The organism is Kribbella sp. NBC_00359 (assembly GCF_036097425.1).
Taxonomy (GTDB): Bacteria; Actinomycetota; Actinomycetes; order Propionibacteriales; family Kribbellaceae; genus Kribbella.
Genome location: NZ_CP107975.1, coordinates 3,801,410 through 3,858,111 on the forward strand (window position 1 = coordinate 3,801,410; position 56,702 = coordinate 3,858,111).

Below are 56,702 nucleotides of genomic sequence, written 5' to 3' on the forward strand. Positions count from 1 at the left end.
GTGCCCGGCACCGGTCAGTGGACCGTCAACGGCAAGCCGCTGGACGTCTACTTCCCGAACAAGGTGCACCAGCAGCACGTGAACGAGCCGTTCGTCGTCGCGGGCCTGGAGGGCTCGTACGACGTGATCGCCCGGATCAACGGCGGTGGCATCACCGGCCAGGCCGGTGCGCTGCAGCTCGGTGTGGCCCGGTGCCTGAACGCCGCCGACGAGGAGGCGAACCGCCCGGGTCTGAAGAAGGCCGGTCTGCTCACCCGCGACGCGCGGATCAAGGAGCGGAAGAAGGCCGGTCTCAAGAAGGCCCGCAAGGCGCCGCAGTACAGCAAGCGCTGATCACCTGATGGGGCGTTTGTTCGGTACGGACGGAGTCCGTGGCCTGGCGAACGTGGACCTGACCGCGGAGCTGGCGCTCGACCTCTCGGTCGCGGCAGCTCACGTACTCGGCGAGGCCGGTGCCTTCGAAGGGCACCGGCCACGCGCCGTTGTCGGGCGGGATCCACGCGCCAGTGGTGAGTTCCTGGAAGCCGCCGTGGTGGCCGGTCTGGCCAGCGCCGGCGTCGATGTGGTCAAGCTCGGCGTCCTGCCGACGCCGGCCGTGGCCTACCTGACCGGCTCGACCGGCGCCGACCTCGGCGTGATGCTGTCCGCCAGCCACAACCCGATGCCGGACAACGGCATCAAGTTCCTGGCCCGCGGCGGGATCAAACTCGACGACCTGATCGAGGACGCGATCGAGGCCCGGATGGGCGAGGAGTGGCAGCGTCCGACCGGCGCGGCCGTGGGTCGTGTGCTCGAGGACGGGCAGGGCTTCGAGACCTACGTCTCGCACCTGGTCCGCTCCGCGCCGAACCGGTTCGACGGCCTGAAGGTCGTCATCGACTGCGCCAACGGCGCCGCCTCCGAGACCGCTCCCGAGGCCCTGCGCCGGCTGGGTGCCGAGGTGATCACGTACGCCGCCGCACCCGACGGACTGAACATCAACCTGAACTGCGGATCCACCCACCTGGAGGGTCTGCAGCGCGAGGTGATCGGCCACCGGGCGGATCTCGGCATCGCCCTCGACGGCGACGCGGACCGCTGCCTGGCCGTGGATGCGAACGGCGAGCTCGTGGACGGCGACCAGATCCTCGCGATCCTGGCGCTGGCCATGCGCGACAGCGGCCGGCTGTCCAACGACACCGTGGTCGCGACCGTGATGAGCAACCTGGGCTTCGTCCAGGCGATGGTCCGGGAGCGGATCGCGGTCGAGCAGACCAAGGTCGGCGACCGATACGTGCTCGAGGCAATGAAAGCCGGCGGCCACAAGCTCGGCGGTGAGCAGTCCGGGCACGTGATCCTGTCCGACCACGCCACCACCGGCGACGGCACCCTGACCGCGGTCATGCTGCTCGCCCGGCTCGCCCAGACCGGCAAGAGCCTGAGCGACCTGGCCAGTGCGATGACCCGCCTCCCGCAGGTGCTGGTCAACGTGAAGAACGTCGACAAGTCCCGGGCGGGCGACGACCCGGCGGTCCAGTCCGCCGTCGCCGAAGCCACCACCCGCCTCGGCGACACCGGCCGCGTCCTGCTCCGCCCGTCCGGCACCGAGCCGCTGGTCCGGGTGATGGTCGAAGCCGAGTCCTCGGACACGGCCCACGAGATCGCCCACTCCTTGGCGGAGACAGTCGCCACCGCTCTGAAGCTCTAGGTACCGCGAACGCTCCGAGGGCGTGGTTCCCACTCACCCGAGATGGGAGCCACGCCAATCAGGGTGCTTCGAGGCCTTCGATCGCCCAGGCGGTCGCCTGCTCGAGTTCCCCGTTCGGGAAGAGCTTCACCTCGCCGGGGATGGACCAGCCCGCGACCGTCACGAGTCGGCGGATGCTGTCCGCGTCCGAGACGACGGCGATGCGGTCGAAGGAACGCGGGTGGGCGAGGCCGAGGACGGCGTCCTGCCAGGCGCCCCCGGCGGTGTAGCCGTCGAAGCGGTCGTCGAGCACGTGGATGACGCGAATCCGCGGGTGCGCCTCCAGTGCCTTCTTCACCGCCGGCGCCGCGACCGTGTCGTAGTCGGCGGACTCGATCTGCCCGATCGCGACGAGGCCGACGACCCCGTCGGGGAGCCCGTCGATCAGCTCGATCATCGTGTGCCTAGCCCGAGAGTCCGGCCGATGCTTCCTTCAGCCCGGCCTTCAGCTCGTCCGCCGAGGCCTTGTCGATCTGGGCGATCGAGGTGCGGATCGAGTTGCTGAGCGCCCCCGCGACCGCGTCGGCCCCGGCATGCGCGTAGATCGCGATGATGCCGGCCGATCCCGGCGGCAGCGCGTCGTCGAGCTTGTCGCCGATACCGGCCTTCACGCGATGGCGAGCGAACTTCCCGGCCAGCCCGCCGACCGCGGCACCGACGACCGTCGAGGCCAGCAGCGGCGGGGCGAAGAGCCCGATGACGAGACCGACGCCGGCCCCGGCCTTGGCTCCTCTGTGACCGAGGTGGTCGCCGGTCTCCTTGACGGTGACCTCGCCGTCGGCGTCCTTGACGACGACGGCCACTCCATCGGTGGTGATCCCGCCGTCGGCCGCGAGCTTGGTGTAGGCGTCGAAGTCCTGCTGCGCAAGGTCCGGGATGAGATAGACCGCGATCAGGACGTCCAGCTGGTCCTTGTCACTCATGATGCTCCTTTCGCCCTGCGTCTCAGGCGCTCGCGGCGTGCGCCGCCAGGGCCTGAGCCGCGTGCTCGTTCAGCGCGTGCCTGTCCTCGTCGGTCAAGTCGGGCGCAACGTCGAAGACGACCTGCTTGATCTTGCCCGTGAAGGCGAACGGCGCCTTGTCGGCATAGCTGCGGTCGACGACCAGGCCGTTGTCGCGACCGATGTCCATGCCGGAGTAGCCCGAGAAGCGGGCCGGCACGGTGTGCTCCATCCGCCCCGTGGCGACCGGCTCGCCGTTGACCAGCAGCGTCACCTCACCGCCGGTCGCGGGTTTCGGCGCGTCGGCCGTGAACACGAGCTCGACCGCGACCTCGCCGGTCGGCAGCGGCAGCTCGGCCGCCTGCGTGTACACGAACACTCCGAGCATCGAGTAGGTGTGCTTGAGCAGCCCGTCCTGCACGAAGAGCGAGAAGCCGCCGAGATGGTCGGCCTCGGCAACGATCACTCCCTCCGCGCCGCCCTCGGGCACGACCAGGTCGGCGCTGATCGTGTAGGAGTGGTTGTAGATCCGTGGAATCATCCCGCTCGGGATGTTCTGGATGTCGCCGCGGAAGACGAACTTCGACACCTCCGGCAGCGGCGGTGTCATGCCGAAGAACGACGTCAGTCCGCCGAGCAGCGGCAACACGTTGTTGCGTCCGGCCTCCGCCCAGAAGAGCTCGGCGAGTTCCTTCGTCTTGTCCGGATGGTCGGCGGCCAGGTTCTTCGACTGGGTGAAGTCGTCGGGCAGGTAGTACAGCTCGACCGGATCGGCGTCGGGATCCCAGCCTGGCCCGAACTTCTTGAGCGCCTCCGGGTCGAACGTCCACGGGATCCGTGGCATCCGCTGGCAGTACAGCCACCCGTCCTTGTACATCGCCCGGTTGCCGAGGATCTCGTAGTACTGCTGCGTGTGGCGCTCCGGCGCGGCCGGGTCCGAGAACGAGTCGGCGAAGGTGACGCCGTCGAACGGCTGCTGCTGCACGCCGTCGACCGAGTCGGGCATCGGGATCCCGGCGAGGTCGAGGACCGTCGCGCCGATGTCGTTCACGTGCGTGTAGTGGCTGCGCAACGCGCCCGCGTCGCTGATGCCGCTCGGCCAATGCACAACGAGCGGGTTCCGCGTGCCGCCGAGATGCGAGGCGACCTGCTTGCCCCAGTCGAACGGCGTGTTGCCGGCCCAGGCCCACCCGGCCGAGTAGTGCGGGGCGAGCTGCTCGCCGCCCCACGCCTCGAGACCACCCTGCTTGAAGAGAAGCCCCATCTGCTGCTCGGGCGTGAGCGGGATCCCGTTCAGGGTCGTCATCTCGTTGAACGTGCCGGTGAGCGTACCCTCCATACTCGCGCCGTTGTCGCCCCAGATCCAGACGATCACGGTGTTGTCCAGCTCGCCCATCTCGTCGATCGCGTCGACGATCCGGCCGATGTTCCAGTCGGCGTTCTCGGAGTATCCGGCGTAGACCTCCATCTGACGGGCGTACAGGCGTTTGTGCGTCTCGTCGAGTGAGTCCCAGGTCGGGAACGCGTCGTTGCGCGGCGGCAGTTCCGCGTCGGCGGGGATGACGCCCAGCGCCTTCTGGCGCGCGAACGTCTGCTCACGCATCACGTCCCAGCCTTCGTCGAACACGCCGCGATACTTGTCCGACCACTTGCGCGGCACGTGGTGCGGTGCGTGGCTGCAGCCGGTCGCGACATAGGCGAACCACGGCGTCGTCGGCTTCTCGGAGCGAACCCGGTGCAGCCAGTCGATCGTCTGGTCGCCGAGGTCGTCCTGCATGTAGTACGGATCGGGGCCCTTCGCCGCGGGGACGCCGATCATCTTCTGGTTCTCGGCGATCAGCGGGTCGTACTGTCCGGCCTCGCCGCCGAGGAAGCCCCAGAAGTAGTCGAATCCGAGCCGGGTCGGCCACCGGTCGAACGGTCCCGAGAACCCCTGCTGGTTGTCCGGGGTCAGATGCCACTTCCCGAAGCCGCCGGTCAGGTAGCCGTTCTCCTGGAGGATGCGCGGGAACGGTGCGCAATCGTGGGGGATGGTCGCGTTGTAGCCGGGGAAGGGGCCGGAGAATTCGCCCACCATGCCGAAGCCGACCCGGTGGTGGTTGCGCCCGGTCAGCAGCGCCGCCCGGGTCGGCGAGCAGAGCGCCGTGACGTGGAAGCGGTTGTACCGCAGCCCGTTGTCGGCGAGCCGGGTGTAGTTGGGCGTCTGGATCGGACCACCGAAGGTACTCGGGTTGCCGAAGCCGGCGTCGTCGATCAGGACGAGGAGCACATTCGGCGCGCCCTCGGGCGGCAGCACGTGGCTCGCCTGGTTCCAGTCCGGCGTGGAGCCGGAGAGTGTCCGCTCGGTCGCGCCGGCGAACGGTGGTCGTCGGATCGGGAGCTGGCTGCGGTTGATTCCTGTCTCCGGCATGGGTCGACGTCCTCTCGTCTCGACGCCCAGGCGTCTACGCCAGGTATCCCTCTCGCCAGCCACGTTAGGTTCAGGGTCCACACCGCCCCTCATCCGCACGGGATGATTGGCCCGTCGCGCTGCTCGGTGAGCCGGCCGGCCGCGACCATGCTGGTCTGCGGCCTGGCCGACCCCCGGATGACGATCGAGATCGAGGCCTACGCCCGCCGCCCCGCCTGGGCTTCGCTCAGCCCGACGGTCTTCAGTACGTCGGGCCAGGACTCGAGGACACCATGCAGGGTTGGGTCCTGAACGGTGGCCAGCGCTTCGGTGTGGGCGTCGGTGATGACGTCGGCGATGCGGACCGGCGTACCCGAGGATGCGGAGCGTACGGCGGCCTCGACCATGGCGACGCTGATGACGTTGGAGTGGACCTCGGACTGCGGGACGGTCGACTCGCGGACCGCGGTGACGAACTCGACCAGCGAGCCGGCGATCTGCTCGGCGTCGTCGACCATGACGGCCGGCAGGGCTTCGCCGGAAGCGAGTTCCGCGACGGGCGGATTGTCCCCGTCCCAGGTCGCCGTACCGCCGGATGCGCTGGCCCGCCAGCGGCCGTTCCAGGACGTCTCCAGACCCGGTGCGCACCAGCTCCCGGTGAAGGCAAAGCGGGTGCCGTCGGCGAAGGTGAACACCGCGTTGGCCGCCGCGTTGCCGTCGAACCAGCTCCAGTCCGGGTTGTACGACTCGCAGTAGACCGACACCGGCTCGGAGCCGATCAGCTTGCGGCTCAGGTCGAACTGGTGGATCGCCATGTCGACCAGCAGCGGCTCGGCCATCCGTTCCCGGAACCCGCTGAAATGCGGTGCTTTGAAGAACTCGCACGACAGCGACCCGATCGTGCCGAGCTCGGCGAGCTGCCGCCCGAACGCGGCGCCGGCCCGGAAGTAGCGGCGGGACTGCGAGACCATCAGCAGCTTCCCGCTCACCTCCGACGCCGCGACCATCGCCAGGCACTCTCGGACGGTCTCGGCCAGCGGCTTCTCGCAGAGCACCGGAAGCCCACGCAGCAAGGCATCCACGCTGACCTTGGGATGCGCGGCCGGCACGGTGACGTCGATGACCGCGTCGGCGTTGCCGGCCAGTTCGTCGATCGAGGCCGCCACCGGCACGTCGCCGTACCCGTGCTCGTCGGCAGCCGCCCGGGCGACGTCCACGTCGAGGTCGACCAGTCCGACGAGGTCGACATCAGGATTGTCGGCAATCGTACGAAGCCACGCGCGGCCCATCCCGCCGGCGCCGACCTGGAGGAGGCGCAAGGGTTCAGGCATCCGCCGGCTCCTCGATCGGGCCCTGGTAGCCGTGGCCGTTGAAGAAGTCGCCGGTCTCGTACCGCAGCAGCGTCGGCACCGCCCGCTCCGGACGGTCGGACTTCGCCCACGCGACGCCGTTCGCGATCACCTTGCGGACGTCCTTGTGGTGGTAGACCGGGAAGTCCTGGTCGCCGGGGGAGAAGTAGAAGATCTTCCCGTGCCCGCGGCGGAACGTGCACCCGGACCGGAACACCTCGCCGCCGGAGAAGGACGACACGAAGATCAGTTCGTCCGGCACCGGGATGTCGAAGAACTCGCCGTACATCTCCTGCTGCTCGATCTCGATCGGATGCGGCACGCCCTGCGCGATCGGGTGCGTCGGGTTCACCGTCCAGACCAGCTCGCGGTCCCGCTCACTGCGCCAGCGCAACGTGCACGACGTACCCATCAGCTTGCCGAAGATCTTCGACCAGTGGCCCGAGTGCAGCACGACGAGACCCATGCCCGACAACACGTGCTGGTACACGCGGTCGACCACCTTGTCCTCAACCTCGCCGTGGGCCGCGTGACCCCACCACACGAGTACGTCGGTCTCCGCCAGCACCTCTTCGGTGAGTCCGTGCTCGGGCTCGTCCAAGGTGGTGGTGGACACAGCAGCTTCCAGATTCTCGCTGATGCCGGCGGCAATGGTGTTGTGCATGCCGTCCGGGTAGATCTCGGCGACATGCGGCTCGACCTGCTCGTGCCGGTTCTCGCCCCAGACGAGTACGCGAATCGTCATCTTCAGTCCTTAGGTTTACTTGACGGCTCCGCCGATGGCACCGGCGGCGATGTACTTCTGCGCGGCGATCAGCAGCACGATGGCCGGGATCGCCGAGAGCACCGCGGTCGCCATCACCGCGTTCCAGTTCTGTACCTGGGTGCCCAGGTACTGGTAGATCCCCAGCGTCACCGGCCGGACGCCGCCCTTGGTGGTCAGCGTCAGCGCGAACAGGAAGTCGCTCCAGGAGAACAGGAAACTGAACAGCCCGGCGGTGATGAGGGAGTTCTTGCTGATCGGCAGCACGATCGCGACGAAGGCCCGGAACAGTCCGGCGCCGTCCACCCGCGCAGCCTCCACCAGCGACGGCGGCAGCGACATCATGAACGAGCGCAGGATCAGGATCGCGAACGGGATGCCACTGCTGCAGTTCGCCACGATCAAACCCGGGATCGAGTTCAGCAGCCCGATCCGCTCGTACGCTGTGTAGAGCGCGTTGGCGATCACGATCCCGGGGATCATCTGTGAGATCAGGATCGCCAGCAGCCCGACCGACACCCACTTCGAGCGGAACTGCGACAGTGCGTACGCACACGGGGTCGCGATCGCGAGACTCAGGACGACCGTCCCGGCGGCGATGATCATGCTGGTGACCAGGTGTCCGCCCTGCTCGTCGAGAGCCCGCTTGTAGCCGGAGAACGTCGGGTGCAACGGCAGGAAGCCCGCGGTCAGGGTGTTGCCGGACGGCTGGAGCGAGGCGTTCAGCATCCAGTACACCGGGAACAGCATCACAGCCAGGATGAGAACACCGATGACGGTGTACGCCGTACGTCGCATGCTGTCCTCCTCACTCGTCGACGGCGCGGCGGGTGCCGCGCAGGTAGAAGATCGCGAACACGAACGAGATCGCGATCAGGATGTTGCTCAGCGCGGCGCCCTCGCCGAACTTGAAGTCGATGAACGACCGCTCGTACGACTGGGTCGCCAGCGTCTGGGTGGCGTTGGCCGGCCCACCGCCGGTGAGGCCCAGGATGATGTCCAGCACCTTGATCGTGTAGACGACGCCGAGCATCAGCAGCACGCTGGCGACCGACCGCAGGTTCGGCCAGGTGATGTACCAGAACGCGCGCCAACCGGTGGCACCGTCCAGCTGCCCGGCCTCGTACAACTCGTCCGGGATCTCGGCGAGACCGGAGTACAGCAGGGTCACGTTGAACGGGATGCCGATCCAGATGTTCACGCCGATCACCGCGATCAGTGCGACCGACGGCGAGTTCAGCCACGGCACCGGATCGTTGACCAGGTGGAGTCCCATCAGCGTGCGGTTCAGGATGCCGCTGTCCTGCTCGAGGATCGACCGCCAGGTCGCACTCGACACGATCAGCGGCAGCAACCAGGGCAGCAGGAGCAGCGATCGCAGCAGGCCGCTGAGTGGGAAGCGACGGTGGAAGAACAGCGCCAGCGCCAACCCGATCGTGAACTGGAAGACGATCGAGCCGATGGTGAACAACGCCGTGTTCACCATCGCCTGCGAAAACAGCTTGTCGTTCACGACCGCGCTGTAGTTCTTCAGCCCGACCCACGGTGCCTGCCCGGTGAAGAACGTCCGCAGGCCGTAGTCCTGCAGGCTCATCACCAGGTTCTTGACCACCGGGTAGCCGAACAGCGCGAGCATCGCCAGCGCCGCCGGCAGCACGAACAGGACCTTGGTCAGGTTCTCGCCCCGGTGGCCCCGGCGCCGGGACCTGCGGGCAGGTTCCGGGCCGGTCACCGTGGAGCCGTCACGCATCAGAGTCGGTGCCTGCGCCATCGCGATCAGCCGCCGGACGCCTGCTTGAAGGCGTCCTGGGGCGAGGCCTTACCGGTCAGTGCCAGCTGGATCGCCTGGTAGATCACCTTCGCCGCCTCCGGCCACTTGTCACCCAGCTTGCCGGTCCGCGAGCGGGCGGTCTTGACCTGCTCGGTGAAGGCCTTCATCGACGGTACGTCCTTGACGTACTGGTCGAGCAGCGCGGTCTTGGTCGGGATCGTGAACCGGGCCTTCGCCCAGTCCAGCTCGTTCTGGTCCGAGTTCAGGCACTTCACGAAGTCCGCGGCCTTCTGCTGCTTGGCCTGGTCCTTGTTCAGCGGAACCGTCCAGGCCTCGCCGCCGAGCGGCGCGACCGGCGTCTGGTCGGGCTTGTTCAGCGGGAACGTGACCACGTCCCACTTGATCTTCGGGTTCTTGTTCAGCGCCGGGATCTGCCACGGGCCGTTCACCATCATCGCGGCCTTCCCGGCGATGAACTGGTCGTTCACGTCGCCCTGCGTCCAGTTGATGACGCTCTTCGACGCCGACCCGGACTGCACCAGATCCACCCACAATTGCAGGGCTTCCGCCACCTGCGGGCTGGTCAGGTCGGTCTCGTCACCGCCGTTGGTCCACATCGCCGGCAGGAACTGCCACGAGCCTTCGTACGTCGCGTTGGCGTTGAACGCCATCCCGTACCGGCCGGGCTTGGTGAGCTTCTTGGCCGCGGCCTTCAGCTCGTCCCAGGTCTTCGGCGGCTGGACGCCGGCCGCGGCCAGCATGTCCTTGTTGTAGAACAACGCGATCGTGTTCGTCACCGGCGCCAGTCCGTAGAGCTTGCCCTGGTACGACGTGGCGTCGACCATGCCCTGGATGACTCCGTCCCCGCTCAGCCCCATGTCGTTCAGGGGCGCCAGCGCTCCGGTCGCGGCGATCTGCTGTACGTCGGGGTTGTCGAGCATCAGGACGTCCGGCAGCGTCTTCGACGAGGCCTGCTGCAGCACCTTCTGGATCAAGGTGTCACCAGGCACCGTCTCCCGCTGAATGGTGACGCCGAGCTGGCTCGCACAGGAGTCGAGGCCCTTCTGGACCAGCGACTTGTCCGGATCGTTGTTGTAGTAGTCCAGGATCGACAGGCTCTTCACCGTGTCGCCGGACGAGGACGACGACGCGTCGCCGCCGTTGTTGCCGCAGGCCACCAGCACGAGCGAAAGACTCGTCGCACCGGCCAGCGCAGCGGTGATCCGCTTGCTGATCATGACATCGGGCTCCTTCGATCAAAGCGCTTAACCACCGGGCTGTGAAAGATCGCCGGTCGCTTGCTCCAAGGGGTGGTAAACCGCTTAACTGAGATGTCTCAGGACTATGTTCCTTGGGTCACACTGTTGTCAAGAGTTCAGAGGGGGCGGGATCCGATGGTGACCATGCGGGACGTTGCCGACCGAGCGGGCGTGTCGATCGCGACCGTGTCCTTCCTGCTGAACGACACCAAGCCGGTGACCGCGGCGACCCGGGCGCGGGTCGAGCAGGCGATGGCCGAGCTCGGCTACCGCCGCAACGCGGTGGCCCGGGCGCTGGCCAGCCGGAAGACGCACATCATCGCGATGGCCTACCCGGCGCTCGAGCACCGGTTCGGGATGTCGACCGCGGAGTTCTTCACCGGCGCGGCCGAAGCGGCCCGCAAGGAGTCGTACCACCTGGTGCTGTGGCCGGTCGGCAACGACGGCGTCGAGTTGCGCGAGCTGCTCGGGCAAGGCCTGGTCGACGGCGTCGTCCTGATGGAGGTCCAGCTGGACGATCCCCGTGTCGACGTCCTGCGCGAGACGGGTACGCCGTTCGCCCTGATCGGCCGGACCACGGAGCTCGAAGGGCTGTCCCACGTGGACATCGACTTCGACACGACGGTCCAGGACGCGATCGGGCACCTGTACGACCTCGGCCACCGGGAGATGGTGCTGGTGTCCGGCGATCTGGCCGACCCGCGCTTCCACGCGTACGGTCCCTGGGTCCGGACCGAGGACGCGTACCGGCGGATCGTCGCCGAGCACGGCCTGCGGACCGTCGTCATGCCGTGCAGTGACACGACGCGCGCCGGCCAGGAAGCGGCCGAACGTCTCATCCGCGAGCATCCCGAGACCACCGCGATCCTGGTCCTGAACGAGTACGCCGCCCTGGGCGTCGTCAGCGGCCTGCGGCGGCTGGGTCGCGACGTACCGGGAGAGTTCTCGGTCCTGCCGCTCCTGATGGTGCCGGAGACCGCGGCCATGAGCGATCCCGAGCTCACCATCATGCGTACGCCGGGCCCGGAGCTCGGCCAGCTCGGCACCGAGGCCCTTCTCCGGCAACTGGAGAACGCCGACCCGCTGCCACCGCAACTGATCCCGGCCAAGCTGATCGCCGGCGCTACGGTCGCAGGTCCCAGAGAGCTGCGATCAAAGGGCGGTGCAGGTCGGCGCGGCGGGCGCAAAGCCCGATCGTAAGGGGATCCAGCGGCGGGTCGGCGGGGAGCTCGACGAGGCGGTGGGCGATCGGGGAGGAGTCGAGGACCAGGCGGGGAACGACGCCGGTGCCGCAGCCGAGCGCTACGAGAGCCAGCAGCGCCTCGTGGCCGTCCGGCTCGGCCGCGATGACCGGCTTCATGCCGGTCTTCCGCAACCAGCGGAACGCCGCTTCGCGAACGAGCCCGCGCGCCGGCACAACGAAAGGCCCCGCGGGGGATGAGACCGAGGTGTGGTCGGGCTGGCGGCGATCGGCGGAGAGGGCGCTGACGAGGACCAGGTCGGTGGTGGCGACCGGGCGAGTGACCAAGGTTTGAGGGAGACGGCGAGGGATGCCGGCGACGGCGGCGTCCACCTCGCCTTCGTCGAGTCGGGCCAGGGCGGCAGCTGCGTCGCCGGTGCGGAGGTCCAGGCGGATCTGGGGATGCGCGGTGCGGAGTGGCGCGAGCAGGTCGGGCAGCAGGGTCTGGCAGGCCGTGACCGTCGCGAAGATCCGGAGCTCACCGACCAGCTCGGTCGACTCGTCCGCTCCTGCCCGGTAGTCGTCCCACAGGGCCAGCGCCTGTTCGGCGTACGCCGTGAAGCGGCGGCCGTCCGCGGTCAGGACGACTCCGCGCGGGCCGCGGTCGAGAAGCCGGGTGCCGGCGCGCGCCTCCAGCCGCTGGATCGTCCTGGTCAGCGTTGCGGCGCTGACGTGGCACTCGAGGCTGGTGCGGCCGTAGTTCAGCGTGCGCGCCAGATGCAGGAACAGCTCCAGCTCACGATGCTCCACGTTTCACCTCCTGCAACGGACCGGTGCAGATGTTGCGCTTGCTGCAACACTTCCGTCCGACCTTAACTGAAAGACATGAGCACCTTGACCTCGTCGGTCTTCACGACCGAGACCATGACCGTGCCGGGCGGGACCGAGACCATCGTCCGAGGTGGGCGTGATCTGTTCCCGTTGTTGCCGCAGGCGCTGCACGGGATACGGCGGATCGGCGTACTGGGCTGGGGTCCGCAGGGCCGGGCCCAGGCCCAGAACCTGCGCGACTCGCTCGCCGGGACCGACGTGGTCGTGTCCGTCGGGCTGCGGCCGGGCTCACGGTCCGCGGACGATGCCCGGGCGCACGGCTTCACCGAGGAGAACGGCACCCTCGGCGACTGGCTGGCGGTCGCGGCCGACTCCGACCTGGTGATCCTGCTCATCGCGGACGCCGCACTCGCAGCCGAACATGCCCAGATCTTCGCGGTGCTGAAGCCCGGCGCGACCATCGGTTTGTCGCACGGCTTCCTGCTCGGGCATCTCAAGGCGATCGGCAGTGACTTCCCCGCCGGGCATCCGGTGATCGCGGTGTGTCCGAAGGGGATGGGCGACTCGGTACGGCGCCTGTACCAGCAGGGCGAGACGATCAACGGTGCCGGGATCAACGCGAGCATCGCGGTCCACGCCGACCCGGACGGCCACGCCACGGATCGCGCGCTGGCCTGGTCGATCGGCCTGGGATCGCCGTACACGTTCGCCACCACGCTGCGGGACGAGTACCTGTCCGACATCGTCGGTGAACGGGCGATCCTGCTCGGCGCGGTGCACGGTCTGGTGGAGGCGCTCTACCGCCACTTCCGGCTCGACGGCGCCGACTCGGTGACGGCGTACGAGCGCTCGACCGAGTCGATCACCGGGCCGATCGCCCGGACGATCTCGGACTCCGGTCTCGCCGCCGTCCGCGCGGCCACTGCCGATCAGGACCTGTTCGACCGCGCCTACAGCACGGCCTACGGGCCGGCCCGTGACCTGGTCGCCGAGATCTACGACGAAGTGGCCGACGGCACCGAACTGCGCAGCGTGATCCTGGCCGAGCGGCGGCTCGCGTCCCGGCCGATGACGGAGATCGGCGGCAGCCCGATGTGGTCGTACGGCGCGGAGGTCCGGGTCCGGCGTGGTTCCGAACCGGCCGGCATCGATCCACTGACCGCGGGGTTGTTCGTGGCGACGATGATGGCGCAGGTCGACGAGTTCGCCGAGCGCGGGCACGCCTGGTCGGAGATCGTGAACGAGTCGATCATCGAGGCGGTCGACTCGCTGCTGCCGTACATGCACGCCCGGGATGTGGCCTACATGGTCGACAACTGCTCCCGCACCGCGCGCCTCGGTACGCGTCGCTGGGGTCCGCGGTTCCAGGCGGCGTACGAACAGATCGTCCTGCCCCGCCTGGACGAGCCCGCCGACTCCACGCGGCTCAAGAGCTTCCTGGACAACCCCGTCCACGACGCCCTCGCCACCGCCGCGCAACTCCGACCCTCGGTGGATATCTCCGTCTAGGTAGTTAGCCCTTGACCCACCGTGGCGATGTGGGTAACTTTCGCGTGCGGGGAAGCATCTGTAATTCAATTACCGATGGGGGTCCGCCATATCCGCCATGGAACTCACCCGACGCCAATCCCTCGGACTCGCGGCGGCCGCAGTCGCCGGGACCACGATCGCGGGTACGACGACCGCACACGCCGGCACCGATCCCTGGGTCCGCGCGACCCTGCGGCGGATGTCGCTGGAGCAGAAGGTCGGCCAGCTGTTCGTCTGCTACGCCTACGGGCCGACGGCGGACACAGCCGACGCGCGCAACACCAGCCTGTACGGCGTCGCGACGCCGGCCGAGGTGGTGCGCAAGTTCCACCTCGGCGGGGTGATCTACTTCGCCTGGACCGACTCGGTGAAAGACCCGCAGCAGATCGCCCGGCTGTCCAACGGACTGCAGGGCGCATCGCTGGCCGACAGTGGCATCCCGCTGCAGATCAGCACCGATCAGGAGTACGGCGTCGTGTTCCGCGTCGGACCGCCCGCGACGCAGTTCCCGGGCGCGATGGCGCTCGGCGCGACCAGGTCGGCGCAGTACGCCCGGCTGGCGGCCGGGATCGGCGGCCGGGAACTGAAGGCGGTCGGGGTCAGCACCGACTTCGCGCCGGTCGCCGACGTCAACGTCAACCCGCTGAACCCGGTGATCGGCGTCCGCTCCTTCTCGTCCGACCCCGGGCTGGTCGCCGAGCTCACCGCCGAGCAGGTCAAGGGCTACCAGCGGGACGGGCGGATCGTCTCGACCCCGAAGCACTTCCCGGGACACGGCGACACCGCGACCGACAGCCACACCGGCATCCCGGTGATCGATCACTCGCTGGAGGAGTGGACGCGGATCGACCGGCCGCCGTTCGAGGCCGCGATCAAGGCCGGCATCGCGGCGATCATGACCGCGCACATCGTGGTCCCGGCGCTCGACCCGTCCGGCGACCCGGCGACGCTGAGCAAGCCGATCCTGACCGGGATCCTGCGTGAGCAACTGCGCTTCGACGGTGTCGTCATCACCGACTCGCTGGGCATGCAGGGCGTCCGGGACAAGTACGGCGACGCCGAGATCCCGCTCCGGGCGATCGAGGCCGGTGTCGACCAGTTGCTGATGCCCGTGGACCCCGGCCTGGCCTACAACTCGGTGCTGTCCGCGGTCCGCGGCGGCCGGATCAGCGAGGCCCGGATCGACCAGAGCGTCGAGCGGATCCTGAAGCTGAAGCTCGAGACCGGAGTCGTCGACCGCCCGTACGTCGACCTGGCCCGCGTCGCCAAGGTTGTCGGCACGGCAGCGAACTACGCCGACGCCCAGCGGATCGCCGACCGCAGCACGACCCTGCTGAAGAACGACGCCGGCAGGCTGCCGCTGTCCCCGGCGCCCCGGAAGGTCCTCGTCGCCGGCTACAGCCCGGCGGCTCTCGGCACTGCGTTGCAGGACCGGGGAGCGACCGCGATCGTCAAGGACACCGGTACGACGCCGACCGACGCGAAGATCGACGACGCGCTGGCGGCCGCCGGGGATGCTGATCTGACCGTCGTCCTGACGAACAAGGCCTGGGACACCGAGGTCACCGACAAGCAGGCGAAGCAGCAGAAGCTCGTCAACGCCCTGCTGGACACCGGCCGACCCGTGATCGTGATCCCCGTCCGCGATCCCTACGACGTCGCGTACTTCCCGGCCGCACGGACCACGCTGGTCACCTACGGCACCGCGGCGGTGTCGATGGAGGCACTGGCCAAGGTGCTGTACGGGGAGATCGCGCCGGCCGGCAAGCTACCGGTGGCGATCCCCGCCCAGCCGGACCCGGCGCAGACCCTGCACCCGTTCGGCCACGGGCTGACCTTCGATCCGCGGCAGACCCGGCTAACCGTTGCCTCGTACAACATTCATGCCGGCGCCGGCGAAGACAACGTGTTCGACCTCGACCGGACCGCCCAGGCGCTGAAGGCCCTCGACGCCGACGTGATCGGGCTGCAGGAGGTCGACGTCCACTGGGACGCCCGCAGCGAGTGGCGCGACACCCTCGCCGAGCTGGCCGCGAAGCTCGGGATGTTCGCCGGGTTCGCCCCGATCTACGACTTCGACCCGCCGGCCGCCGGGCAACCACGCCGGCAGTACGGCGTCGGCGTACTGTCCCGGTTCCCGCTGGTGCGGACCGAGAACCATCCGATCACCAGGCTGTCCACCCAGGACCCGAATCCGGTGCCGGCCCTCGCGCCGGGCTTCCTGGAGGCCGAGATCGATGTCTGCGGCCGCCGGGTGCACGTGTACTGCACGCACCTGGACTACCGCGCGGACCCGTCGGTCCTGGCGCTCCAGGTCGGCGACACGACGAGGATCCTGGCCCGGGATCCGCGCAAGGACCTGCAGATCCTGGTCGGCGACTTCAACGCGGATCCGGCCGCGCCGGAGCTCGCCGGGCTGTGGACCCGGCTCACCGATTCCTGGGCCGTCGCCGAGTCCACCTCCGGCGGTCCGAACACCTATCCGGCGGTCGATCCGGTCAAGCGGATCGACGTCGTCGCCGTCGGCAAGGGCCTGCACGTGCGGCGGTTCGCCGTACCCACAGAGCTTGCCGCCAGTGACCACCGTCCCGTGGTCGCCGACCTGACGTTCCGTCCCTGACATCCCTGCCTGAAGGAGAGATCTGATGAAGCGCCGCAGTTTGCTCGCGGGTGCCGGTGTGCTCGCCGCCGCCCCGCTGATCGACGTACCGGCCGCCCACGCGACGGATCATCGGAAGGTGATGACCGGTGCGATGGTCCTGGCGGACGACGACTGGCGGGCGCTGGCCGGGCAGAAGGTCGGCGTGATCAGCAACCCGACCGGCATCCTGCCCGACCTGTCCCACATCGTCGACACGATGCACGCGTCCGGGAATGTCGACATCGTCGCGGTCTTCGGCCCCGAGCACGGCTTCCGCGGTACGGCGCAAGCCGGCGGATCGGAGCAGGACCACGTCGATCCGCGCACCGGGATCATGGTCTACGACGCGTACGGCGCGAACGCGGACAAGCTGGTGGGCCTCTACACCAAGTCCGGCGTGGAGACCGTCGTCTTCGACATCCAGGACGTCGGGGCGCGGTTCTACACCTACATCTGGACGATGTACGAGGCGATGCTGGCCGCGGTCCGCACCGGCGCGCGCTTCGTCGTACTAGATCGTCCGAACCCCGTCGGCGGGTACGCGCGCGGCCCGATGCTGAAGCCTGGCTACACCTCGGGCGTCGGCAAGGAGGAGATCATCCAGCAGCACGGCATGACGGTTGGTGAGCTGGCCCGGCTGTTCAACGCGGAGTACCTGCCGCTCGACGCGGATGGCGCCCGCTTGCAGGAGCTCCAGGTCATCCCGGTGAAGAACTGGAAGCGCGACCAGTTGTACGACGACACCGGTCTGACCTGGGTGATGCCGAGCCCGAACATGCCAACCCCGGACACCGCTCTGCTCTACCCGGGTCTGTGCCTGTTCGAGGCGACCAACATGTCCGAGGGCCGCGGTACGACGAGGCCGTTCGAGCTGATCGGAGCGCCGTACGTCGACTACAAGTGGGCGGAGGCGCTGCAGACGAAGACGATCCCGGGCGTCGAGTTCCGGGAGGCGTACTTCACGCCGTCGATCAGCAAGAACGCGAACCTGCTCTGCGGCGGCGTCCAGGTGCAGATCACCGATCCGCACCGGGTCGAGGCGATCACCGCGGCCACCCACATGATCGTCGAGGCCCGCAAGCTCTACCCCGACTTCGCCTGGCGCGCCGAGACCCCACCCGGCCGGTGGATCGACCTGCTCACCGGGTCCGACCGGTTCCGCACCATGCTCACCGCCGGCGCCACGGCCGAGGAGATCGTCGCGGCCTGGAAGTCCGAGACCGACGCCTGGACGGCCCGCCGCGCGAAGTACCTTCTCTACAAGGGAGCGCATCAGTGAGAAGACTGGCCGCGCTCACGGTAGCCTCTGCGGTGATGCTGACGATGGCAAGTCCTGCAGTTGCCAATGGCAACAGATCTGGCCGGTTCGACCAGCCGTACGACGGCTATGCACCGAAGGGGACGCTGTTGCGTGACACGACCCCGGCGAAGGCCGGCCTCGACCCCGCGCCGATCGACGCCGCGCTGGCCCAGGTGGACGCCTGGACCCGGCCCAGCGGTACGGCGAAACCCCTCTACGCCGGCGCGGTCACGCTGCTCGGCCACGACGGGAAGATCGTCACCCGCACGGCGACCGGGCTGGCGCTGAAGTACGCCGACGGGCGCGGGACCGAGCTCCCGCCGGACCAGCAGATCCCGATGCGCACCGACACGATCTTCGACATGGCGTCGGTGTCCAAGCTGTTCACCTCGATCGTGGTGATGCAGCTGATCGAGAAGGGCAAGGTCGGCCTGGACACGCCGATCGCCACCTACGTGCCGGAGTTCGCGGCGAACGGTAAGCAGGCCATCACGGTCCGGCAGGCGCTCACCCACACCACCGGATTCCCCGCCTGGCTGCCGCTGTGGAGCACCGGCAAGACGCCGGAGGAGCGGCTCCAGCTCGCGCTCACCGCGAAGCTGCAGAACCCACCCGGCACCACCTACCTGTACAGCGACCTGAACCTGATCTCTCTCGGCGAGGTCGCCCACCGGGTGACCGGCAAGACGCTCGACAAGCTGGTCGCCGACGGCATCACCAAGCCGCTGCAGATGCGCGACACCGGCTACAACCCGGACCCGAAGAAGAAGCCGCGGATCGCCGCGACCGAGTTCCAGACCGCGCCGCCGCGCGGCATGGTGTGGGGTTCGGTCCACGACGAGAACGCCTGGTCGCTCGGCGGCGTCGCCGGGCACGCGGGTGTCTTCAGCACCGCGGACGACCTCGCCGTACTGGCCCAGACGTTCCTGAACGGCGGGAGCTACCGGGGCGCCCGGATCCTCAAGGAATCCTCGGTGACCGCGATGATCACCAACTTCAACCAGGCCTTCCCGGGCAACGACCACGGCCTCGGATTCGAGCTGAACCAGCGCTGGTACATGGGTGGTCTGTCCGGACCGCGCACCGCCGGTCACACCGGCTACACCGGGACCTCGATCGTGATCGACTTCGACTCCCGGTCGTTCGCGATCCTGCTGACCAACCGGGTCCACCCGAGCCGCGACTGGGGCAGCAACAACCCGGCCCGGCGGGCGGTCGTGCAAGGTCTCGCGCTGGCGCTCGGCGTCGGACCGCGGCACGGCAAGGACGCCTGGTTCTCCGGTACGACGGACAACGCGACCACGACCCTCTCGACGAAGGTCGCCGTACCGGCGGATGGTGCCAAGCTGGCGTTCGACCTGTTCGTCGACACCGAGGACACGGACCTGCTGTATCTGGAGACGTCCGCCGACGGGACGACCTGGACGAAGGTCCCGTTCACCGTCCGGGACCGGGGATCGGTGATCGACCATGACGGGTCGATCAGCGGCTCCGGCGATCGGCACTGGCACCAGGTGACGGCCGAACTCGGGGCGGGTGAGCAGACGATCCGGTGGCGTTATACCTCCGATCCGCTGTATCAAGGCCGCGGTGTCTACGTCGACGGTGTGAAGATCACGAGTGGGACTGGTGTTCTTCTCGACGGTGAGCGAACGCCTGAATCATTTACCGCAACAGGTTGGAGACTTTCGCGTCGGTGACCCCACTTCGTGCATAGTCGCCGTACCGTGGCTGTCATGAATTCAACAACCTCTCCAGAACCCACGGGGCCGCTGCTGGTCCGGGTCCGCGCGGTGATGCCCGCGCTGGCGCCGGCCGAGCAGCGGGTGGCGAACGCGGTCCTCGCGGACCCGGGCGGAGTGGCTGCGATGACGATCTCGGAACTGGCCGAGGTGGCGTCCACCTCGGAGACCACGGTCATCCGGTTCTGCAAGCAGATCGGCGTCCCCGGCTATCCGCAGCTCCGCCTGCAATTGGCGGCTCAGTCGGCGCAGGAGAGCATCCGCCCCGAGGTGGGTGGTGACATCGAGCCGGGCGACTCGCTGGCCGATGTGGTCAGCAAGGTCGCCTTCGCCGACGAGCGGGCGGTCCGCGAGACCGCGCAGCAGGTCGACGTCGACGCGCTGGCCAAGGTCGTCGACGCGGTCGTGAAGGCGCCGAGGGTGGACCTGTACGGGTTCGCCGCGAGCGCGTTCGTCGCGCTGGACCTGCAGCAGAAGCTGCACCGGATCCGCCGGGTCGCGTTCGCCTGGTCGGACGTGCACATCGCGCTGACCAGCGCCGCGCTGCTCGGTGAGGGCGATGTCGCGATCGGTATCTCCCACACCGGTACGACGGTCGAGGTCGTCGAGGCGCTCGAGGAGGCGGCCAAGCACGGCGCCACCACAGTCGCGGTGACGAACTTCCCGCGCTCGCCGCTGGCCAAGACGGCCGATCTGGTGCTGACCACGGCCGCCCGGGAGACGACGTACCGGTCCGGGGCGATGGCCTCGCGCATCGCTCAGCTGACCGTGATCGACTGCCTGTTCATCGGGGTCGCCCAGCAGGTGCTGCCGGACGCCCGGAAGGCGCTCGAGGAGACCGCCAGCGCGGTCCGCGGGCACCGGCTCAAGGGCTCAGAGTGACGCCATCTCTCTTTCCGTCAACTATGAACGGAATTGAAAATCCTTCAGTAGGAAACTAACATCGGACTTGTGACCACGCCGACTGAGCAGCGCAACCCCAGGACGCTCGCCATCGATGCGGTGGGCACGACCGAGATCCTCCGGATGGTCAACTCCGAGGACGCTCGGGTGGCCGGTGCGGTCGAGGTCGTGATCCCCGAGCTGGCGCGTGCGGTCGACGCCGGCGTCGAGGCGATCCGCGGCGGCGGCCGGGTGCACTACTTCGGTGCCGGGACGTCCGGGCGCCTGGCGGTCCTGGACGCCGCCGAGCTGCTGCCCACGTTCCATGTGCCCGACGGTCTGGTGGTCGCCCACCACGCCGGTGGCATGGAGGCGCTGCTCCGCGCGGTCGAGAACGTCGAGGACTCCGAGGAGGGCGGCGCCGCCGACGCGGTCACCGTCACCGGCCGGGACCTCGTGATCGGACTCGCCGCCTCCGGGAGTACGCCGTACGTCGCCGGGGCCCTGAAGGCCGCGCGAGCGGTCGGGGCGACCACCGTGCTGGTGACGTCGAACCCGTCCGCCCCGCTCGCGCCGCTGGCCGACATCGTGATCGCCGCGGACACGGGCCCTGAGGTGATCGCCGGGTCGACCCGGCTGAAGGCCGGCACCGCGCAGAAGCTGATCCTGAACGCGTTCTCGACCACGCTGATGATCAAACTCGGCCGCACCTGGTCGAACCTGATGGTCGACCTGGTCGCGACCAACAAGAAACTCCGCGGCCGCATGCTCCGCATCCTCGCCGAAGCCACCGGTGCCGACCCCGACGCCTGCGAATCCGCCCTCGCCGAAGCCGACGGCGAACTCAAGCCGGCCCTGGTCCACCTCCTCACCGGCACCCCCATCCCCGCCGCCCGAGCCGCCCTAGAAGCCGCCCACGGCCGGGTAGCCACAGCCCTAACCGCCTTGGGCGCCCCGGCCTAAACCCACCCTCTCCGCCGCCCAAAGGACACCGCCTTCGGCGGCGACTGTCTGTTGGCGCCTGCGGCGCGGCCGCATCTCGCGCAGTACGGGTGCAGTGGTCTGCGCGAGAGGTTGTGGATCGCGGGTGAAGCGGACACCACCTTCGGCGGCGGCTGTGTGTTGGCGCCTGCGGCGCGGCCGCGTGTCGCGCGCCACGGGTGGTGTGGTTTGCGCGAGGAGACCTGACCAGCGAGGTCGTCTGGCCGCGCGTGCGAAGGTTGTGGGAGGTCGGGCGGCCGAAGTGGACATCACCACTAGCGGCAGCTGTTGGTAGGCGCCTCCGGCGCGGCGGCATCATGTGCGTTGCGCGTGGTGTGGATGTGCGCGGGATAACTGCGGGCAGGTGGGAGGAGACCGGCCTTCGGCGGCGGTTGGTTGTCGGCGTCTGGGGCGCGAACTGCTCGTCCGCATCCGGTGATACGTGCCGGGCGCGGGAGCTACGGGCTGCCCCAGGGGGCTATCGGGCTACGGCGTCTGGGCCGGTCGCGACGGGGCGTTGACGAGTGCCTCGTACAGGTAGAGGTCGCCGTTGGTGCCGGATTGGTGGAATCCGGCGCGGTCGAGGGTTCGCTGGGAGGCGACGTTGTCGCGGGTGGTGTCGGCGATGACTCGGGACAGTCCGTGATCGGCCGCGACGGTCAGTAGGGCGGTGAGTGCCTCGGCTGCATAGCCGTGGCCGCGGGCTGATGGGGCGAGGCCGTAGCCGACCTCGACGCAGCCGTCGTTCGGTTGACCCTTGAAACCGATTCCGCCGATGGCCTTCCCGTCGGCGGTCCGGGTGATCTGGTAGTGCCCGAAAGGGCGTTGGTCCCCATTGGCGGCCGTGGCTGCGAGGAATGCCATGACGCCGAAGACGTCGCCGTCGAACGGATAGTCCTCGGCCCAGGCATCCCCGGCTCCGGCGTGCCGCGCGACGATGCGTTCACCCTCTGCTGCGTCGATGGGGTGCAGGCACAGTCGCGGCGTACGAAGATCGGTCACGGGCACCAGCGAAGCAGCCCTCGACACCCCCGCACAAGCCGATTACGCCACCTCGGAGAGGCCCGACACGGCGCTGGACACGACGACCCGTTAACGGTGCAGGAGTTCGCGTCTCATGACGGGGCGGGTTCGGTAGCTGCGTCCGATCTCGGCAAAACCGGCCCGCTGAAACATGGCGAGAGTTCCAGTGAAGACGGCGGATGGTGACGGGGTGCCGGCGAGCCCGTCGGTGTCAACGGGGTGACCGTCGAGTACCGAGGCGCCGTGCTGCGCGGCCCAGTCCACAGCGGCCTCGAGCAGCGCGACTCCGATGCCGCTCCCACGGTGTTCGCGGCGCACCACGAAGCAGGACACCCACCATGCGTCAGGATCTTCATCAAGGATGCGGGCCAGTGCCCGGTTCTCGGTGATCCCTGGCAGCGTGGAGCGCGGCACCACCCGCGTCCAGCCGACCACGTCGTCATCGAGGATGGCCAACAGGCCGATCGGGCGAGCTGCTTCGTGGACTTCACGGTGCAGCGCAGCCCGGTTATCGGGCTCCTCGTGCCGACGAAACCGTTGGCACCAGCACGACGCGGGGTTCTTCTCCCGGGGTCCGAAGACCCGCCCTAGTTGTGGCCACCGCTCAGCAGTCGCCGGCACCACACGCACCGTGGTCATCCGTTCGAACCCTCTCCTGCTACAAAAGCATGGCTGTCCATCGCTCTAGATTGCCAACCAGTGAGCGACCCTCGCACCTGCTGGCCCGTATCCCCGCGGGTGATGAATCGCCTAGGCCGGGTTGCGGTCTCCGATGGGGGCGATCTCTGACGAGAGTCGTCTCGAGCGGATGATTCCAAACTGGAGATGTGGGCGGAGGCTGTCGGTGAGGCACTGCCTGGGAAGGATTCACCGATGCCGGCACCTGACAAGACCCACGCGCTCGATCACCTCGTGGTGGTGTTGTTCGAGAACCGCTCCCTGGACAACGTACTCGGCCACCTGTACGGCCCCGACGACGGCAAGACCTTCGACGGGGTGATTGGAAAGGATCTGAGCAACCCGATCCCGGAATGGGCCGAGCACGGCGCCGAGCGCAGGGCGGTCCCCTACACGGTGGCAACCGACATGGACTCGCCCAACCCGGACTCGGGCGAGGAGTGGTACCACACCAACACTCAACTGTTCAACGTCCTCGACAAGCACAACAGGTTCAAGATCGGGGAGGCGGTCACAGAGCCCTGGAACGCGCCGCCGCCCGGGGCGACACCGACCATGGACGGGTTCGTCACCGACTACATCTCCACCTTCACCGGCGAGATCGGCCGCCAGCCGACCTATGACGAGTACGCCCACATCATGACCGGCTGCACGCCCGAGCAACTCCCCGTGCTGAACGGTATCGCCCGCGACTTCGGGGTCTTCGACCACTGGTTCAGCGAGGTGCCGTCGCAGACCTTCATGAACCGATCGTTCTGGACGGCGGCCACCTCGTCGGGGTTCGTGGTGAACAGCCCGATGACGAAGTGGTTCACCCGGAACGACGCGGAGACGTTGTTCGAGCGGCTGGAGGCCCACGGCAAGACCTGGAAGGTCTACATCATGGAACCGATGCCGGTCTCCTTCACCGGGATGATCCACTTCTCCCGGCTCAAGGACCGGCTGGCCACCCACTTCGTACCGTTCGCCGAGTTCGAGAAGGATGCCGCCGCCGGCACCCTGCCGGACTTCTCCCTCATCGAGCCCAACATGGCCGGCGGCCACGGCGACTACCACCCCGCCTTCAGCAGATCGTTCTCCGACAGCGTGGACCTCGCGATGGACAACCCGTCCTCGATGCTGGCCGGTGAGGCATTCCTGGAGCGACTGTTCACCGCCTACCGTTCCGCCACCTCCGAGACCGGAACCAACGTGTGGAACACCCCGTTGCTGATCGGATGGGACGAGCCGGGAGGCACCTACGACCACGTCCCGCCCGGGCCGGTCCCCCCGCCAGACCTGGCCGCGCCTCCTGGCGAGTTCGGATTCACCTTCGACCGCTCGGGCTACCGGGTACCGGCGATCCTCGTTTCCCCGTGGGTCGAACCGGGGTCGGTGTACAACGACGAGTACCGGCACACCTCTCTGATCGCCACCCTGCGCAGGACCTGGGAACTCGGCGAAGCGTTCAGCCGGCGCGACGCCACGGCCCGCACCTTCGACCACCTCCTCGCGCGCGAGACGCCCCGCGACCCGCAAGACTGGGTGACCGTGACGGCACGTCCTGTTCCCGAATGGATGATGGACCTCGAAGTAGTGGGCCAGGCCCTCAGCACCCTGGGCAAGGGCATGGCACCCGCCCTCATCGCGAGAGCCAAAGAGCTCGGGGTCCCGCTTCCGGCCGAACTCGACGATCCGCGGGCCGACCTCCCGCCCGGGCGCATCGTGGACCTCCTCAGACAGATCTCCGGCCACTTCTTCCCACTCCTGGCGAAACCCCAGGGATCGTGAGCCGCGTTCAGCCTCCTGAGGATCGACACGAATCGCACGCTCATGCGGGGGTACGCCGCGCATGTGTCGGACCCACGTTCTTGACCCAGCGCGCAAGACGATCCCGCGACGAGCGGCGTCGCGCAGTCTGCTTGGTTACTGTTCGCCGATCAGCGTCTTGAACTCTGGTTCGTGACGGATCGGAGCGAAGTCGGTGTCGTCGCGTGCGTCTGCGCGGAACTTCTCCGAGGCGTCGATCGCGCGCCGTAGGTGGTTGATCGCCTCGGCCGGGTGGCCACTCAGGCTTTCGGAGCAGGCCAGGTTGTAGACGAGCATTGGATACCCGGGATTGGCGGCGATCGCTTCATCGAGGCGAGCGCTGAGTTCGGCGTGATCGCCGTCGTCGTAGAGCGGTCTCAGGGGTGCCCACAGTTCCCAGCCAGTTGCGTCGTACGCCTTGCCCGGCGAGCCATCGAAGGCGAGGATCGTGGTCGCCGGCTCGGCCGCGACGGCGGTGCGCCGAGTGCCCTGGCTGGTGAACACGAGTGTGCCGGGGCTCGCTTCCACCTGCTTGTCCTCGAGTTCGAAGACCGCGCGGCCGCTGACGACGAGGAAGAGTTCCTCGGCCGGCTCGGAGCCCTCGTCGAACTCGTTGATGATCGCGTCACCCGCCGCAGCGCCTACCCACGCGGTGACACCGAAGCTCGTGATGCCGAAGTGGTGCCGTACGGGTCGATAGCGGTACTGGCCGTCGGCCAGCGCGTCGATCTCGTCCAGTCGCGCGACTGCGTACCCTCGCTGCGCGTTCACATCCCGTGAAGGTAGTGCCATCCCAGCATGCTAGGACCGCTTCCGGACGATCCGCGTCCGGAATGAGGTTTGTGTTAACGCATTGTCGTACCGCTGAACTCCCTCGGACGCGTGCCTCGTCGGAGCCCTCATTGACGCGACCTGCGACGGCGATGGACCTGGACCAAGTGGGCGCCCTTTCAATCGGATTGGCCGACGCCGTGGAAGTTGCGCCGCAAGAGCAGCACCGCCACCGTGAGCACCCAGAGCCAGAACAGCAGGTATGGCACCAGCCAGATGTTGTTCGACCAGTCGATGCGGCAAAGGACGAGGCCCCCTCCGCTTGCGATGGCCAGCCACCCGGTCCAGCGGGGCAGGAATCGGCTCGATGCGATGACCCAGCCGCAGCACACGGCGAAGCTGCCAAGCGCCACGCGTGCGTTGGCGAACGCCGCCTGCGACTCCACAAAGGCATACCTGGCGATCTGAGGGTCGAGATCAGCGGCAGTGAACACGGCCGCGACCTCGTTCCCCGTTAGGACCAGAGCAGCGAACAACACACCGGAGACCATCGCGATTGACGACCGCCACGGGGCCTCGCCCTCGGCGTGCCGCAACAGGATGGACAGCGCGACCCCGAACCACACGAAAGTGACCAGCCCGATCGTGAGAGCGAAAGACCGGAAGGGGGAGGCAACCGTGTTAGGTGACCGGTAGTGGGCGAGGAACTCGGCTGCCGGGGCGGTGAAGGCCGGTTCAGCGCGCGAGCCGACAAGGACGACGAACAGCAACACCACGACGGCCAGCCCCGCGATGCCGGTGACCCTGCCAAGGCGCTGCCACGCAGCAGCGTCAGAAATCGGGGCAGTCTTCATCTGGTGATGATGCACGAACTCGTGGCTTGAAACGCACGCTCATGCCGCGACCCGCGCGGTCATGCCGAAGAGCAAGCGCGGCTGATCGCCGTGTTCGCGCCATTCTTGCCGCGGTCACGCATACCGGTTTCGCTATGTGATGTCGCGGCGGATGGCCACGTGGGTGCCCAGAGCGGCGAAGGTGAGCGCCCAGGCAAGCAGCACCAGCCCGCCCGCGGCCTGGCCAAGCATCGACGCGTCGACCGAGGACGTGAGCCGGCCCAGCGCGTTGCCGGCCTGGTAGGGCAGGTACTGCGCCACCTCGGAGGTGGCCTCGACCCCGCTCAGGATCGGGCCCACGACGAAGATGTAGACGACGAACCCCACGATCGCTGCGATCTGGTTGCGCATCAAGCAGCCCACGGCGACCCCGAGCACGGCGTACAGCGCCACCTCGATGCCGACCCCGCCGAGGGTCCGGGCGAGGTCGGTGCCGGAGAGCACGATGTCGACGTGCTTGGCGGCGAGCCACGGGAGGGCCACCGCGAGGAGGACGACGGTGCAGGCCGCGGCGTACCCGAGCCCCGTCCCGGCGTAGGTGAGGAGCTTCGCGACGACCACCCGCCCCCGGCGAGGCGTCGCGAGGAACGTCGGCGTGGCCGTCTGGTGCGCGAACTCGCCGGTGACCGCGATGATGCCGAGGATCCCGACCACGACCAGCGTCGCGGTGGCCTGCGCGAAGACGGTGCGTTGCCCGGCGGCGGTGTCGAGGCCGAGCGGTCCCGGCTCGGCGAAACCGATCGCGGCGCTCGTGGTCCCGCCGACCATGGCCAGGCCGAGGATCAGCATCCACAGCCACAGCCTGGTGGTCGTGAGCTTGCGGAGCTCGGCTCGGACGAGCGCGGTCACGGTTGCTCCTCCACGCCGGTGAGGGAGAAGAAGATCTGCTCGAGGCCGTCCTGCCGGGTCTCGAGGGCGTGCAGCTCCACGCGGTGCTCGAAGGCGAGTCGGCCGACGTCCCGCGCGCTCAGACCGCGCGCCTCCAACGTGTACCCGGAGTCCCTGCTCACGGCTGCCCCAGCCGCCTCCAGGACCTGGGCGAAGCGCTCCGCGTCGGGAGTCGCGACGAAGACCCGGCCACCGGCGGTGAGCTCGCCGAGCGTCCCCTCACGGACCAGGCGGCCGTGGTCGATGATGACCACCCGGTCGGCGATCTGCTGTACCTCCGACAGGGCGTGGCTGGAGACCAGCATCGTGCGGCCCTCGCCGGCGAGCCGCTTCAGGAACCCTCGCAGCCAGGCGATGCCCGCGGGATCCAGCCCGTTGGCCGGCTCGTCGAGCACCAGCACGCCCGGGTCGCCGAGAAGCGTCGTCGCCAGACCGAGGCGCTGCCGCATGCCGAGCGAGTAGCCACGGACCGGCCTGCGGGCTGCGTCCGTCAGGCCGACCAGCGCCAGCACCTCGTCGGCGCGGATGTCGCCATAGCCGTTCACGGCGCAGTAGACCCGCAGGTGGTCGCGGCCGCTGCGACCCGGGTGGAAGCTGCTGGCCTCGAGTGCCGCCCCGACGACGTCCGCCGGATGGGCGAGGTCTGCGTACGCCGTGCCGCCGATCGTCGCCGTACCGGCGGTCGGCTCGACCAACCCGAGCAACATCCGCAGCGTCGTGGTCTTGCCCGCGCCGTTCGGCCCGAGGAACGCGGTGATCTCACCCGGCTCAGCGGTGAAGGAGAGCGCATCGACCGCGCGGACGTCGCCGAAAGACTTGGAGAGCCCCTCGACCTCGACGCGATGCCCGTCCGCCACAAAGCCAAGGCTAACTTCGTCGAACGCTCAGCATCCATCCTGGCCGGAACGCCCTCATCTGCCGCGTTGAGGGCGGCTACGCTCGCCCGGAGCAACCGCGATCCGCGCGCTCCTGCCGAGTTCTGTGCGTTCCATGTCAGGCCTGGCAACTTGGAGCACGACGGGTTGCGGGACGAGGCTGTCCCTGTGGAACGGCGGCTCATCGGCTACTGGCGCGCGGAACGCCGAATACCAGTGACCATGACCGGCTTGCGGCCCGGCCGGTGGCGCCCTGATCATCTGCAGATGAACGAGACGCCTGCCACGGCGAGGCTAAGACGTGCCGTCCGGGCGGTCATCCTGGCCGATGATGACCGTGTCCTGCTGTGCCGCTTCAGCTTCCCGCATCCGGCTGTACCGACGGGCGCAACGGTCGTATGGGCGGCCCCCGGCGGCGGCATCGAGCCCGGTGAACTGCCGCTGGCGGCACTGCGCCGGGAGTTGCACGAGGAGACGGGGCTTGTCATTGACGCCGACCCGCCTCACGTCTGGCACCAGGAGGTTGCCGCTCCCGGCCATGCGGACGGCTACGACGTGGTGGTCAACGACTACTTCCTCGTCCGCACCACGCGCTTTGAACCCCGCGGCGCGCTGTCCGATGACGACCTCGCCGCCGAGCACATCAGCGGGATGCGATGGTGGCGGCACGGAGACATCGCCGAATACGGCGGAACCGACCTGTTCTCACCCCGTGACATCGCCACACCGCTGGCGGCGCTGATCGCCGGTGACATCCCGCGCACGCCAGTGATGCTCGGCCTGTGATTTCCCCGGGCACTTATAGGTCCGCTGTATCCGCGAGACGCACCAAAGACACGAGCCCTGCCGGACCGCAACTCAGCACAGATGATCGTGCAGTAGCGCCTGCTCTACCGCCGTAGCGCGTGCATAACTATCCACGCTTGGCGGAGAGCACAACGTCCGCTTCTGCCGCATTCCGCGCGGTCGTGCCGATGTGCGCGCAGCGGCCAGGGTCCCTAGTGGAAGTTCTCGGGCGGCTGGAGTCCGAAGCGTTCGCACAGGACAGCGACATCGTGTCGGTCGACCTCGCGCAACTCGTATCCGGTGTGGTTCTGCAGGGCGAACTCGGGACGTTCGCATCGAACTGAGATACCTGCGATCTCACCCTCACCGGAAAGATCATCGCGGGTGAACCTGAACGGCGCTTTGAGACTGCCGTAGTGGAGTCGGCCGTCGCTCAGAGTCTCGTACAGGTGAAGATCTACGCGACGACTGTGGCCGTCATGCAAGACGAAGTTCCAGGGACGGTCGCCGGGCCAGGGGTAGATCCGATCGACTCCTTGGTCGGCGAAGGCTGCGACGAGACCTTCGAAGTCATCCGCGTCTACCCAGACGTCGAGATCCAGATGTTCCCGCGTCTGCTTCCCGACCAGGGCGTCGACAGCCCAACCTCCGCCGACGCATGCTGCGACTCCATACCCTTGCAAGGCAGTAATCAACGTGCGCACCATTTCCGGCGGCATAGCGTATTCGCTCACGCCCCAGAGTCTCAGGCGACGCAACCATCCGGACATGCCGCAGACAGGGACGCGCGGTCGGGCCGAATGTGGGACGTTTCCTCGGCGGGGTCGATCGCGGTCTGCCTGAGATGCGCCGAGGTCAGCTGTGTTTGCGTGTCAGTTTTGGGTGAGGGTGGCTGCGGCTTTCAGGCAGATGTCGAACAGGGCTTCGCGGGTCTGGGTGGCGGTGGTCCAGTCGCGGCCGTCCCAGTCGTCTGCGGCGAGTGTGTCGCCGGCGTACAGGAGTTGGCCGACTCGGACGCCGCGGTGCTTGCCGACGGCAAAGAATGCTGAGGCTTCCATCTCGACCATGGAGCAGCCTTCCTCGACCCGGCGGTCGATGCGGCTGCGGGTCTCACGGAAGATGGCGTCAGTGGTCCAGGAGTTTCCGCGGCCGACAGCGAGACCGGATCGTTCGCACGCCGACACGATCGCCTGGGAGACTTCACGATCGGCTTCGACGAATCTGGACGGCGGCAGGTAGTGGTGTGAGGTGCCTTCGTCGCGAAGGGCCTGGTCGACGACCATCGCGTGGCCGAGTGCGAGCTCTGGGACGAGTGCGCCGGCGCCGCCGACCGCGATGAAGGTGTGACAGCCGAAAGCGATCATTTCTTCCATGGTGGCGACGGCTGCGGGCGCACCCAGGCCGGGGTAGAAGAAGGCGATGCGCGGACCGTGGCGGTCGTCTTCGTAGACCGGGCATCCGCCGTACACGCTGAGGTTAGCGCATTGTTTGGCGCCGGCCTGGCTGATGACCTCCTGGAAGAAGCACATCACCGCGACCTTCGGCAGGTCGTTGATCGGAGGCTGCAGGGCGGCGGGGTCCAGCACCCCGGGCTCGGTGAGATCGGTTTCGAGCAATGGTGATGTCACAGCTGCCAGTCCTACCACCACCGAAGTAGTCAGCCGCCCGGGTTGACCACCTTGTAGACGATGGATGGTTCACCGGCAGCATGGTCGGCGAGCATCACACCGTAAGCAGTCCCTACCAGCGGCTCAGGCCGGGTAGTGGAGTGAAGCGAGTAGTTCGGTGTGCAGGATGGCGTTTGAGTAGAGGCCGCCGCCCTGGTCGCTGGCGCGGCCGCCGGTTCGATCGGTGAAACGGCCGCCGGCTTCCTCGACGAGAAGAACCCACGGCGCGTGATCCCAGGTGTAGTAGCGCTCGGCCAGGAAGGCGTCGATCTCGCCACGAACGAGTTCGACCAGCGGTAGCGGGCTCGCCGGTGGGCGAGCCGCACTCGGTGGGAGACGGGCTCTGGACTCGTCGTCGAGCGCTTCGAGCACGGCATCTGCGAGCGCCGACGTCGTACTGACCTCGAGGCGCCGCGTCTCGCTCTCCTCGCGTGGCCAGGACGACTCGAAGGAACCGCCACCTCGGGTCGCCCACCAACAGCGGCGCAGCGCGGGAGAGGTGACGACCGCGACCTCCGTGGTCCCTCGAAGCTCCAGGGCGATGTGGATTCGCTAGTTCGGATCACCCCGGCTGAAGAAACCGGTGCCATCGATCGGGTCGAGGATCCAGACCCGGTCGGACTCACCGAGCCGACCGAGTTCCTCGCCGAGGAACGCATCGTCGGGCCGCGCCTGCGACAACGTCTCCCGCAGCAAGCGCTCGACCGCCCGGTCGGCTTCGGTGACCGGTGTGCCGTCGGCCTTCAGCGTTGCGGAAACGCCGGCTTCGAAGTGAGCGAGCGCGAGCTCCGCCGCCAGGTCCGAGGTATCGAACGCGAGTTGGAGGTCGCCAGCGCTGTCCATCGCAGCAGACGCTATCAGCGCACCTACTGGCGTGTTGCCTTCCATAGTTCGAGGGTTGGCCAGGTGGCGGCCCATTCGGGGGAGACGTAGTTGTGGTCGGAGTGGGCGCCTGCGGGGGCGATGTACTCGGTGAGTTCGTCGAGCTGGAATCCGGATTGCCGGAGGAGCTTGATCATCGGGCCGGTTGGTAGCTGGAAGTGGGTGCCGCCATCGGGCCGGTTGATCCGCGCGACGTCTGCGTAAGGTCGGCTCAGGCGGTCTCCTGCGGCCTCGGCGTCAGGAGCCGTGCAGAGTTCCACGAGGGTGGAGTTGCGCAGGAAGATCAGCTGCCCACCGGGCCGGAGAAGCCGGGCGGCTTCTGGAATCCACAGTGTCGGGTCACACCAGCTGCTGGCGCCGTACTCACTGATCGCCACGTCGAAGCTGTTGTTCGGCAGTGGGACCTGCTCGGCGTTGCCATGGATCAGCGGGAACACCAGGCCGAACTCCTGTTGAAGAGCCTCCGCGAGAGCAACCGAAATTCTCCAGCGCGGGTCGCCTTTTGTATCGGATCTCTTCGTTTGTTTCGTCCGCGGGTAAACCTGCGGCGGGCGAAATGCCTGGACCGATTACTAACCTCTGCAGGCCTTTGTCCAGGTGTGTTTTGTGCCTCCGGAAACGCGCCGGCGCGGTGACTGCGGGCGGTAATGGAGTCATTACTTCTGGTCCATAGCGCAGTTGGGTGATCGTGTCGTATCGTCGCGTCATCGCCAGGCCTTGGTGGGGGTTCTGGTCTTCGAATCCTTTGTGTGCAAAGAAACTTTGGAGCTCGGATGACCATGGACGGTACTGTCGTGGTGCCCGGAACCAGCCAGGGTGCGGAGTGGGTCGACGATGTCCTGCTGGCCGGTCCGGCCGGTGACATTTGCTTTCGCTTACCCGATCCTATCGACCGGGACAAATTGCGCCGATTGGTCCGCGATCGGCAAACGGAACTGGCTCAGTCCGGTTTCAGGCCGGGCGGTGCGGTGGCCTTGCGATTGCCGCCGTCGATGGCTTTCGTCACGCATTTGCTGGCGGTCTGGCGCAGCGGCGGCCAGGCGATCCTGCTGGATCACCGGCTGACCGACTACGAGGTTCGCCGCGCGATCGAGCGGCTGGTCCCGCAGGTGGTGGTGTCACCGGAGCGGCCGGTGCCGGCGGGCCTGCGGACCTTCGTCGAGGTCGACGCCGACCTGGCCAGCTACTCGGGTCATCCGGCCGGTACGACGCACGCCGTCGTACAACTCAGTTCCGGCTCGACCGGGCCGTCGAAGGTGATCGGCCGGAGTGCCGAGGACCTGGTCGAGGAGGTGCTGCGGTACACGCGGATCGACGGCGTACCGCAGCGGGGGGAGCGGCTGATCCTGCTGCCGTCGATGGTGCATGTGCTCGGATTGGTCGGCGGTCTGCTCTACGGCCTGCACGCGGGCGTCGAGTTGGTGCCGCCCGCCCGGCTGACGGGGGATGCGATCGTCCAGGCGATCGGGTCGGCCACCACTCCGGCGACGGTGCTCGGGGTGCCGTTCCACATCGGGCTGCTCGCGTCGGTACAGGATCCGCCGTGGTTGCCGCAGTTCAAGCGGATGACGACCGGCGGCGAGCTGGTGCCGAGGGCAGTGTCGCGGTCCTTCGAGGAGAAGTACGGCGCACTGCTCGGGAACATGTACGGGATGACCGAGGTCGGCGTGATCGGCACCGACCTGTACGGCGAACACCGGCCGGCGATCCGGCCCGCGCCCGGGATCGAGGTCCGCGCGGTCGACGGCGAACTGCAGGTCCGCCGGCCGGAATCGCCGTACCTGGGCCTGTCCGACACGACTCGCTGGTCCGACGGCTGGTTGCACACCCGCGACGCCGGGGTGGTCGACGAGGAGACCGGACTGGTCAGCATCAAGGGGCGGCTCGACTCCCAGGTCTCCGTCGGCGGCCTCAAGGTCGACCTCACCGAGGTCGAGTACACGCTGGCCTCACTCCGCGGCGTCGAAGCGGCGGTCGTGGCCTTCGACGGCGCGATCACCGCCTACGTCCAGGTCAGTGCCCCACGGACGGTCTCGCAGCTGGAGAGCGATCTGGCCCAACTCCTCGCCCCCTACAAACGACCCCGAACCCTCCACCTCCTCAATCAGTTGCCCCGAACAACTACCGGAAAACTCGTCCGCGACCTGACGACCCTCCGCAAGGCCGTCTCGTGATGCACAGTCACCACCACCTCGGAAGCTGTCGAGGCCAGAGCCACCGCCAGAACCGCCTGCTCCACAGGCACATGGATGACTGCGAGGCCGGCTTCGCCAGTCACCATGCCGGCGGCAGGGGAGGCAGGGAGTGGCATTCGGCGGCGCAAGCCGGAGTTGCGCAGGCCTTGGCCGAGCGCCTTGCCTACTGCCTCCTTCGCGGTCCAGAGGTGAAGGAAAGCGGTCAGCTCGTCGGGTTGGTCAGTCATCCACGCCAGCTCGGCCGGGTGGAACCAGCGCTCGGCCAGGGCACGGACCTCCCGCGGGTGCACCTCCTCCACGTCCACGCCGAGAGGGCCGTCGTACGACGCGGCGACGGCCAGCAGATGGTGCGTGTGGCTGACGCTCACTGCAAGACCGGGGATGTGCGGCCGGCCGGATGGGCCGTGGCTGAGGACCGGGCCAGAGACGAGTGTGCTCGCGAGTGCGAGCAGGAGTTCGTGGGCCGAGGGACGTGAAGCGCCGGCCGGCGCCAACCAGACATGTACGGAATCACCCACCGAAAGAAGGTAACCGAATGAAGGACGAGGTTCGCGCGTTCGTCATCGCGCAACTGCAGGACATGAACTACGACACCGAAGGCATCGACGACGACACCACGCTCGGCCCGGCCGGCGTGGACCTCGAGTCACTCGCGCTGGCGGATCTGTCGGTGCGGGTCGAGGACCGGTTCGGGGTCAGGTTCTCCGACGACGAGTCCGAGCAACTCGCGCTGATGACGGTCGGCGAGTTCACCGCCGAGGTGGCCGGCCGGGTAGCCCAGCAGGTCTGATGAACTCGACCCTTCCCCCGCCCGGGCGGGCCGAGCTCCTCACCTGGCTGGCCGGTCTCGGCGAGCGCCCACCCGGTGCCGAGCGGCTCGACTCGATGGAACTGGCGTGGCTGGTCCATCAGGTCGAGCAGCGGTACGGCGTCGAGCTCGCCGACGACCAGCTGGAACGCATGGCCACCCTCGACGATGCCGTCACCGTGATCGCCGAGGTGCTGACCAGCCATGTCTGAACCCCGACCGGTCGCCGTCACCGGCCTCTCGATCCTGACCGCGCTCGGCCGCGGACCGGAGACGCAGCTCACCGGTACGCCGGCCTTCACCGAGGTCAGCCGTTTCGACACCAGCACCCGCCGCGTGCACCACGCCGCGACGGCAGCCGAAACCGGCACGCTGGAAGAAGAACTGGATCAGGCGATCGCGACCGCCTGCGCGCAGGCCGGCGTCGACCGCAGCACGACACCGCTCCTGCTCGCCCTCCACACCGCCCCGCCCCGCGACTTCGGCCAGCGCCGCGTCTACACGAGCGCCTGCGTCTCAGCCAGTACGGCGCTGGCCGACGCCGCAACGTTGATCCGCGCCGGCCGGGTCGAACGCATCGTCGTAGCCGCCGCCTACCTCGTCGAGCCCTACCAGTACGCGCTCTTCGACGCCGGTCGAGCCCTGTCCACCGACGCCGCCGTCCGCCCCTTCAGCCGCCACCGCCAAGGCACCCTCCTGGGCGACGGCGTAGCCGCGGTAGTCCTCCAACCCGGCGAAGGCCTGGCCGAGCTGATCAGCTGGTCGCGCGCAGGCGACGCGTACCACCCCTGCCAACCATCCCCCGACGGCCGAGGCCTGGCCGCCGCAATCCAAGCAGCCCTGGCCAAAGCCAAGCTCCCATCGGACGAGATCGGCTACGTCAACGCAAACGCCACCGGCACAACCTTCAGCGATGCGGCGGAGGCGGCGGCGATCAACGCCGCGTTCAGCAGTACTCCGCCGGTGAGTTCGACCAAAGGGTTGTACGGGCACGCGTTGGAAGCGTCCGGGCTGGTCGAGTTCGTGGTGACCGTCCAGGCGTTGCGGGAGGGGAAGTTGCCGGTGAACGCCGGGTTCCTCGAGCCGGATCCCGCCTGTCGACTCGATCTGATTCTGGATGCGCCGCGGCCGGCGGGTTCTCCGTACGGGATGTCGCTGAACTCGGCGTTCGGGGGAGCCAATACGGCGTTGGCGGTGCGGGTCGGATGAGCGGGCTGCTGGATGTTCATGAGCTGGTGGTGTTGGCGGAGAGTTACTGGCCGGACGTGGGTGATGCGGGTGAACCGCCGGCGCTGCCTGGGTTTGTGTTGTCGGCGTTCAGCCCGTTGGCGGCGGTGGTCGCGGAGCGATGCCTTGGGCGGCTGAGCGAGCGTACGGCGCGGACCGGGATCGTGCTGGTAAGCGACGGGGACCGGGTCAGTGCGGAGCATGTGCGCCAAACGGTTGCTGAGGGCAAGAGACTCGGGCCGTTGTTCTTCTTCCAGTCGGTGCCGAACAGCGTGGCGGGATGGATCGCCGCGCGGTGGGACCTGCGCGGCCCGGTGGTGTGTGTGACGGACGGCGGGCTCGACGAGGCCGCCCTGCTGATCGGTGACGGGGACGCCGATCAGGTGCTGATCGTGCAGGTGGGGGCCGACCAGGCGTCCGCCGTGATCGTGACTGGGAGAGACCCGACATGAAGAACCTGCGAGCCCGACTCGCCGCGGATCCGGCGATCGGCGCCGGCAATGTCCTCGCCCGGGTGATCGCGCAGGGCGCCGACCCGGACGGCCCCGGCCTGACCTTCGACACACCCGTCGACCACTTCCCGGCCGAGCACCCGTTGACGCTCGGCGAGTTGGACAACCGCGTCCAGGCTCGTACGGCGTGGCTCCACGAGCACGGCATCGGCCGCCGGGACGTGGTCGCGATCTGGGCCACCGAGGCACAGGACATCGTCCTCAGCTTCCTCGCGCTGACCCGGGTCGGCGCGATTCCCGCCCTGCTCAACGGCAAGATGGCGCCGGCCATCGCGGACGAGTACATCCGCCGCCTCCGCGTCACCGCGGTCATGGCCGACGCGGCCCATCGTCCACTCCTGCAGACCGAGGTCCTCGCCGAGCCGAAGGAGCTCGGCGCCGGTGATCCGGCGAAGGCACCTGAGCACTACCGGCACCACCGCGACGACCCGATCGTGATCACCCACACCAGCGGCACAACCGGCGTACCCAAGGCTGTTCTGCACACGCACACCACCTTGTACGCCGCTCTCAAGCACCTGCTGACCATGCCACAGGCGCAAGGCACGGATCGGATTCTCAACGCGCTCCCGATCCCGCACACCGCGACGATCCTGATGGTCAACCAGGTGCTCGGGAACCGCGCCGAGATGCTGCTGTTGTCCAGCCAGGACGCGCCGTACGTCCTGCGGCACATCGAGCGGTGGAAGCCGCGGGCCGTCTATGGATTCGCTGTCACGTGGGCCGGGTTGGCGCGCGAGGATCTGGGCAAGCACAATCTCGACTCGGTGCGGATGTGGTTCAACACGGGCGACTGTGCGCATGAGCCGCACATCCGCAAACTCGTTGTCGTCGGCACCCGGGAGACCGTCACGCGGGAAGGGCGGGTGACGGTCAAGGGCAGTCACTTCGTCGACGGTCTCGGGTCGAGCGAGATGGGGCACAACGGGTTCCACATCACGCACACGATCGACAGTGATCACTACGGGCGGTGTATCGGGAAGCCGTATCAGTTCGCGGAGGCCGCCGTACTGACGTCGACCGGCGAGGAACTCCCGTTCGGCAAGGTCGGCCTGCTCGGCTTCCGCTCACCGTCGGTGTCACCCGGCTACTGGAACGACTCGGTCAACACGTACCGCTTCCGGCTGAACGGGTGGATCCTCACCGGTGACCTGGTCTACCGCGACGACACCGGTCACTACTTCCACCTCGACCGGGTCCCTGACGCGGTCGCCGGCTTCGAGGGCCCGCAACTCTTCACGTCGATGTCCGAGGAACGCATCCTCGCGGCTCTTCCGGAGGTTGCCGACTGCACCGTCGTCATCGTGCCGGACAACGGCAAGTACGTCGCCGACGTACTGCTCGAGCTGTCACCGGACGCCGCGGAGGTGGACCGGTCGGACGCGGTGAAGGAGGCGGTCGGCGAGGAAGTCGCGGCGATCATCCGCCGAGTGAGCGTGGTCGGGGCGGACGACGTCCCGGTCACCGTCACCGGCAAGGTCCGCAAGGTCGCCCTCCGCGCGGAACGCCTGACAGGAGCAGACGCATGAGCCCGGTCGCCGGCGTCACCATCACGGGAATGGGGCTGCTCACCCCGGTCGGCCGCGGCATCGACGATGTGTACGGCGCCTTGCTGCACGGGCGATCCGGGATCGTGAAGCCGCCGCCCGAGCACGCGATCGCCGACTCCATCGAGCTGGCCGGGATCCTGCCACCCTTCGACGCGGGCAAGATCGCCTCCGGTCCGGACGGCAAGGTGATGGACAGGACGGTCATCCTCGCGCAGTTGGTCGCCGAGGACGCACTCGCGGACGCCGGCCTGACGATCGGGGAGAACGTCGACGCCGATCGCGTCGGTGTGATTGTCGGTGGGGTCGGGGGGATGGCGACCCTCGAGCAGCAGGTGCTCGCACGGGCAGAGCGTGGGCGGGCGGCCGTCAGCCCGTACCTCTTGACGGGGGTCCTGCCGAACATGCCCGCCGCCCGAGTGGCGATTCGGTTCGGGTTGCGGGGCTACACCTCCGCGGTTGGTACGGCGTGTGCGTCCGGGGCCCAGGCGATTGCGGATGCTGCTCGGTTGATCCGGTGCGGCGAGGCTGACGTGGTGTTGTGCGGGGCGAGTGAGGCGCCGTTGTTTCCGACGTTCGCGGAGACCTTTGCCAACGCGCGGGCCCTGGCCAGAGGGTGGGATGACCCGGCCGAGGCGAGTCGGCCGTTCGATCTGCGCCGCAACGGGTTCGTGCTGAGTGAAGGTGCCGCACTCCTCGTGCTGGAAAGTACGGCGCACGCGATAGCTAGAGGTGCGCGTGGCTACGCGGACGTCGCCGGGTACGGCGTCAACTCGGATGCGCATCACCCGACCGCGCCCCGGCCGGATGGGACCGGGGCTGCCGAGTGCATGCGAAAGGCCTTCAAAGCAATAGATCCCAGCAAGGTCGGCTACGTGAATGCGCACGGCACCAGCACCAAGCTCGGGGATGTGGCCGAGTCGGTCGCGATCGGCCTGGCGTTCGGCGACCACCATCCCGCGGTCAGCTCGACCAAGGCGTTGACCGGGCACATGCTCGGCACCTCCGGTGTCGTCGAGGCCGCGGCCGCCGCCTGTGCGATCACGACCGGTCTGCTGCCCCCGACGTACCACCTGGACGACCCGGATCCGGCCTGCCCGCTGGACCACGTCCGCAAGGAGCCCCGCGAAGTCCACCTCGAGTACGCGCTGTCGAACTCGTTCGGATTCGGCGGCCAGAACGTGAGCCTGCTCCTCGGCACCGCCACGACGCCGGAGCGGCGACAGATCAACAGTGAGGAGAAGCCGTAAATGGAGATCTACGGGATCGACCATGTGGAGCTGTACGTGGGCGACGCTCGCCAGGCCGCGTTCTATCTGGGACACGCGTTCGGCCTGCAGGTGCACGGGCAGGGTGGACCGGAGACCGGCCTGCCGGACCAGCGGTCGCTGCTGCTGCGCGAGGACGCCGTACAGATCGTGCTGACGTCCGGGCTGGCCGCCGACCACGCCGCGGCCCTCTACGTCCAGCGCCACGGTGACGGTGTTGCCGTGGTCGGGCTGGAGGTGGACAACGCGTCCGTGGCCTACACCGAGCTGCTGGCCAGGGGTGCCGAGTCGGTCGCCGAACCGGTGACCTACACCGACGAGCAGGAGACGACCGTGGTGGTCGCGGAGGTGGCGGGGTTCGGCGACGTGATCCACCGGTTGGTCGAGCGGCACGGACCGCGCCGTGAGTTCCTGCCGGGCGCGTTCCAGATCACCGGGCCGGCGAGCGGGCCGGACGAGAAGCTGTTCAGCGAGATCGACCACCTGGCGATCTGTGTGCCGTCGGGGCAGTTGAGGCCGACGGTGGAGTTCTACGAGAACGTCTTCGGGTTCCTGCCGATCTTCGACGAGTACATCGAGGTGGCCGGGCAGGGGATGGAGTCGACGGTCGTGCAGAGTACGTCGAAGCACGTCACCTTCACGCTGATCGAGCCGGATCCGAACCGCCGGCCGGGACAGATCAACGACTTCCTCACCTGGCACGCCGGCGCCGGCGTACAGCACATCGCGTTGCGGACCAGCGACATCGTCGAGGCGGTCGGAACGCTGGCCGGCCGGGGCGTCAACTTCCTCGCCTCGCCGTCGGCGTACTACCAGGCGTTGCCGGAACGCGTCGGTGAGGTGGAGACGCCGATCGAGGACCTGGAGAAGCTCGGCATCCTGGTCGACCGGGACCACTGGGGTCAGCTGCTGCAGATCTTCACCGAGTCGATGCACGTCCGGCGCACGCTGTTCCTGGAGATCATCGAGCGGCGCGGCGCGATGACGTTCGGCAGCGGCAACATCAAGGCGCTCTACGAGGCCAAGGAACGCGAGCTGGCGGGAGCTGACCTATGACGCTGGAGTTCAAGCTGTCGGAAGAAGAGCTCGAGCTCCTGCCGTCGGACGAGGACGTTGCCTTCTACAACGAGCACGGCTGGTACCTGTCCAAGAAGCTGCTCACCGACGACGAGACCGACGAGCTCGTCAATGCCAGCGAGCGCTACTACGCCGGCGAACGCGACCGCAACCTCCCGATGGCCCCGCCGAAGCTGGCCTACTGGGATCCGTCGAAGGGCGACGTCCAGCGGCACAACGACTACGTGCACTACGAGCACGACGGCCTCGCCAAGATCCTCCGCAAGCCGCTGATCGGTGCGGTAGCGGCCCGGCTCGCGCAGACCGACGAGATCCGGATCTTCCAGTCCACGCTGATCTACAAGCCACCGATCAAGGGCGAGCCGTCGAACATCGTGCCCTGGCACTTCGACAAGCACTACTGGTCGTCCTCGGCATCGGACCGGATGCTGACCGCGTTCATCCCGTTCCACGACTGTCCGCCGGAGATGGGCACGATCACCATGGTCGACGGCAGTCATCGCTGGCAGGAGATCGGCTCCGACGACACCGTCGTACGCCACTTCGCCGACCGGGACAGGTCGCAACTAGACCAGATGCTGGCCGAGAACGCGGCGTACAACCACGCCGAGGTGACCAAGATCCCGATCACGATCCCGCGCGGTCATATGAACTTCCACCACTGCCGCACGTACCACGGCAGCGGAGCCAACGGCAGCGGCCGCCCCCGCCGCGCGATCTCCCTGCACCTCCAGGACGGTGCCAACCACTACCGCGAGTTCCAGCTGTCCGACGGAACCCTGGCCGCCTACAACCACGACGCCCTGGTACGCCGTACGCCCGCCGGCCACCCCGACTACGCCGACCCCGACTTCTGCCCAATCCTCTGGGCCGACCGCTGACAGGAGAACCGCCCATGTCCCGTTACGACTGGGGTCAGACCCACCCCGGCATCGAACAGTTGGAGAAGGCCGTCACCCCGGCCCGCGACAAAGTCGTCCAGCACCCGCTCTACGCGAACCTTGACACTCACGAGGCGCTGGTCACCTTCATGGAGCACCACGTGTTCGCGGTCTGGGACTTCATGTCCCTGCTCAAGTCGTTGCAGCGCGAACTCACCTGCGTGACCGTGCCCTGGATCCCGACCGCGCACTCCGGTAGCCGCAGGCTGATCAACGACATCGTGATGGTCGAGGAGAGCGACGAACTCGGCGACGGGTTCATCAGCCACTTCGAGCTGTACGTCAACGGCATGCGCGAGGCCGGAGCGGACGTGGCTGCCATCGACAGGCTGATCGACCTGCTCCGGAACGGCGGCTCGGTGGTCGAGTCGCTGCGGGAGGCCGGCGTACCGCAGCCGTCGATCGACTTCGCCGGGACGACCTGGGACATCATCGAGAACGCCCCGATCCACTGCCAGGCGGCTGCTTTCGCGTTCGGCCGGGAGGACCTGATCCCGGACATGTTCACCCAGGTGGTCGCGGTGAACGAGCGGTCGAACAAGCTCAACACCTTCGTCGACTACCTGGAGCGACACATCGAGGTGGACGGCGAGCAGCACACGCCGATGGCGATGCAGATGGTCACCGATCTCTGCGGTGACGACCAGGCCAAGTGGGACGCCTGTGCGGACACGATCAACACCGCGCTCGCCGCCCGCGCCCGGCTGTGGGACGCCATCCTGGCCGAGGTCAAGGGCTGACCATGACGAGTGCCGATCTCTACCGGACCGTGCGGATGATTCGGCGGTTCGAGGAGCGGGCGATCGAGTTCGTGCGGTCCGGGGAGATCGTCGGCGGGATTCATCCGTACGTCGGGCAGGAGGCGATCGCGGCCGGGGTGTGTGGGGCGCTGACGGACGCCGACGTGATCACCAGTACGCACCGCGGGCACGGCCACGTGCTCGCCCGCGGTGTGGACCCGGCGCGGTTGTTCGCCGAGTTGATGGGCCGGGAGAGCGGGCTGAACAAGGGCCGTGGCGGGTCCATGCACGCGGCCGACTTCAACCTCGGAATCCTGGGCGCGAATGCGATCGTCGGCGCGTCCGGATCGATCGCGACCGGTGCGGCCTGGGCCTTGCGGCAGCGCGGTCGTGACTCGGTCGCCGTCACGTTCTTCGGTGACGGCGCGATGAACGAGGGGATGTTGCTGGAAGCATTCAACCTGGCCGCGCTCTGGCAGGTGCCGGTGATCTTCGTCTGCGAGAACAACGGGTACGCGACGACGATGCCCGTCGAGTCGGCGGTCGCCGGCAGCATCACCGGCCGGGCACGGGCGTTCGGGATGCCGGCTTTTACCATCGACGGGCAGGATCCCGAGACGGTGCTGAAGGCAAGCATGGCGGCGGTTGCGCGGGCCAGGGCTGGTAAGGGACCGACGTTCCTGGAGTGCGTCACCTACCGCTTCGACACTCACCACACCTTCGAGCACCGGGCCCGGCTCACCTACCGCTCGCCCGAGGAGCTCGCCGCCGGCCGGTCGCGCGATCCGGTGGAGATCCAAGGCGCCCGACTGACGGCCGACAAACGCGCGGCGGTCGACGCGGAGGTCGAGGTTCTGCTCGACGCGGCGGCCGAGTTCGCTTTGGGAAGTGCTCACCCGGATCCGGCGGGCGCTCTCGACTACCTGTACGCCTCGCCGGAGGTGCTGCGCTGATGCCGAAACTCTCGTACCTGAAGGCACTCAACCGCGCCCTCGGCGACTCCCTGGCCGAGGACCCGTCGGTTTTCCTGCTGGGCGAGGACATCCGGGTCGCCGCATCCAACCTGACCGCCGGCCTGTTCGCCCGCTTCGGCCCGGACCGTGTGCTCGACACGCCGCTGTCCGAGCAGGCCTTCACCAACTTCGCGACCGGCGCGGCGCTCGCCGGGATGCGGCCGGTGATCGAGTTCCAGATCCCGTCGCTGCTGTTCCTGGTCTTCGAGCAGATCGCCAACCAGGCGCACAAGTTCTCGCTGATGACCGGCGGCCAGTGCAAGGTCCCGGTCACGTACGTCGTTCCCGGTTCGGGCTCGCGGACCGGATGGGCCGGCCAGCACTCCGACCACCCGTACTCCCTGTTCGCCCATGTCGGTGTGAAGACCGTCGTGCCCGCGACTCCGGCCGACGCCTACGGACTCCTGGTCTCGGCGATCCGGGACGACGATCCGGTCGTGGTGTTCGCGCCGTCCGGTGCGCTCGGTGTCCGTGACGATGTCGACTTCGGCACGCTCGCGCCGGTGCCGCTCGGCGTCGGCCGGGTCGCACGTGCCGGCAGCGACGTGACGGTCGTTGCCCTCGGCCACCTCGTGCAGGATGCGTTGGCGGTCGCGGACGAACTGGCCGGGCTGGGAATCTCGATCGAGGTCTTCGACCCGCGGACCGTTTACCCACTCGACACGGACGGTCTGGCAGCGTCGGTCGCCAAGACCCGCCGGCTGGTGGTGATCGACGACTCCAACCGGTCCAGTGGCTTCGCCGCGGAGGTCCTCGCGGTCGCCGCCGAACGCTTCACCCTCGACGCACCTCCGCGCCGAGTGACCCGCCCGGACGGAGCCGTGCTCCCGTTCGCCCTGGCCCTGGACCGCGCCGTCCAACCCGGCCGCGACCAGCTCGTCTCCGCGATTCACGCCGTACTGGAGGAACGATGACCGATCTGTGGCACGAGTTGCCCGAGGCAACGCGTACGGCGCTTGTCGCGCGGGGGAGCGAGTCGTGGCAGCAGGTGTACGACGGAGTCGCCACGCACAACAAGGAGTGGCGACCGCTCCGGCCGCCGATCATGGCGGCGGCGACCTATCGATCGTTGACCGACATCTCGGCGACCGTGGCCCGGCTGATCCTGGCCGCGTGCTTGCGCCGGGCAACGACCGCGGGGGAGTTGCGGCGCGCGCTCGCGTTACCCGTCGGCTACATCGACCTGCTCGACGAGGAGCTGCCGCTGACCGAGGAGCTGCTCGGTGGCGTCCGGGCGGACATCCTGCTCGCGGACGGGACGCCGTACGTGGTCGAGGCCAACATCGACAGCGCCCTCGGCGGCGCCCACGACTCCGACGGTGTCGCGCGGCGCTTCCTCGAGGCGTACGCCGGTGATCCGGTGCTGGATGAGGTCGGGCTGACGGCGCCGCCATCGGCTGTTGACGCGCGGTACGAGGCGGTGCGAGCGGCGTTGAAGCTGACCGAGTCGGATCGGCTCGCCATGGTGTTCACCACCGGCGGCACATATCCGGGGTCGCAGGACGGCCTGGCGATGATCAAGTTGCTCGAGCCGTTCAGCGACCGCGGTCGCGAACTCGGCCTCGACATGCGTGTGTACCCGGTCGAGTGGCTCACCCTGGACGACGCGGGTCGGCTCTGCGTCGACGACGGCCCGATCGACGCCGTACTCCGGATGTTCGTCCCGCAAGGCATGAAGCCGAGCGATGGGTTGCAGGCTCTGCACACGGCGGTCCGCACGGGCGCGGTGCGGATGTTCACCCAGACGGCCAGTTGGCTGCTGGCCAGCAAGACGATCTTCGCGTGGCTTTGGGAAGACCTGCCCTTGCTGTCTCCCGAGGACGCCGAGGTCGTCCGCCGCCACGTCCCTCGCACCGAGGTGTTGTCCGCGGACCTCCGCGACCACGCGATCACCGACCAGAACCACCTCGTCCTGAAGCCCTCCGGTTCGTACGGCGGAGTCGGCGTCGTCGTCGGCCCCGAGGTCACCCCGCAGACCTGGCAGGACGCCGTCGATGCCGCGCTCGACGAAGGCTGCTACATCCTCCAGGCGTACGTCGAGGTCGACCGGCTCACCATGCAGTTCGTCGAGATCGCCACCGGCGACACCCACGAGGCCGCAGTACCGTTCTGCATTGCGCCGTACCTGTTTGCCGGCACGCCGTGCGGCGCCTACCTGCGCTTCACTGTCCCCGGCGCCGGCCCGGTGGTCAACGTGGGTCAGGGTGCGCTGACGAGCGGTCTGCTGCTGATTCCTTGAGCCATCGGCCGAGAGCGCGGAGGGTTTCGGCGGTGGCGACGGCGTCGCTGCGGGCGTTGCCGTGGCGGCCGTCGGTGCTGTAGAGGCCGGGGTCGGTGGACAGCGGATGGTCGGTGAGGTGGATGTGGATCGTGCCGAGCGTGCCGGCCAGAGCGGCGGTCCGGTCGGAGAGGGTTCGCATTCGTTGCCGAAGGCCCGGTCTGAGCCAGTCCGCGACGGCCGGGCTGTAGGAGATGTCGAACATGCCCAGCGTCATCACGTCCGCCCCGGCGTCCTGCAGGGTGGTGATCATCAGCGTGAGTTCGCGATCGACCCGGTCGGCGTCGTACGTGGCCGGGAAGGCGTCGTTGCCGCCGCCGACTACGAGCGCGAGGTCGGGGCCGAACACGAGCGCCGGCTCGAGTTGGCCGGCCAGGATCTCGCGCGTCCGCAGACCGCTGACGCCGAGGTTGCGGTAGACGAGCTCCGGCTGAACCGCGCGGAGCTCGGCGGCGATCCGGTCGGCCCATTGCAGCTTGCTGTAGCCGTCGACCGGTTCGCACAGCCCCTCCGCGACGCTGTCGCCGAGCACGACAAACCGCCGCCAGGGGTGACCGGCGAGCAGTTCGCGGCTCTCGCCGGGCTTGAGGCAGTACGGGTCCGTGGATTCGTTCATGTGGCCTCCACCGATGCCGGAGCGTCGAGGACCTTGCCCGGTCCGCGCCGGAGCAAGGGGTAGCTGCTGACCAGCAGGCAGACGATCCCCGAAGAGATCAGCGCCGGAGTCAGTCCTACGGCGCTCACCAGGTAGCCGGCCAGGAGCGCCCCGAGCGGGAGGCCGGCGAACGACGTTGCCGCGACCAGTCCGATCACCCGTGCCTGCAGGTTCTTCGGGACATGCTCGTAGAGCGCCGCGCCGAAGACGGGGTTGATCGCGGCGATGCCGATGCCGGACAGGAACGTCACCACCATCACCAGGAGCAGGTTGTCGCTGAGGCCGAGCACGAGCAGTCGCGGACTGCCACCGACGAAGGCCCCGATCGCGAAGGTCAGATACCGCGGCACCTTGGTGGCGAGAACGGCGAAGACGATGCTGCCGAGCAGTGCCCCGGCCGAGAACGCGCCGAGCGTGAGGCCCAGTCCGGCCGCGGAGCCGAGTTGGTCGGCGACCCACACCGGGATGAAGACCGCCGTACTCGCGCTGGCGAAGATGTTGATGGTGAACGTGGTGATCAGCATCGTGGCGAGCAGTTCGTCGCGCCGGACGAAGGAGAACCCCTCGGCGAGGGAGCGGAAGTACTTGTCTCTGACCGCGGCGACTACCGACGGTGGACGGACGAACCCCGCGACCAGGAGGCCGCAGACCAGGAAGGTGACCGCGTCGATCCAGAGCACTGAGGCTGCGTCGGTCCAGTAGATCAGCAGGCCGGCCAGGGGAGCGGCCAGCAGGGTCGCGCCGCGGGCGAAAGCCTCATGGAGCGAGGTGATGCGGATCAGTTCGACGTCGGCTGCCTCTGCCATCGGCCGGACGAGCAGATCCTTGGACCGGTCGGCGGCGCCACGCAGCGCACCCGCCACGGCGACGAGCACGAGGAGGGCGGTGAAACCCAGCTGGGTGGTCGCAGCGATCGCGCCGACCGCCACCGCGCTACAGAGGTTGGCGAGAATCGAGGTACGCCGCGGCCCGAGGCTGTCGATGATCGGCCCGGCCATGATGCTGGCCACGATGTACGGCACCATCTCGACCGCCGCCACCAGCCCCATCCGCGCCGCACTCCCCGTGGTCACCAGCACCAACCAGGGAATCGCGACCATGGAGATCCTGCTCCCCACAGCGGACAGGACGTCGGCGACGAAGAGGATCACGAGTCCCCGCCGGGGCGTCATCACCTGGCTCCCACCGCCACGTCGTCCGGACCGTGGACCGGATGCAGTTCCAGGTAGAGCTTGCGGAGGGCAACCTTGTCGACCTTCAGGATCCGGGTCAGCGGCAACTCGTCCACGAAGTCGATCGCCGCGGGAGCCCACATCTCGTTCAACGTCGTGGCGACCGTCTGCTGGAGCTCCTCGACGGTGACTGGGGAGCGCGTGACGACGAAGGCGTGGACCGCCTCGCCGACCACCGGATCCGGTACGCCGATGACCGCAGCGGTCCGCACTGCGGGGTGACTGGCGAGGACGTCCTCGATCGGGCGGCAGAAGATGGCCCAGTTGCGGCGGGTGGTGACGATCATGTCGTGCACGCGGTCGACCAGGAACAGGTACCCGTCGGAGTCCAGGTAGCCGAGATCCCGGGTGCGGAGCCAGCCGTCGACGAGCGTCTCGGCGGTGAGCTCCGGCAGGCCGAGGTACCCGGCGAAGGTGAGCTTGCTCTGCACCCACACCTCCCCGGTCTGTCCCGCGTCGAGCACCTTGCCGTCGTCGTCCCGGATCTCCAGCCGCACATCGCCGTACGGCGTACCCGCAGATGCCAGCCGCTCCGGACGGGCCGGGTCCTCGGTCAAGCCCGGGAGTGCGGTGACGACGACCGCTTCGCTGAGCCCGTAGACGATCCGCAGCACCGGACCGAAGCGGGCGATCCCCTGTCGCAGCCGGGCGGGCGTCGCCGGTCCGGCGCCGACATTGAGCATGAACAGGCTGCTGCAGTCGAAGTCCTCACCACCCGGATGATCAAGCACCTCGTACAGCATCGGCGGCGTCACGTACGTCGACGTGATCCGCTCGGCCGACACAGTCCGGTAGAACTCGTCCGGCGACCAGGTGTCGGTCAGGAACAGCACCCCACCTGTGAACAGGTTGAAGAAGCTGGTGATCTGTCCGCTCGCCAGCCACAGCGGCGAACCCGAGTAGTGCCGCAGCAACGGGAACCCGTTGGCGACGAACGCGTCCGCCAGATCGAGGATCTGCTCGTAGAAGCTCTGCGTGTGGTGGACCAGCTTGGGATCGCCGGTCGTCCCACTCGTCTGCAGCACCGAGTCGGGCGCCGGCACCGACGGATCGATCACGTACGGCGCTCCGCCGGTCAAGAGCTCGGCCACCTGGAACACGGGCATCGGCGCCAGGGACGCGGCGAGCGCACGACCGAGATCCCCGGTGCCGTCGGGGTCGTACACGAACGCGTCCGCGTCGGACAGCGCGGCGAACCGGTCGATCTCCCGGCGGGAGGTGATCGGCGCGCTCCAGAGCACGCGGCAGCCGTGCAGGTGCAGCGCCAGTTGGAGCGCCGGGGCGTCGAAGCAGTTCGCCGCCATCACCAGCACCTTGCCACCGGGACGGATGCCCGCGTCGCGCAGCGCCGCCGCGATCCGCAGTACGTCGGCGGTCAGTTCGCCGTACGTCGCCCGGCGAACTCCGCGGACCAGCGCGAGCCGCTCCGAGAATTGCTCGAACAGCGTTAACACCCGCAGCACATAATTGGGCATGACGAATTCAGGCGGCATTTCGTAAGGTTCCCCTCGACTCCGGCCACCCCCAGCCGTCGAGGCGACTCTACTGGAAGCGCCGGGCGCCCGCCAGAGGCTGGAAACCGTTCTACGGCAGGCGGACCGTCGCGCTCCGCAGTCGGTCGGTCACACCCTCGCGCGGGTGAAGGAATACCCCTGCGAAACGGGTCCGGAAGGGGTCCGCTAACCGTTGGCCGATGAATTTCGGAAATGCAATTGCTGTGCATTGACCGGATTCCTCGCCGCGTATTACGTTCCGTCCGCATCCGATTCCGCCAGGAGGTCCGTCCATGCACATTTCCAGCAGTTGGCGTGCGGTCGCGGTGACCGCCGCACTGACCCTGGCCGGCTCCAGCCTGGCCGGGGCGAGCTCCAGCCAGAGCCGTCACGACGATGCGTGGGTCGGCACGTGGGCGACCGCGGTCACCCACGGCGACGCGACCGGCTCGACCAACACCGGCCTGACCGACCAGAGCGTCCGGCTGGTGGTCCGGCCGACCGTCGGCGGCGACAAGATCCGGATCCGGCTGTCGAACATCTACGGCGAGAAGACCGTCACCGTCGGCGCGGCAACCGTTGCCAAGTCCAACAAGTCGACACCGGAGCTGTCCGACATCGACCCGAACACCCTGCGGACGTTGACGTTCAACGGCTCCGGCAGCGCATCGATGGTGAAGGGCAGCGAACTGCTGAGCGATCCGGTGAACCTGCCGCTGGGCACGCTCGACGACCTCGTCATCAGCCTCTACTTCCCGGAGAACACCGGCCCGACCACGTTCCACGGCTCGTCGATCCAGGACAACTTCGTCGGCCCGACGAACCTGGTCACCCAGCCCGGCGGTGCGGCCTACACGCTGACCCGGCACTGCTGCTGGTTCTTCCTGTCCGGCGTGGACGTGCAGACCGACGACTCGGACGGCTCGATCGTCGTGCTCGGCGACTCGATCACCGACGGCACCAACAGCACGTTCAACGCGAACAATCGCTGGCCCGACCAGCTCGCCGAGCGGTTGGCCGCGGCGGCCGGGCACAAGCCGTTCCCGAGCGTGCTGAACGCGGGGCTGGCCGGGAGCCGGCTCAACCACGAGGGCACCGAGCCGTCCGACAACGGCGCGTTCCCTGGTTTCGGTGAGGTCGGGGTGAACTCGCTGGCCCGGCTGAACGAGGACGTGTTCGCGCAGACCGACGTACGCACCGTCATCACCGAGCTGGGCATCAACGACATCTGGATGTCCGACGATTCGGCGGCCGAGATCATCGGCGCGCTCCGGCAGGTCAACGCGCAGGCCAAGGAACGCGGACTGCGCAGCCTGGTCACCACGATCACGCCGTTCGAGGGACTCTCCGGCACCGACAGCTGGACGCCGGCGAAGGAGGCCACCCGGCAGGCGGTGAACAGCTACCTGCGCTCGAGCCACGAGTTCGACGGCGTGCTCGACTTCGACAAGGTGCTGCGCGACCCGGCCGCGCCTTCGAAGCTGCTGGCGGCGCTGGACTCCGGTGACCACATCCACCCGAACGACACGGGCTACCAGGCGATGGCCGCCTCCGTCCCGCTGAACCTGGTGCGCTGACCGGGATGCGCACCGCCAACGAGATCCTTGCCGCGCTGGGATCCGAGGACGGGCGCCGCGATCCGATGCCGCTCTTCGCCGAGCTGCATCGGATCGGCCCGGTCTGCCGGCTCGCTCCCGGGAGTTCGCCGTACGCGGTGGTCGTCAACGGGTACGACGCCGCCCAGGAGGCGCTGAAGGACACCAGGTTCCACCGGTTGCTGTCGGCGGATCCGAACCCGAAGGAGCCGGTACTGCGACGGCTCGGCGGGTCGATGATGTTCCGCAACGAGCCGGACCATCTGCGGATGCGCAAGGTGTTCCAGGCGGTCCTCACGCCACGCCGGCTGACTGGGTTCGAGCCGGTGGTGGACGCATTGGCCGCCGAGCTCCTGGACGACCTGGGCAAGGCCGGTGCCGACGGCCAGGTGATCGATTTTGTCGACTTCGCCTACCGGTTGCCGATCACCGTGATCGGCACGTTCCTGGGCATCCCGCGCTCGGACCTCGGCTGGTTCCGGGACCGGACGCAGCGGATAGACGACTATCTGGACCTCGGCGGCAAGGCTCCCGAGCGGCTGGCGGCGGCGAACCAGGCGGCCGAGGAACTCAACGACTACTACGCCCGGATGATCGCCGACCGCCGGATCCGCCCGCGCGACGACCTGGTCGGATCGCTGGTGCATGCCCTGGATTCGGGGACCTCGGGCATCGACGAGCAGGAGCTGATCGACAACCTGCTCGTGCTGGTGAACGCCAGCTTCGTCACCACGATGAACCTCCTCACCAACGGACTCGAGCAGCTCCTCTCCCAGCCCGCGCTGGTCGAGGCCCTGCGCGACGATCCCGGACTGGCGGCGGACTACGTCGAGGAGATCCTCCGGCACCAGAGCTCGGTGCAGTTGATCAGCCGGAAGGCATCCGTCGACCTCGAACTGGCTGGCGAGCCGATCAGCGCGGGGAGTCTCGTCCTCATCCTGCTCGGCGCGGCGAACCGCGATCCGGTCAAGCATGCGGACGCGGACACCTTCGATCCGGGACGCGACGATCTGCAGCACCTGTCGTTCGGAGCGGGTCCGTTCTACTGCGTCGGGGCCGCGCTCGCCCGGATGGAAGGGCGTGCGGCGTTCGGGCAGCTGTTCCAACGGTTCCCGAACCTGCGGTTCGTGGGAGAGCCGGTGCGCAGTCATAGCCTGCTGTTGCGTGGACACAGTTCCATGCCGATCCGATTGGGGTGAAGCGATGCCGTTGGACCCGCAGGTCGAGGCGATGCGCGCCGAGCGTGAGGGCAACCAGGTGCCACAGCTCTACACCCAGACCCTGGCCGAGGCCAGGGCGGCCGACCTCGCGTCCATCCAGGCCGCGGGTGGGGATGTCGAGCCCGTTCACCACGTGGAGGACCTCACGACCGAGGGCGGCGTACCGCTGCGGGTCTACCGGCCGGATCTGACCGGTCCACTGCCGACGGTGATCTACTTCTTCGGCGGCGGGTGGACGCTGGGCAGCATCGAGACCGCCGACGGCATCAGCCGCAAGCTGGCCAATGCCGTTCCCTGTCAGGTGATCACGGTCGGCTATCGGCTGGCGCCGGAGCATCCGTTCCCGGCCGCGGTGCACGACTGCCACGACGCCACGCAGTGGATCGCCGCGCACGCGGGCAAGTTGCAGGTCGATCCGTCGCGGCTGGTCGTCGGTGGTGACAGTGCCGGCGGCAACCTCGCGGCGGCGACCACGTTGCTTGCCCGCGACAACGGTCCGACGCTGGCCGGGCAGTTGCTCGTCTACCCGAACACCCGCTACGGCTCGGACACCATCTCGATGCGGGCCGGCGACGATCCGTACCTCTTCAACAAGACCTCGGTCGGTTGGTACTGGGACCACTACCTGACCGACCCGGCCGACGGTCTCAACCCACTCGCGTCACCACTGCTCGCCGAGTCGCACGCGGATCTCCCTCCCGCGCTGGTGATCACCGCGGAGTACGACCCGCTCCGCGACGAAGGCGAGTACTACGCCGAGAAGCTGCACGCCGCCGGCGTCCCGACCACCCTCAGCCGGTACGACGGGATGGTGCACGGCTTCTTCGCAATGTCCGGCATCCTGGACGGCGGCAAGTTGGCGATGGCCGAGGCGTCGGCCTGGCTGGCGGAGATCTTCCGCGATGCCTGAGGAATGCGCGAGCCACGATGGCTGACAGCCTCGTCGACTACGAGTCCCTCGCGGCCGCGGTCCTCCCGGCCGAGGTCCGGGACTTCGTTGCCGGCGGCAGCGGCTCGGAGACCACGCTGCGGCTCAACCGTGCGGCGCTGGACTCGATCACGGTCACACCCCGCGTGCTCGCCGGGGTCGACGAGCCCGGCACGTCGTGCACGCTGCTCGGCGGTCAGTTCGCGATGCCGGTCGCGGTCGCTCCGATGGCCTACCAGCGGCTTCTGCATCCCGAAGGGGAACTCCTCCTCGCGGCCGCGGCCGCGACAGCCGGAATCCCTTATGTCATCAGCACTCTGAGCAGTGTCCCGTTGGAGAAGATCGCCGCGGTCACGCCCTCATGGTTCCAGCTGTACTGGTTACGAGATCGCGGCCTGGTCAGGACTCTCGCGGAGCGTGCCACCGCAGCGGGTTGCGGTGCACTGATGGTGACCGTCGACGTTCCGGTGATGGGACGCCGGCTGCGCGACGTCCGCAACTCCTTCGCACTGCCGCCGGAGGTGGTCGCGGCCAACATTGTCGACATGGTGACAGAGGCACATTCCGCCGTACCCGGGCTGTCGGCGATCGCCGCGCACACCGCGTCCGCGTTCGATCCCGCCGTCGGCTGGTCGGACCTGCAGTGGCTTCGAAGTTCCAGTGAACTGCCGCTGGTGGTGAAGGGGATTCTGGACCCCCGCGACGCCAGGCGCGCCGCTGACCTGGGTGTGGACGGGGTGGTGGTCTCGAACCACGGTGGACGCCAGCTGGACGGCGCACCGGCCTCGATCGATGCGCTCGGACCGGTTGTCGATGCTGTCGGCAACCACTGCGCCGTGCTGGTGGACGGTGGAGTGCGAGGTGGCATCGATGTGGTGAAGGCGCTCGCGCTGGGTGCGTCCGCCGTACTGATCGGACGGCCGTTGCTGTGGGCACTTGCTGTGGAAGCTGTGGATGAAGCGCTGGCTCTCCTCGGACAAGAGCTGCGCGATGCGATGCTGCTGGCCGGATGTGGGGACCTGGCCGCGGTCGCGCGGCTGACGACGGGGAGGACGCCATGGCTGATCTCGAGCTGACCGAGCTGCACGGCTCGCTCACCGACCGCGCGCTGAATTCGATGAACTTCCTCAACGAGGTGTCGCACCACTACCCGGATGCGATCTCGCTCGCCGCCGGGCGGCCGACCGAGGAGTTCTTCGCGCTCGAGGACCTGCATCGCTACCTGGACCTGTTCGCCGATCATCTGCGCTCGAAGGGGTACGACGAGTCCGCGGTGCGGCGGACGATCTTCCAGTACGGCCGGACCAAGGGCATCATCCACGACCTGGTCGCCCGCAACCTCGCCGTCGACGAGGACATCCACGTCGATCCCGAGGCGATCGTCGTCACGGTCGGCTGCCAGGAGGCAATGGTTCTCACCCTGCGGGCACTGCGCTCCGGTCCGGACGACGTGCTGCTGGCGATCTCCCCGACGTACGTCGGAATCACCGGTGCGGCTCGCTTGCTCGACTTCCCCGTGCTGCCGGTGACCGAGGACGACGATCTCGCCGCGGTGGTGAAGGCCGTCCGCGCGGACGGGCTGCGCCCGCGCGCTTGCTATGTGATGCCGGACTTCGCCAACCCTTCCGGGCTCAGCCTCGATGTGGATGCCAGACGGCGATTGCTGGAGGTCGCGGCCGAGCAGGAAATGCTCCTGCTCGAGGACAACCCGTACGGACTGTTCCCGGCCTGGGGCGTTGCTCGCGTGCCGACGCTGAAGGCCCTCGACACCGAGCGCCGCGTCATCTACCTCGGTTCGTTCGCCAAGACCGGCCTGCCCGGCGCGCGGGTCGGGTACGTCGTCGCCGACCAGACCGTCGCCGCCCCGGGCGGGAGCATCAACCTGCTGGCCGACGAACTGTCGAAGCTCAAGAGCATGCTCACCGTCAACACCTCGCCGGTCGCGCAGGCGGTGATCGGCGGCAAGCTGCTCGCGCACGACTGCAGCCTGGTCGCCGCGAACCGGCGCGAGCGCGCGGTGTACGCCGCCAACCTCCGCGCGATCACCGACGGCTTGGCCGCCAGGTTCCCCGGCGGTGAGATCACCTGGACCGTGCCGTCCGGCGGCTTCTTCGTGGTCGTCACCGTGCCGTTCCCGGTCGACGACGTACTGCTGGAGAGGTCGGCCCACGAGTACGGTGTGCTCTGGACCCCGATGAGCCACTTCTACGAGGGCGACACCCCGATCCACGCCCTGCGCCTGTCGTGCAGCGCGGTCACGCCGGTCCAGATCGACGCCGCCCTGAACCGTCTCGCCGCGCTCATCGCCGACCAACTGCCGTAACTGGTCCTCCCGGACGGTCCCGAACTGGATCTGTAGGGCGTGCCGGTCCACTTCTAGCGTGAAGTCATGACCACCGCGTGCGAGATCCCCACCGTCCAGGTAGCCACCGCCGAGCGCCTGGTGACCGGCCAGTTCGGGCGGTTGCTGGTGATGGTGTTCGGGTCCGGGCTGAGCATGTACCTGCTCACCTCGGTCGTCCCGCTCTACCTGGCCGCCAACGGCTCGGGCGGGATCGGGGCCGGGCTGTCGACCGGCGCGATGATGCTGTCCGCGGTCGGCGTCGAGCTGCTCGTGCCGCGGATGCTGGCCCGCTGGGGCTACCAGGTCGTCCTGGGTCTCGGGCTGATGCTCCTCGGCGCACCCTCGCTGGTCCTCCTGACCACCGCGTCGCTGCCGGCGGTCCTCGCCGTCTGCGTCGTTCGCGGCGCCGGCCTGGCGATCCTGGTCGTCGGCGCGGTCGCCCTGGTCGCCGACCTCACGCCCGCGGCTCGCCGCGGCGAGGGATTGGGCGTCTACGGCATCGCAGTCGGCGTGCCCGCCGTCATCGGCCTGCCGCTCGGCGTCTACCTGACCAACCGGATCGGCTTCGACGCCCTGTTCATCCTCGCGGCGTTCAGCTCGCTCGCCGGACTCGTCACTCTTGTGGGGCTGCCTGCTCGGGTCAGTGCCGAGGAGCAGCACGTGAAGGTGCTCGGTGGCGTACGACGCAGCGGTCTGCTGATGCCGACCTTCGTCTTCGCGGCCGTGACTGTTGCCGCCGGGATCAGCGTCACCTTCCTGCCCCTGGCCGTCGCCGCGGACAAGCAGTCCCTCGTCGCCACCGCTCTGCTGCTGCAGGCCGCGACCGCGCCCGGCGCGCGCTGGCTGGCCGGCCGGTACGGCGACCGCGTAGGGCCGGCGAAGCTGCTGGCACCGGCCCTGGTCCTCGCCTCGCTGGGTGCGGGATCGCTCGTACTGATCGGCACCCCGATCGCCATCGTGATGGGCTCGACCCTGTTCGGCATCGGCTTCGGCGCCGCGCAGAACCTCACTCTCACCCTGATGTACAACCGCGTCCCGGCATCCCGCTACGGCCAGGTGAGCGCGTTGTGGAACCTCGCGTACGACGGTGGCTGGGGAATGGGCGCCATCATCTTCGGTGCCGTGGTCGCCGGGACCGGATTCCCGCTGGCCTTCGGACTGACCGCGGTTGTCGTCGCGGTGGCCGTCGTACCTGCGGTCAGAGCTTTCCCCTGACCGGGGTGGTGGGGTGGGGGTCAGAGTTTGCGGAGCCTGACCCAGCGGACGGCGTGGTCGGGTCCTTTGCGGAGGACCAAGGTGGCGCGGGAGCGGGTGGGGAGGATGTTCTCGCGCAGGTTGGGGCCGTTGATGCCGTCCCAGAGCGACTCGGCCTTCTTGACCGCTTCCTCCCGGCTCAGCTCGCCGTACCGGACGAAGTACGACTCCGGGTTGCGGAACGCCGTCTCCCACAGTTTGAGGAAGCGGTGCACGTACCAGGACCGGATGTCGTCGGCGGCCGCGTCGACGTACACGGAGAAGTCGAAGAAGTCGCTGACCGCGAGGCCGCTCTTGCCGTCCGCGTGCCGGGGCGCGGGCTGCAGGACGTTCAGGCCCTCGAGCAGCAGGATGTCGGGCTGCTCGACGGTCGTCCGTACGCCGTTCATCCGGTCGTAGTGCAGGTGGGAGTAGACCGGCGCCTCGACCGCGTCCATGCCGGACTTCACCTCGACCACGAAGCGCAGCAGCGACTTGCGGTCGTACGACTCCGGGAAGCCCTTGCGCATCATCAGGCTCCGGCGCTCGAGCTCCGCGTTCGGCCAGAGGAAGCCGTCGGTGGTGACGAGCGCGACCCGCGGGTGCTCGGGCCAGCGGGCCAGCAGTTCGCGCAGCAAGCGGGCGGTGGTGGACTTGCCGACGGCAACCGATCCGCCGATGCCGATCACGAACGGGGTCCGGGTCGCGGCCGGCTTGCCGAGGAAGCTCTCGGTGTCGGCGTGCAGCGCGCGGGCGTGCCGGACATAGAGCGAGAGGATCCGCGACAACGGCAGGTAGACCTCGCGGACCTCGTCCATGTCGATCTCGTCACCGAGACCGCGCAGCCGCTCGATCTCGTC

Annotated in this window: 53 protein-coding genes and 1 pseudogene (2 of these 54 running past the window's edge); 30 read left to right on the top strand and 24 right to left on the bottom strand. The window is 68.3% G+C overall.

What is annotated here, in order from left to right; genetic code table 11:
- Together rpsI and glmM are read left to right on the top strand one after the other, a co-directional pair.
- Positions 1–333, top strand: the 3' portion of a protein-coding gene (rpsI, locus tag OG876_RS18690; protein WP_328526145.1) for a 30S ribosomal protein S9. Its footprint begins 189 nt before the window's first position; 333 of the gene's 522 nt are visible here — the last part of the coding sequence; the start codon falls outside the window, past its left edge; the stop codon is at positions 331–333.
- A gap of 7 nt (positions 334–340) precedes the next feature.
- The gene (glmM, locus tag OG876_RS18695; protein ID WP_328526146.1) at positions 341–1,687 is read left to right on the top strand and encodes a phosphoglucosamine mutase; all 1,347 of its coding nucleotides are present in this window, start codon (positions 341–343) and stop codon (positions 1,685–1,687) included.
- Positions 1,688–1,745: 58 nt separating this feature from the next.
- On the opposite strand, the gene OG876_RS18700 is transcribed toward glmM, so the two are convergent.
- The 8 genes from OG876_RS18700 to OG876_RS18735 form a co-directional block, all read right to left on the bottom strand.
- Positions 1,746–2,123, bottom strand: coding sequence for an STAS/SEC14 domain-containing protein (locus OG876_RS18700; RefSeq protein WP_328526147.1), 378 nt, complete (start codon positions 2,121–2,123; stop codon positions 1,746–1,748).
- A 7-nt stretch (positions 2,124–2,130) separates the two neighbouring features.
- Entirely contained in the window at positions 2,131–2,649 is a 519-nt protein-coding gene (locus OG876_RS18705) for a DUF1269 domain-containing protein (protein WP_328526148.1), read from the bottom strand.
- A gap of 22 nt (positions 2,650–2,671) precedes the next feature.
- The gene (locus OG876_RS18710; protein ID WP_328526149.1) at positions 2,672–5,077 is read right to left on the bottom strand and encodes an arylsulfatase; all 2,406 of its coding nucleotides are present in this window, start codon (positions 5,075–5,077) and stop codon (positions 2,672–2,674) included.
- A gap of 197 nt (positions 5,078–5,274) precedes the next feature.
- On the bottom strand, positions 5,275–6,387 hold the full coding sequence (locus OG876_RS18715; RefSeq protein ID WP_328526150.1) for a Gfo/Idh/MocA family protein: 1,113 nt from the start codon (positions 6,385–6,387) through the stop codon (positions 5,275–5,277).
- On the bottom strand, positions 6,380–7,150 hold the full coding sequence (locus OG876_RS18720; RefSeq protein ID WP_328526151.1) for a ThuA domain-containing protein: 771 nt from the start codon (positions 7,148–7,150) through the stop codon (positions 6,380–6,382). The genes OG876_RS18715 and OG876_RS18720 overlap by 8 nt, the downstream gene beginning before the upstream one ends.
- Before the next feature lie 15 nt (positions 7,151–7,165).
- Positions 7,166–7,966, bottom strand: a complete 801-nt coding sequence (locus OG876_RS18725; protein ID WP_328526152.1) for a carbohydrate ABC transporter permease — start codon at positions 7,964–7,966, stop codon at positions 7,166–7,168.
- A gap of 10 nt (positions 7,967–7,976) precedes the next feature.
- Entirely contained in the window at positions 7,977–8,939 is a 963-nt protein-coding gene (locus tag OG876_RS18730) for a carbohydrate ABC transporter permease (protein ID WP_328526153.1), read from the bottom strand.
- A gap of 5 nt (positions 8,940–8,944) precedes the next feature.
- The gene (locus OG876_RS18735; protein WP_328526154.1) at positions 8,945–10,177 is read right to left on the bottom strand and encodes a sugar ABC transporter substrate-binding protein; all 1,233 of its coding nucleotides are present in this window, start codon (positions 10,175–10,177) and stop codon (positions 8,945–8,947) included.
- Between the two features lie 165 nt (positions 10,178–10,342).
- Here OG876_RS18735 and OG876_RS18740 point away from each other — a divergent pair, with 165 nt between their 5' ends.
- The gene (locus OG876_RS18740; protein ID WP_328526155.1) at positions 10,343–11,398 is read left to right on the top strand and encodes a LacI family DNA-binding transcriptional regulator; all 1,056 of its coding nucleotides are present in this window, start codon (positions 10,343–10,345) and stop codon (positions 11,396–11,398) included.
- Here the strand turns inward: OG876_RS18740 and ilvY are convergent.
- Entirely contained in the window at positions 11,322–12,188 is an 867-nt protein-coding gene (gene ilvY, locus OG876_RS18745; RefSeq protein ID WP_328526156.1) for an HTH-type transcriptional activator IlvY, read from the bottom strand. The two genes, OG876_RS18740 and ilvY, sit on opposite strands and share 77 nt — an antisense overlap.
- A 75-nt stretch (positions 12,189–12,263) precedes the next feature.
- Here ilvY and OG876_RS18750 point away from each other — a divergent pair, with 75 nt between their 5' ends.
- From OG876_RS18750 to murQ, 6 genes are all read left to right on the top strand, one after another.
- Positions 12,264–13,718, top strand: a complete 1,455-nt coding sequence (locus OG876_RS18750; protein ID WP_328526157.1) for a ketol-acid reductoisomerase — start codon at positions 12,264–12,266, stop codon at positions 13,716–13,718.
- A 97-nt stretch (positions 13,719–13,815) separates the two neighbouring features.
- Positions 13,816–16,359: a glycoside hydrolase family 3 N-terminal domain-containing protein gene (locus tag OG876_RS18755; protein ID WP_328526158.1), complete on the top strand. Its 2,544-nt coding sequence runs from the start codon at positions 13,816–13,818 to the stop codon at positions 16,357–16,359.
- Positions 16,360–16,384: 25 nt separating this feature from the next.
- Complete coding sequence (locus OG876_RS18760) at positions 16,385–17,659, top strand: exo-beta-N-acetylmuramidase NamZ family protein (RefSeq protein ID WP_328526159.1); 1,275 nt, start codon at positions 16,385–16,387, stop codon at positions 17,657–17,659.
- Between the two features lie 35 nt (positions 17,660–17,694).
- Positions 17,695–19,380 carry a serine hydrolase gene (locus OG876_RS18765; protein WP_328526160.1) on the top strand — a complete coding sequence of 562 codons (1,686 nt, stop codon included), beginning with the start codon at positions 17,695–17,697 and terminating at the stop codon, positions 19,378–19,380.
- Positions 19,381–19,416: 36 nt separating this feature from the next.
- Positions 19,417–20,304, top strand: coding sequence for a MurR/RpiR family transcriptional regulator (locus OG876_RS18770; RefSeq protein WP_328526161.1), 888 nt, complete (start codon positions 19,417–19,419; stop codon positions 20,302–20,304).
- Between the two features lie 69 nt (positions 20,305–20,373).
- Complete coding sequence (gene murQ / locus OG876_RS18775) at positions 20,374–21,267, top strand: N-acetylmuramic acid 6-phosphate etherase (RefSeq protein WP_328526162.1); 894 nt, start codon at positions 20,374–20,376, stop codon at positions 21,265–21,267.
- 504 nt (positions 21,268–21,771) lie between these two features.
- Here murQ and OG876_RS18780 read toward each other — a convergent pair.
- Both OG876_RS18780 and OG876_RS18785 read right to left on the bottom strand, forming a co-directional pair.
- A complete protein-coding gene (locus OG876_RS18780) occupies positions 21,772–22,287 on the bottom strand; it encodes a GNAT family N-acetyltransferase (protein WP_328526163.1) in 516 nt (171 codons plus the stop codon).
- Between the two features lie 90 nt (positions 22,288–22,377).
- On the bottom strand, positions 22,378–22,938 hold the full coding sequence (locus OG876_RS18785) for a GNAT family N-acetyltransferase (protein ID WP_328526164.1): 561 nt from the start codon (positions 22,936–22,938) through the stop codon (positions 22,378–22,380).
- Positions 22,939–23,181: 243 nt separating this feature from the next.
- On the opposite strand from OG876_RS18785, the gene OG876_RS18790 reads away from it, so the two are divergent.
- Positions 23,182–24,756, top strand: coding sequence for an alkaline phosphatase family protein (locus OG876_RS18790; protein WP_328526165.1), 1,575 nt, complete (start codon positions 23,182–23,184; stop codon positions 24,754–24,756).
- 135 nt (positions 24,757–24,891) lie between these two features.
- Here the strand turns inward: OG876_RS18790 and OG876_RS18795 are convergent, their stop codons facing one another.
- The 4 genes from OG876_RS18795 to OG876_RS18810 form a co-directional block, all read right to left on the bottom strand.
- The gene (locus OG876_RS18795) at positions 24,892–25,545 is read right to left on the bottom strand and encodes a cupin domain-containing protein (RefSeq protein WP_328526166.1); all 654 of its coding nucleotides are present in this window, start codon (positions 25,543–25,545) and stop codon (positions 24,892–24,894) included.
- A 179-nt stretch (positions 25,546–25,724) separates the two neighbouring features.
- Positions 25,725–26,399: a hypothetical protein gene (locus OG876_RS18800; RefSeq protein ID WP_328526167.1), complete on the bottom strand. Its 675-nt coding sequence runs from the start codon at positions 26,397–26,399 to the stop codon at positions 25,725–25,727.
- Between the two features lie 132 nt (positions 26,400–26,531).
- Positions 26,532–27,287 (bottom strand): hypothetical protein, encoded by a 756-nt coding sequence (locus tag OG876_RS18805; protein WP_328526168.1) that lies wholly within the window; start codon positions 27,285–27,287, stop codon positions 26,532–26,534.
- Complete coding sequence (locus tag OG876_RS18810; RefSeq protein WP_328526169.1) at positions 27,284–28,183, bottom strand: ABC transporter ATP-binding protein; 900 nt, start codon at positions 28,181–28,183, stop codon at positions 27,284–27,286. The genes OG876_RS18805 and OG876_RS18810 overlap by 4 nt, the downstream gene beginning before the upstream one ends.
- A gap of 285 nt (positions 28,184–28,468) precedes the next feature.
- On the opposite strand from OG876_RS18810, the gene OG876_RS18815 reads away from it, so the two are divergent.
- The gene (locus tag OG876_RS18815) at positions 28,469–28,987 is read left to right on the top strand and encodes an NUDIX hydrolase (RefSeq protein ID WP_328526170.1); all 519 of its coding nucleotides are present in this window, start codon (positions 28,469–28,471) and stop codon (positions 28,985–28,987) included.
- Positions 28,988–29,199: 212 nt separating this feature from the next.
- On the opposite strand, the gene OG876_RS18820 is transcribed toward OG876_RS18815, so the two are convergent.
- The 4 genes and pseudogenes from OG876_RS18820 to OG876_RS18835 form a co-directional block, all read right to left on the bottom strand.
- Positions 29,200–29,721 carry a nucleotidyltransferase domain-containing protein gene (locus OG876_RS18820; RefSeq protein WP_328526171.1) on the bottom strand — a complete coding sequence of 174 codons (522 nt, stop codon included), beginning with the start codon at positions 29,719–29,721 and terminating at the stop codon, positions 29,200–29,202.
- Between the two features lie 138 nt (positions 29,722–29,859).
- On the bottom strand, positions 29,860–30,615 hold the full coding sequence (locus tag OG876_RS18825) for a nucleoside phosphorylase (RefSeq protein ID WP_328526172.1): 756 nt from the start codon (positions 30,613–30,615) through the stop codon (positions 29,860–29,862).
- Between the two features lie 123 nt (positions 30,616–30,738).
- Positions 30,739–31,572, bottom strand: a pseudogene (locus OG876_RS18830) (inositol monophosphatase family protein).
- Entirely contained in the window at positions 31,521–32,018 is a 498-nt protein-coding gene (locus tag OG876_RS18835; RefSeq protein WP_442914183.1) for a class I SAM-dependent methyltransferase, read from the bottom strand. Before OG876_RS18835 ends, OG876_RS18830 begins: the two are co-directional and overlap by 52 nt.
- Before the next feature lie 297 nt (positions 32,019–32,315).
- Here OG876_RS18835 and OG876_RS18840 point away from each other — a divergent pair, with 297 nt between their 5' ends.
- Entirely contained in the window at positions 32,316–33,710 is a 1,395-nt protein-coding gene (locus tag OG876_RS18840; RefSeq protein ID WP_442914184.1) for a class I adenylate-forming enzyme family protein, read from the top strand.
- Here the strand turns inward: OG876_RS18840 and OG876_RS18845 are convergent.
- Entirely contained in the window at positions 33,641–34,249 is a 609-nt protein-coding gene (locus OG876_RS18845) for a 4'-phosphopantetheinyl transferase family protein (protein WP_328526175.1), read from the bottom strand. The two genes, OG876_RS18840 and OG876_RS18845, sit on opposite strands and share 70 nt — an antisense overlap.
- Positions 34,250–34,266: 17 nt before the next feature.
- On the opposite strand from OG876_RS18845, the gene OG876_RS18850 reads away from it, so the two are divergent.
- From OG876_RS18850 to OG876_RS18905, 12 genes are read left to right on the top strand one after another with little or no spacing between them, the layout of a single operon-like run.
- A complete protein-coding gene (locus OG876_RS18850) occupies positions 34,267–34,521 on the top strand; it encodes an acyl carrier protein (protein ID WP_328526176.1) in 255 nt (84 codons plus the stop codon).
- Complete coding sequence (locus OG876_RS18855) at positions 34,521–34,751, top strand: acyl carrier protein (RefSeq protein ID WP_328526177.1); 231 nt, start codon at positions 34,521–34,523, stop codon at positions 34,749–34,751. The genes OG876_RS18850 and OG876_RS18855 overlap by 1 nt, the downstream gene beginning before the upstream one ends.
- Complete coding sequence (locus OG876_RS18860) at positions 34,744–35,748, top strand: beta-ketoacyl synthase N-terminal-like domain-containing protein (RefSeq protein ID WP_328526178.1); 1,005 nt, start codon at positions 34,744–34,746, stop codon at positions 35,746–35,748. Before OG876_RS18855 ends, OG876_RS18860 begins: the two co-directional genes overlap by 8 nt.
- The gene (locus OG876_RS18865) at positions 35,745–36,218 is read left to right on the top strand and encodes a hypothetical protein (protein ID WP_328526179.1); all 474 of its coding nucleotides are present in this window, start codon (positions 35,745–35,747) and stop codon (positions 36,216–36,218) included. The genes OG876_RS18860 and OG876_RS18865 overlap by 4 nt, the downstream gene beginning before the upstream one ends.
- Positions 36,215–37,807 carry a class I adenylate-forming enzyme family protein gene (locus OG876_RS18870; protein WP_328526180.1) on the top strand — a complete coding sequence of 531 codons (1,593 nt, stop codon included), beginning with the start codon at positions 36,215–36,217 and terminating at the stop codon, positions 37,805–37,807. Before OG876_RS18865 ends, OG876_RS18870 begins: the two co-directional genes overlap by 4 nt.
- Positions 37,804–39,075 carry a beta-ketoacyl-[acyl-carrier-protein] synthase family protein gene (locus OG876_RS18875; RefSeq protein WP_328526181.1) on the top strand — a complete coding sequence of 424 codons (1,272 nt, stop codon included), beginning with the start codon at positions 37,804–37,806 and terminating at the stop codon, positions 39,073–39,075. The genes OG876_RS18870 and OG876_RS18875 overlap by 4 nt, the downstream gene beginning before the upstream one ends.
- Positions 39,076–40,149: a 4-hydroxyphenylpyruvate dioxygenase gene (hppD, locus tag OG876_RS18880; protein WP_328526182.1), complete on the top strand. Its 1,074-nt coding sequence runs from the start codon at positions 39,076–39,078 to the stop codon at positions 40,147–40,149.
- On the top strand, positions 40,146–41,051 hold the full coding sequence (locus tag OG876_RS18885; RefSeq protein WP_328526183.1) for a phytanoyl-CoA dioxygenase family protein: 906 nt from the start codon (positions 40,146–40,148) through the stop codon (positions 41,049–41,051). The genes hppD and OG876_RS18885 overlap by 4 nt, the downstream gene beginning before the upstream one ends.
- 14 nt (positions 41,052–41,065) lie before the next feature.
- On the top strand, positions 41,066–41,851 hold the full coding sequence (locus tag OG876_RS18890) for a DUF3050 domain-containing protein (protein ID WP_328526184.1): 786 nt from the start codon (positions 41,066–41,068) through the stop codon (positions 41,849–41,851).
- Positions 41,852–41,853: 2 nt separating this feature from the next.
- Positions 41,854–42,804, top strand: coding sequence for a thiamine pyrophosphate-dependent dehydrogenase E1 component subunit alpha (locus tag OG876_RS18895; protein WP_328526185.1), 951 nt, complete (start codon positions 41,854–41,856; stop codon positions 42,802–42,804).
- Entirely contained in the window at positions 42,804–43,778 is a 975-nt protein-coding gene (locus tag OG876_RS18900) for an alpha-ketoacid dehydrogenase subunit beta (protein WP_328526186.1), read from the top strand. Before OG876_RS18895 ends, OG876_RS18900 begins: the two co-directional genes overlap by 1 nt.
- Complete coding sequence (locus OG876_RS18905; protein ID WP_328526187.1) at positions 43,775–45,103, top strand: hypothetical protein; 1,329 nt, start codon at positions 43,775–43,777, stop codon at positions 45,101–45,103. The genes OG876_RS18900 and OG876_RS18905 overlap by 4 nt, the downstream gene beginning before the upstream one ends.
- Here the strand turns inward: OG876_RS18905 and OG876_RS18910 are convergent.
- Genes OG876_RS18910 through OG876_RS18920 form a run of 3 tightly spaced genes read right to left on the bottom strand, consistent with a single transcriptional unit; the run spans position 45,054 to position 48,504 of the window.
- The gene (locus OG876_RS18910; RefSeq protein WP_328526188.1) at positions 45,054–45,758 is read right to left on the bottom strand and encodes an SGNH/GDSL hydrolase family protein; all 705 of its coding nucleotides are present in this window, start codon (positions 45,756–45,758) and stop codon (positions 45,054–45,056) included. The genes OG876_RS18905 and OG876_RS18910 overlap by 50 nt on opposite strands.
- Positions 45,755–46,969, bottom strand: coding sequence for an MFS transporter (locus OG876_RS18915; protein WP_328526189.1), 1,215 nt, complete (start codon positions 46,967–46,969; stop codon positions 45,755–45,757). Before OG876_RS18915 ends, OG876_RS18910 begins: the two co-directional genes overlap by 4 nt.
- A complete protein-coding gene (locus tag OG876_RS18920; protein WP_328526190.1) occupies positions 46,969–48,504 on the bottom strand; it encodes a class I adenylate-forming enzyme family protein in 1,536 nt (511 codons plus the stop codon). The genes OG876_RS18915 and OG876_RS18920 overlap by 1 nt, the downstream gene beginning before the upstream one ends.
- 311 nt (positions 48,505–48,815) lie before the next feature.
- Between OG876_RS18920 and OG876_RS18925 the strand changes: the two genes are divergently transcribed.
- The 6 genes from OG876_RS18925 to OG876_RS18950 all read left to right on the top strand — a co-directional run bounded on the left by OG876_RS18925 (position 48,816) and on the right by OG876_RS18950 (position 55,824).
- A complete protein-coding gene (locus OG876_RS18925) occupies positions 48,816–50,099 on the top strand; it encodes an SGNH/GDSL hydrolase family protein (protein ID WP_328526191.1) in 1,284 nt (427 codons plus the stop codon).
- A 5-nt stretch (positions 50,100–50,104) separates the two neighbouring features.
- Positions 50,105–51,316, top strand: a complete 1,212-nt coding sequence (locus OG876_RS18930; protein ID WP_328526192.1) for a cytochrome P450 — start codon at positions 50,105–50,107, stop codon at positions 51,314–51,316.
- 4 nt (positions 51,317–51,320) lie between these two features.
- A complete protein-coding gene (locus OG876_RS18935; RefSeq protein ID WP_328526193.1) occupies positions 51,321–52,247 on the top strand; it encodes an alpha/beta hydrolase in 927 nt (308 codons plus the stop codon).
- 17 nt (positions 52,248–52,264) lie between these two features.
- On the top strand, positions 52,265–53,341 hold the full coding sequence (locus OG876_RS18940; protein WP_328526194.1) for an alpha-hydroxy acid oxidase: 1,077 nt from the start codon (positions 52,265–52,267) through the stop codon (positions 53,339–53,341).
- The gene (locus tag OG876_RS18945) at positions 53,323–54,588 is read left to right on the top strand and encodes an aminotransferase-like domain-containing protein (protein ID WP_328526195.1); all 1,266 of its coding nucleotides are present in this window, start codon (positions 53,323–53,325) and stop codon (positions 54,586–54,588) included. Before OG876_RS18940 ends, OG876_RS18945 begins: the two co-directional genes overlap by 19 nt.
- Positions 54,589–54,654: 66 nt before the next feature.
- Complete coding sequence (locus OG876_RS18950) at positions 54,655–55,824, top strand: MFS transporter (protein ID WP_328526196.1); 1,170 nt, start codon at positions 54,655–54,657, stop codon at positions 55,822–55,824.
- Positions 55,825–55,844: 20 nt separating this feature from the next.
- Here the strand turns inward: OG876_RS18950 and coaA are convergent, their stop codons facing one another.
- Positions 55,845–56,702 carry the 3' portion of a type I pantothenate kinase gene (coaA, locus tag OG876_RS18955; RefSeq protein ID WP_328526197.1) on the bottom strand. Its footprint extends 96 nt past the window's final position, so the window shows 858 of its 954 coding nt (coding positions 97–954); the start codon falls outside the window, past its right edge — the gene reads right to left on this strand; its stop codon occupies positions 55,845–55,847.

Excerpts from the sequence above, each read along its gene's own strand:
- glmM (WP_328526146.1), top strand. The coding sequence starts at position 341 with ATGGGGCGTTTGTTCGGTACGGACGGAGTCCGTGGCCTGGCGAACGTG.
- OG876_RS18700 (WP_328526147.1), bottom strand. The coding sequence starts at position 2,123 with ATGATCGAGCTGATCGACGGGCTCCCCGACGGGGTCGTCGGCCTCGTC.
- OG876_RS18705 (WP_328526148.1), bottom strand. The coding sequence starts at position 2,649 with ATGAGTGACAAGGACCAGCTGGACGTCCTGATCGCGGTCTATCTCATC.
- OG876_RS18710 (WP_328526149.1), bottom strand. The coding sequence starts at position 5,077 with ATGCCGGAGACAGGAATCAACCGCAGCCAGCTCCCGATCCGACGACCA.
- OG876_RS18715 (WP_328526150.1), bottom strand. The coding sequence starts at position 6,387 with ATGCCTGAACCCTTGCGCCTCCTCCAGGTCGGCGCCGGCGGGATGGGC.
- OG876_RS18720 (WP_328526151.1), bottom strand. The coding sequence starts at position 7,150 with ATGACGATTCGCGTACTCGTCTGGGGCGAGAACCGGCACGAGCAGGTC.
- OG876_RS18725 (WP_328526152.1), bottom strand. The coding sequence starts at position 7,966 with ATGCGACGTACGGCGTACACCGTCATCGGTGTTCTCATCCTGGCTGTG.
- OG876_RS18730 (WP_328526153.1), bottom strand. The coding sequence starts at position 8,939 with ATGGCGCAGGCACCGACTCTGATGCGTGACGGCTCCACGGTGACCGGC.
- OG876_RS18735 (WP_328526154.1), bottom strand. The coding sequence starts at position 10,177 with ATGATCAGCAAGCGGATCACCGCTGCGCTGGCCGGTGCGACGAGTCTT.
- OG876_RS18740 (WP_328526155.1), top strand. The coding sequence starts at position 10,343 with ATGCGGGACGTTGCCGACCGAGCGGGCGTGTCGATCGCGACCGTGTCC.
- OG876_RS18750 (WP_328526157.1), top strand. The coding sequence starts at position 12,264 with ATGAGCACCTTGACCTCGTCGGTCTTCACGACCGAGACCATGACCGTG.
- OG876_RS18755 (WP_328526158.1), top strand. The coding sequence starts at position 13,816 with ATGGAACTCACCCGACGCCAATCCCTCGGACTCGCGGCGGCCGCAGTC.
- OG876_RS18760 (WP_328526159.1), top strand. The coding sequence starts at position 16,385 with ATGAAGCGCCGCAGTTTGCTCGCGGGTGCCGGTGTGCTCGCCGCCGCC.
- OG876_RS18765 (WP_328526160.1), top strand. The coding sequence starts at position 17,695 with ATGCTGACGATGGCAAGTCCTGCAGTTGCCAATGGCAACAGATCTGGC.
- OG876_RS18770 (WP_328526161.1), top strand. The coding sequence starts at position 19,417 with ATGAATTCAACAACCTCTCCAGAACCCACGGGGCCGCTGCTGGTCCGG.
- OG876_RS18790 (WP_328526165.1), top strand. The coding sequence starts at position 23,182 with ATGCCGGCACCTGACAAGACCCACGCGCTCGATCACCTCGTGGTGGTG.
- OG876_RS18800 (WP_328526167.1), bottom strand. The coding sequence starts at position 26,399 with ATGAAGACTGCCCCGATTTCTGACGCTGCTGCGTGGCAGCGCCTTGGC.
- OG876_RS18815 (WP_328526170.1), top strand. The coding sequence starts at position 28,469 with ATGAACGAGACGCCTGCCACGGCGAGGCTAAGACGTGCCGTCCGGGCG.
- OG876_RS18840 (WP_442914184.1), top strand. The coding sequence starts at position 32,316 with ATGGACGGTACTGTCGTGGTGCCCGGAACCAGCCAGGGTGCGGAGTGG.
- OG876_RS18850 (WP_328526176.1), top strand. The coding sequence starts at position 34,267 with ATGAAGGACGAGGTTCGCGCGTTCGTCATCGCGCAACTGCAGGACATG.
- OG876_RS18855 (WP_328526177.1), top strand. The coding sequence starts at position 34,521 with ATGAACTCGACCCTTCCCCCGCCCGGGCGGGCCGAGCTCCTCACCTGG.
- OG876_RS18860 (WP_328526178.1), top strand. The coding sequence starts at position 34,744 with ATGTCTGAACCCCGACCGGTCGCCGTCACCGGCCTCTCGATCCTGACC.
- OG876_RS18865 (WP_328526179.1), top strand. The coding sequence starts at position 35,745 with ATGAGCGGGCTGCTGGATGTTCATGAGCTGGTGGTGTTGGCGGAGAGT.
- OG876_RS18870 (WP_328526180.1), top strand. The coding sequence starts at position 36,215 with ATGAAGAACCTGCGAGCCCGACTCGCCGCGGATCCGGCGATCGGCGCC.
- OG876_RS18875 (WP_328526181.1), top strand. The coding sequence starts at position 37,804 with ATGAGCCCGGTCGCCGGCGTCACCATCACGGGAATGGGGCTGCTCACC.
- hppD (WP_328526182.1), top strand. The coding sequence starts at position 39,076 with ATGGAGATCTACGGGATCGACCATGTGGAGCTGTACGTGGGCGACGCT.
- OG876_RS18885 (WP_328526183.1), top strand. The coding sequence starts at position 40,146 with ATGACGCTGGAGTTCAAGCTGTCGGAAGAAGAGCTCGAGCTCCTGCCG.
- OG876_RS18890 (WP_328526184.1), top strand. The coding sequence starts at position 41,066 with ATGTCCCGTTACGACTGGGGTCAGACCCACCCCGGCATCGAACAGTTG.
- OG876_RS18895 (WP_328526185.1), top strand. The coding sequence starts at position 41,854 with ATGACGAGTGCCGATCTCTACCGGACCGTGCGGATGATTCGGCGGTTC.
- OG876_RS18900 (WP_328526186.1), top strand. The coding sequence starts at position 42,804 with ATGCCGAAACTCTCGTACCTGAAGGCACTCAACCGCGCCCTCGGCGAC.
- OG876_RS18905 (WP_328526187.1), top strand. The coding sequence starts at position 43,775 with ATGACCGATCTGTGGCACGAGTTGCCCGAGGCAACGCGTACGGCGCTT.
- OG876_RS18910 (WP_328526188.1), bottom strand. The coding sequence starts at position 45,758 with ATGAACGAATCCACGGACCCGTACTGCCTCAAGCCCGGCGAGAGCCGC.
- OG876_RS18915 (WP_328526189.1), bottom strand. The coding sequence starts at position 46,969 with ATGACGCCCCGGCGGGGACTCGTGATCCTCTTCGTCGCCGACGTCCTG.
- OG876_RS18920 (WP_328526190.1), bottom strand. The coding sequence starts at position 48,504 with ATGCCCAATTATGTGCTGCGGGTGTTAACGCTGTTCGAGCAATTCTCG.
- OG876_RS18925 (WP_328526191.1), top strand. The coding sequence starts at position 48,816 with ATGCACATTTCCAGCAGTTGGCGTGCGGTCGCGGTGACCGCCGCACTG.
- OG876_RS18930 (WP_328526192.1), top strand. The coding sequence starts at position 50,105 with ATGCGCACCGCCAACGAGATCCTTGCCGCGCTGGGATCCGAGGACGGG.
- OG876_RS18935 (WP_328526193.1), top strand. The coding sequence starts at position 51,321 with ATGCCGTTGGACCCGCAGGTCGAGGCGATGCGCGCCGAGCGTGAGGGC.
- OG876_RS18940 (WP_328526194.1), top strand. The coding sequence starts at position 52,265 with ATGGCTGACAGCCTCGTCGACTACGAGTCCCTCGCGGCCGCGGTCCTC.
- OG876_RS18945 (WP_328526195.1), top strand. The coding sequence starts at position 53,323 with ATGGCTGATCTCGAGCTGACCGAGCTGCACGGCTCGCTCACCGACCGC.
- OG876_RS18950 (WP_328526196.1), top strand. The coding sequence starts at position 54,655 with ATGACCACCGCGTGCGAGATCCCCACCGTCCAGGTAGCCACCGCCGAG.